Genomic DNA, 57,365 nt, shown 5'->3' on the forward strand with positions numbered 1-57,365 from the left:
CGCGCTCGGCGTCTGGGTCTTCCGGTCCCTGGAGCGTCCCGTCCTGAAGGAGCTGTGATGTCTGCTGCCATCGAAGTGCAGGGTCTCGGAGTGCGTTTCCGGCGCAACCGCCGCGGTTCCCGCACGTTCAAGGATCTCTTCGCCGGCGTGAGTCGCAGGTCCCGGCCGGGGGAGTTCTGGGCGTTGCGCGATGTCTCGTTCACTGTCGCGCCCGGTGAGTCGATCGGCGTGGTCGGCCGCAACGGGCAGGGAAAGTCGACGTTGCTTCGGCTCGTCGCCCAGGTGCTGTTGCCCGATGAAGGAGGCGTGCGCGTCAACGGCGGCGTCGCGCCACTGATCGAGCTGACGGGCGGTTTCGTTGGCGACCTCACCGTGCGTGAGAACGTGCGCCTCACCGCGGGCCTGCACGGCATGTCGAAGGCTGAAGTCGCTCAGCGCTACGACGAGATGATCGCTTTCGCCGAGCTGGAAGACTTCCAGGACACGCCCTACAAGCACCTGTCGAACGGAATGAAGGTGCGCCTGGCGTTCTCGGTGGTATCGCAGCTCGATGAGCCGATCATGCTCGTCGACGAAGTGCTGGCCGTCGGCGACAAGGCATTTCGCGACAAGTGCTATACGCGTATCGACGAGCTACTCGCCTCAGGACGCACGCTGTTCTTCGTCAGCCACAACGAACGCGACCTGCGCAGGTTCTGCGAGCGTGGACTCTACCTCGACAAGGGAGAGCTCGTGCTCGACGGTCCGATCGGTGATGTGCTCGAGCGCTACAACACTGACCACAACAGAGGGTGATTCGCAGCTCGAGCCGCGCTATCGCGCGGCTCAGCGGTCGAGGAGTTGCTGCAGCCGCTTCTGAGCCGACTCCGCTGCCGCAAGGGGGGATCCGGTCGAGGTCCCGGTCTCGAAAGCCGCGCGCAGTTTGTCCAGCGCCGCACCATAGGCGCTGACACGGTCTGCCCACTCGTTCGCGATGGAACGCGGTGCGACAGCATCCGACATGCGCCCGGCGTCACCCTGCAGCTGATCGACCAGCTGCACACCCTCTGCGCCTGTGGAGTCGCCGGCGAAGGAGAGGCCCCGAGCCGCATCGTCCAGCAGCGGTTGCACTTTGCCGCGGAAGACCCCCAGCTCGGGATCCGCAGGTGTCGGGGGAGCGGCTGTCGTCGGCGGTGGGAGCGGAGCCGTCGGAAGGGGCGTCGGCGTGCTCGTCGGGGTCGGTATCGGGGTCGGCGTGAGAGACTCCGAGGCGGTTGGCGTGGGCATCGGCGTCACGGAGGACATCACAGCCGGTGCGGGGGCATCATTCCACGGGCGAATCAGCATCAGAGCGACGGCCCCGGCGAGCACGACTGCCGCGACGACGAGTACGCCGATCAGCCAGCTTCGGCCTCCGCGACGCTTCTCTGGCGGAAATGCCCAGACGTACTCCGGCTGCTGCTCGCTCATGCGGTCTCCAGCGCAGGCATCGGCCGCCACGTGCGGTCGCGGCCGATGCGGCCGCCGTCGCGCAACCCGCGGAACAGGTTACTGGTGCCACGCACGGTGCGCTCGACGAACACCAACCGGATGAGCTCCTTGAAGAACGTCGCTGCGGTGCCGAGACCGAACAACACCGGGTTGTAGTTGTCGTGTACGCGATAGTACTGCTTGATGAAGGCGCGGTTGCGCATGATGTAGTACCGGTAGGCGTTGCTCGACGCATTGAGGTGGCGTATTCCCATGTCCCACTGCCGGATCTCGCGCGTGCGGCGCAGCACGAACTCGTCGACGATGACGGCGGTGGTCAATCGAGAGGCCAGCCATCCGTACATCTGGTCATCCCAGTAGATGAAGAAGCGCGGGTCGGGTAGTCCTACCTGCTGCACAATGGAGCGGTGGATGAACATGCCCTCGAAGCAGCCGCTGTTCATCTCGCGGTAGCCTGCGGCGTCGAACTTCGACGGCGCGAATGGGATCGGGATTCCCATGCGTTCGGCAATGCGGTACTGCCAGTAGAACTCGCTGCCATCGTAGTCATAGCGGCGGCCCTGGATGCTCTTGAAGCGACGTGACCAGCGGCCCATCTTCGCCAGCCCGTCGGGCAGTACCTCGACGTCGTCGTCCATCAGCCAGATCCACTCCGAGCCGAGGTCGTACGCCGTGCGCATGCCTTCGCTGAATCCGCCGGATCCGCCGGTGTTGGTCTCGAGGCGACGGTAGACGATCTCGGTGCCGATGTCGGCGCGGAAGCCCTCGACGACCGCGGTGGTGTCGTCGGCGGAGTCGTTGTCGATGATCACGACGCGGCCCGGCTTCGGGTCCATCGCGCGGATGCTGGTGAGCAGGCCGCTCAGCAAGTGTGAGCGGTTGTACGTCACGATGACGATCGTTGCGGACCGGGGGTCGAATTGGTCCGCAGTCATGCGTCCTCCTTGAAGATCTGCGTCCACGACGCCTCCGAGACGAGGTCGGGCAGCGCCTTGCGGTACTCGGCCTGCAGGCGGGGCCACTGCCGCTTCAACCTTCGGTGCAACCTGACCGTTTCGATCAGCATCCGACGGTACTTGGCCCGGTCACGCGTGTACACGTTCTTGCCCGAACCATCGGCAGAACTGACGAGCGCACTGTCGAAGGCCGGTACACGCCACCAGTGCGCGTCGTTCTTGCCGAACTCGACCTCGGGCTGCGCGACGTTCGCGGGGTCGGGGCGGCGCATCCAGTGCGTGACCAGAGTGCGCAGGGTGAACCAGCGCAGGCGCATGCCGGTGGGGCTGTCGTACTCGTGTTGCTTGGTGTGCTTGTACACCTGGCGCCCCCGACGAGAATGCAGCACGCGGCTCGGATCGCGGTGGACCACCGTCTCGGGGTAACCGGCGGCAAGTGCACGCGCCGCGGGCATGGCGGTGGCCAGATTGGCACGCATATGGGCCGGCCCCGCCAGCACGTCACGCAGGGCTTGCGCGCGCAGCGCCACTGGGTAGTACTGCATCATCATGAGGTGCTTCAGATCTACCCTGCGGCTGTGCGTCAACAGCCGACCGCCGTGCGGGGCGTTCGAGTGCAGCAGAGCGGCGACGATGCGGTTGCGGGCGTGGAAGTACGCCTGCCAGTCGATGGTGTCGTCCTTGTTCACCCACGAGACATGCCACAGCGCTACTCCGGGCAGCGACACCGTGGCAAACCCCGCTTCGCCTGCACGCAGACAGAACTCGGCATCGTCCCACTTGATGAACGCCGGCAGCGATAGGCCCACTTTGCGGATCGCGTCGAGTGGGATCAGGCACATCCACCAGCCGTTATAGTCGGCGTCCATGCGCATGTGCAGCAGGGGCGACTGACGCAGATTCGCGACACCGAAGTCGTGCGGCATTCGCTCCTGGTACAGGTTGCGCCACATGAACGGGTGCTCGTCGACCACCTCGGCCCAACCGTGCAGCCTTGGGCGATCGAGCAGATCGAACATGTGGCCGCCGACGAGCACGGGCGTCGTCGCGTAACGACCGAAGACCACCGAGCGGCGCAACGACTCCGGCTCGATCAGCACATCGTCGTCGAGCAGCTGCACGAAGTCGCTGTCCGGACGCTGCAGGGTCTCGTGCATGGCGCGCGCGAAGCCGCCGGAGCCGCCGAGGTTCGGCTGACGGATGACCTGCAACGTCGCCCCGAGGCTCGCGGCTACCTCGTCGAAGCCGTCCTGCTCTGCGACGAGCTGCGTGCCCTGATCGATCAGGAAGACACGGTCGACGACTTCGAGCAGATCCGTGGCATCCGACAACGCGCGCAGCGTGTCGACGCAGTAGTCGGGTTTGTTGTACGTGGTGATTCCGAGCGAGGCCTTGCCGTGGCGCGCCGGATCCTGCTCGGTGGTCCACTCCGCGCCCTCGAGCGTTGCGTTCTTCTCATCGGCGACGATGTCGAACCAGACCCATCCGCCGTCGCTGTACTCGGTGAGCGCGAGGGGGATCGAGGTCGTCGCGTCTCCGGTTACCTCGCGTGTGTCGATGCGCTGTCGGATGCCCGATCCGTTCGACCGGTACACGAGGATGGTCGCCGGTCCCGAGGTGCGCACCGTGAGGGTGACCTCGCGCACGCTGGTCCAGTGCTGCCAGTACGACGCGGGGAAGGCGTTGAAGTAGGTGCCGAACGATACGCGTCGCCCCGACACAATGCGCACGCGGCGACGATCGAGAATGTTGCCCAGCTGCGCCCGGCTCGATACACGCACCGGCTCCTCATCGATCACGGACCAGGTCTCGGGATCGGCGTAAAGGGGGAGCAGATCGGGGTCCCTGTCAAGGGGGAAGACGACGTTCTGCAGTACGTGAGTCACATACGAAATCCTACCCGCCGAAGTCCTACCGACCATTCTCGGGGCGCAACGTGGGGATGGCTCCGGTCTGTGCCGCATCGATGTTCTCGCGCCATGACCGGCTCTGGCCGGCACGTAGCACGCACAGCACCAGCAGCAGCCAGCCCGCTCCGGTGACGGCGAAGCTCTCGAACATCGACTCCACTGCCAGGGTGATCAACACGAGCGGTGTCCACGCGTACACCACCGAGTGCCGAACGCTCGCCATCAGCCAGGAACGCACGATGGCGACCCCGCCCATCACCAGGAACAGCACCAGCCCGATCCAACCGAGCTGCAGCAGGATGTCGAAGTAGGCGTTCAACGCCGAGCGGTGGTGGTCCGAGAGCAGAAAGTTGATGTATGTGAACGGATACTCGCCACGCTCCCATGAGCCGAACCACCCGTATCCCGTGACCGGTTGTTGTGCGACGAAGTCGAGGATGACGTTCCACAGGTCGGCGCGGGTCGAGAAGTCGCTACCGGCGTCCAGGAGACGAATGATCTGATGCCGCAACGCCAACGCCACCGCCAATGCAATGGCCACCATCGCACCGAGAACCCATTGCACCGTGAGCCGACGAGCCGGACGCGCGTGGCGCACGATTGTCAGCGCACTCGTGGCGACGCCGACGGCCGCGGCCAGCACAAGCACGGTGGGCGATGCCGAGAAGAGTGCGAGAAAGACTCCCAGCGACACCGAAAGCACCCCCACGACATGGGTGATCGACTGGGTTCGCCACTCGATCACAAAGGTGATGAGGGCGAGGACGGCTATGAAGCCGAGCATGTTGCGGGTGCCGAAGAGCCCCTGGATCGGCCCGCCCACGGCGAGGTTGCCCTCGATACCGAGGATCGCGAAGGGGGTGTCGAGCAGCACCCCCGACAGGATCTCGATCCCGAGCGATATCGTCAGCAGCCAGCGCAAGGTATCACCGATCGCGCGCACCGTCTGCAGGGTGTCGCGCACGTGCCCGATCGTGATGGCGATGATCGCGTACCCGAACAGCGTGAACCAACCAGTCAGTGTGTCCCAACGGTTCTCGCTCCAGACCACGCTCACCAACCCGAGCGCGATGAACCCCAGCAGCGAGGTCGGTGCAAGGCGCAGCAGCGAGAGCTCATCGCGGCGGGCGAGCAGCATCGCCAGTCCGATGATCGACAGTGCACTGATGATCGTCGCCAACGTCACCGGCGACATCAACCGCGCGATCACGAACGACAGAAATGCGGCCGTCAGGGCCGTGAGGGTGTAGGCGCGGGCGAACTCGGCCGAGGCGAGTAGCGAGAGCAGCTGGCGCCGCGGCGTCATGGAGTCCGCCGGGTGGGCGTCGTCGTCATTTCGGGGGCGTGCTCACCAACGCCGATCAGCGGTGCCGACTTCATCTTGAACGACAGCAGCACCAGCAGCAGCCAACCCCAGAGCATGATCGGAGCGGACTCGACCAACCCTTCGAAGAGCAGCACGGTGACGAACAGCAATGGCAGCAGAGAGACGGGGGAATACGGGCGCTTCGCATCGAGATCCCAACGGGGGCGGTCGACCGCGAAGAACCACGCGCGCCAGGTGAGTGCGAGCCAGGCGAGCGCCATCAACACCACGCCGACGACGCCGAGCTGAAGGAACACGTCGAGCCACATATCGTGCGCGTGGAAGACGGTCAGCCCATGATCCACGATCCACCCGTCGAAGCCGGGCGCCCAGGGGACCCAGGGAGAGGAGAACCCATTGCCGAAGATCGGGCGTGTCACCGCGCGCTCCCAGACCGCCTGCCAGATGTCCAGACGTCCGGTCAGGTCGCCGCTCTTGCCGAACATCGACAGCAGCTGGTCGCGTAGCAGGAGCGCGGCGGTGACGCCGATGACGGCGACGGCCGTGAACGCGGCGTACATCAGCCGTCGTTGTCCTGGGCCGGAGGCCGCGCGAGCGATGAGCGCCGCGGCGAGCACGACGAGGACGACGATGATGCTCAGGTACACCGTCGTTGAGGCCGCTTTGATGAGCAGAACCGCAGCGAGTGCGCTCCAGAGCACGAGCATCGTTCGACGTCGTGCGTGCGCGGCGAACAACACGGCGAAGACGATCAGCGCGAACAGGCACATCACGGCGAGGGAATGGGCATTGCCGACGATGCCTTGGATGCGCCCGTCGTTGAAGAGGTTGCCGCGCACCCAGTACAGGTGGGGGTCGATTCCGCTCTCGGGGATCTCGACGAAGTTTGGCAACAGGGGTTCGTGTCGCACCAGTGCCACCCACAGCTCGATCAGCAGCGACAGCCCGAGGATGAGCTTCATCGTCGTGCTCAGTGCGCGCGCGATCTCGTTCCAGGTGAGCACTGTCGCCACGAACAGCGCCGTCACCGTCACCGCGGCGAGCAACAACCACGTCAAGAGGGTCGCACCCGGCCACCGCGACCAGAAGGTCGACACCAGCGCGAGCGCGCCGTACGCCAGCGCCACCCAGGGCAGGCGTCGCCACCGGAAGACGCTCGGCTGCCCCCGGACGATCGCGGGGATCCAGATCGCCAGCGCCGCGAGCGTCAGAACGATGATGACGATCACTGCACCGACGGGGCCCACGAGGTTGTAGACGGCGGTGTGTGCGAAGACCGAGAACAGCAGAAGTACGCTGAACGCGCGCACCATCAGGTGCCGCGTCGTCTCGCGGGCGGGTGCGGCGGGAGGCATCGCGGCAGGATGCTTGGTGTACACGGCCATCGGGATCAGGCTACCGCGCGGCACGTCCTACGCTGGGAGCATGCTGCTGACCATCACCAACGCACCGCGTGACTACGCCTGGGGATCGACCTCGCTGATCGCGAGTCTGGAAGGGCGCGCACCCTCCGGGACGCCCGAGGCGGAGGTGTGGTTCGGCGATCACCCCGGTGACCCCTCCGACGTCGCGGGGGGTGGCACGCTCGACGAGGTGACCGGCGGGACTCTCCCGTACCTGCTCAAGCTGCTCGCCGCGGCTGCGCCGCTGTCGATCCAGGTGCATCCAACACGTGCGCAGGCGCGCGAGGGCTTCGCGCGCGAAGCCGGGATGGATGCCGGTGACCCGACCCGTAACTACCGCGACGATAACCACAAGCCCGAGCTGATCGTGGCGCTCAGCGATCGCTTCGAGGCGCTCGCCGGGTTGCGCCCGCTAGCGGATACCCGTCGTCTGCTCGCGGTGCTGCCGGATGCGCCCGGTGTCATCGCGCTGCGCGCGCGGCTGGCATCCGATGACGACGCGGTCGCGTTGCGCGACGCGATCGCGTGGCTTCTGTCGGGAGACGCCCAGGCAGAGGTGGACGACATCATCGCGGCGGTCTCACAGGCGCGCTCGGAGGAGTTCTCAGAGCCTCTGGCCGCCGTGCGCTCCATCGCCGGGCGCAACCCGGGCGACGCCGGCGTGGTGGTGGCACTGCTGATGAACTTCGTGGTGCTGCGTCCCGGTGAGGCGATCTTCCTGCGTGCCGGTCTGCTGCACGCGTACGTCTCCGGCCTGGGGGTCGAGATCATGGCGGCGAGTGACAACGTGTTGCGTGGTGGCCTGACGCCCAAACACATCGACGTCGATGAGCTGCTTGCAATCGTCGACACCACGCCCGGCCCGGTCCCCGTGCAGGCCGGGACTGGTTCCGTGACCGACTACAGTGTGCCGGTCGAGGACTTCGCGCTGCGCCGCGTGCAGGTTGACGGCGCCGCGGCGTTCGACGTGACGGGACCGACCATGGTGCTGGCCACGTCTGGCCTGGTGTCCGTCGAGTCGGCGCTTGGCAGCACCGCGCCGATCGCCGTCGGTTCCGCCGCGTTTATCACGGCGGATGAAGGGAAGATCACCCTGCGCGGTCACGGCGAGGCGTTCATCGCGCGGCCCGGTCGCGTCTGATCCTCAAGGCCCCACGCGGCTCCGCGACACGCCGACAGCGCGCAATGAACCTTAAACGCCCTCTTGAGGGTTTACGATCTGCGACTTGACCATGGCGAATGACACGGGTGTAATTAGGTGAAGAACGGCCCGAGGGGGGCTTAAGCAGGGTTGGGAGATCGAGATGACGGGTTACCGCTCAGACGTTCCCGAGAATTGGTTCGTCGATCCGGTTGATCTGGGAGTACCAGGAGTACGCCGGGTCGAGCAGGAGGACGATGGCGCACTCGCCTGGCAGGCGGATGCGCTGTGCGCACAGACGGATCCGGAGGCGTTCTTCCCCGAGAAGGGCGGCTCGACTCGGGATGCCAAGCGCATCTGCACGTCGTGCGACGTGCGCGGGGAGTGCCTGGAATACGCATTGAACAATGACGAGCGCTTCGGGATCTGGGGTGGCCTCAGTGAACGCGAGCGCCGCAAGCTCAAGCGTCGCGCAAGTTGATCGCGGGCGCGCCGGACGCCCTGTCCGGCGCGTCGCCCGCACCTGCCTAGGCTGACAAGTGCCATGCCAGCACGAGTCCATGCCATCGCCGTCGTGCGCACCGGAGAATCCGCCAGCGCACAGCTACTGCACACCCTGGATGCGATCCGCGACCAGACCACCCGCCCGACCGCTGTGACCGTTGTGGTCCTGGGGGACGGCTCCGCCGTGCGCGCAGCATCCGGACTCGGCGACATCGTCGAGAGCGTGATCGAGGCGCGCCCCACGACCACGTACGCCGAGGCTGTCGCGCTCGCCGGGCCTCGCATCGCCGAGGGGGCCGCTGTGTGGCTGCTCGCGCAGGACACCGCTCCCCGCCGCAACGCACTCCAGCTTCTGATCGGCGCCCTGGAGCGCTCGCCGTCCGCTGCGATCGCCGCGCCCAAGCTCGTCCGCCAGGATGACGACCGCGAGATTCAGTCCCTCGGGGTCAGCATGACCCGTTTCGGGCGCTCGGTCGAGCTGACCGCGGGCGAGCTCGACCAAGGCCAGCACGACGCCACTGAAGACGCCCTTGGCGCGGACGTCCGCGGCATGCTCATTCGGGCCGAGGCCCCGGCCGTGCTGCGACCGGATGTCGCGCTCCGAGGCGCTGATGAGGGGCTTGACCTGGGCGTGCGCGCCCGACTCGGCGGCGCACGTGTCGTGCTCGTTCCGAAAGCCAGGGTTGGCGTCCGCCCGCACGGCCCCGCTGCCCTGCCGCGCAGTGCCGTCAGCCGCGCGTGGGCCACCCGGCGTGCGCAGCTACACCGGCGTCTTGCGTACGCGCCGGCACTCGCGGTGCCGCTGCACTGGATGAGTCTGCTGCCGCTCGCGCTGTGGCGCTCGATCCTGCACCTGATCGGCAAGCGTCCCGGCGACGTGGCCCCGGAGTGGGGTGCCGCTCTGGCCGCCATGGTGGCGTTCGGAGGCGTCTTCCGTTCGCGCTCCGCCATCCGCTCGTTCCGTCGCGGGTCATGGGCATCTATCGCGCCGTTGCGCGTCACTCACGATCAGCTGCGTCAACGTCTCGACGACGGACATGGCAGCGAACGCGGCGCGGTCAGTGAGCTTCGGTTCTTCGGCGGTGGTGCCTGGGTTGTGCTCGGGGCCCTGCTGGTGAGCCTCGTCGTGTTCGTTCCGATGCTCGCCTGGCCCGCGATCGGCGGCGGCGGGTTGCTGCCGATGCGCGATACCGTGGCAGCGCTGTGGTCGGACACCGCGTGGGGGCTCCGCGACCTCGGCCTCGGCGTGGTCGGCCCCGCCGACCCGTTCACCGCCGTGCTCGCACTGCTCGGCTCGCTGTGGCCGGGATCGCCGTCCTACGCGCTCGTGCTGCTCTGGTTGCTGGCCCTGCCGCTGGCTGTGCTCGGCGGCTGGTTCGCCGCCACCCGTGTCACCGATCGTTCAGGTCTGCGGATTCTCGGGGGAGTCCTGTGGGCGCTGGCGCCGACCTTCCTCGACGCGCTGGTGCAGGGGCGGCCGGCCGCCGTCCTGCTGCACCTGCTGCTGCCCTGGGTCTTCCACACCGCCTCAGTCGCACACCGTTCCTGGGGGGCATCCGGCGCAGCATCCCTGCTCATCGCCGCGGCGCTCGCGTGCGCACCATCGCTCGCCCCCGCGTTGGTGCTGCTGTGGGCCGTGGCGCTCATCTTCGCATTCTCGCTCCGGCGCCTGCGTGCAGCGGCTCGCTTGGCGTGGTTGCTCGTGCCCACCGTCATCATGTTCGCGCCGCTGATCATCTGGCAGATCCGTCAGGGCGACCCGTGGGCGCTGCTCGCCGATCCCGCCGTGGTGCGCGTGCTCGATCAGGTCGGTGCGGATTCCGCCGGACGCGCAGCGATCGCCGGTGGCTTCCCGACTGCCGACCTGGCCGGCTGGGAGTGGTTCATCGGTGCCGAGATGGCGGTCTGGGCGCCGTTGCTCTTGGCCCCGGTCGCGGTCCTCGCCCTGGCCTCCGCGCTGTCGCCGCGCTGGCGCGCGGGATACGCGTTGCTGCTCGTCGCCGTACTGGGAACCGCGACCGCCATGATTTCGGTCGGCGTGGTCGTGTCGTTCGTACACGGAAGTGGGGTTGCGCTGTGGCCCGGAAGCGGCCTGAGCCTCGCCTGGCTCGGAGTGGTGGGCGCGGCACTGATCACCCTCGACACGGTCGTCGCGCTCGCACCGTTGCGCATCGGCGCGGCTCTCGTCGCGGGTCTCGGCGTCGCGGCGTGCGCACTTCCCGCACTGCTCGCGGTCAACACCGGGCACAGCGAGGTACGCAACGCTTCGCCCAGCACCCTGCCGGCTCTCGTCGCGGCTCAAGCCACCAGCGAACCAGACCGTGCCACCCTGGTGATCACTCCGCAGAACGACGGATCGCTTGCCGCGCAGGTCATCTGGGGAGCCAGCGCCACGCTTGGCGCGCAGACCACCATGCTGAGCACCGCTACGCAGCCACCTGCAGGCAGCGTCGCTCAGGACGCCGTCGACCTGGTCTCGGCGCGTGACTTCGACGCCGCGGCGGCGCTCGCCGAAGAGGCGATCAGCTTCGTGCTGCTCGAGCAGGAACCCGGCGCGAATGATATCGCGCACGGCATGCACGACGACGCCGTCGAGGCCATCGACGAACGTACGGGGTTTGTGAAGGCCGGTGAGACGGCACACGGCGTGCTCTGGAGCATCGACGTCCCGATTGCGGAGCGCACCCGCGCAGACGCAACACAACAGAGTATCGCCCGGGTCGTCGGCATCGCGCAGATCATCGTCGTGTTCGCAGCTCTACTGCTGGCGATTCCGACGCGTGCGTCTCGGCGCGCGGCGAGAGCCCGATCCCGCGTCGTCGGACGCGCTCCAGACGAGCCGCCGCTACCGCCCCGGCGGCGATGGCGGGAAGAAGAGCCGTACACAGGGCAGGTCACCGTCGCACCGCAGTCATCGGCACCGCAGCCGTCGGCACCGGACGGTGCGGCCGCGTTGGCAGAACCCGACATCGACGCGGAGGAACGACGATGAAGCAGCGCACGCTGAGACTCGCGGCGACGGGCGCACGCGTTGCGACGGGGGCGGCTGTGGCCGTCGCCTGTGTGATCGGTGTCATCGCAGCCGTTGCGGCACCCTGGCCGAGCCTGCACAATGAACCCGCCACGACGATCGTGACGCCCGTGCCCGGCGACACCACGCTGGTGTGCAATGGGTCGTTCCGCGCGCTCGGGAGGGAATCCGGGCAGGCAGACCTGATGGTGTCGGCCGGCCTGCCCGACCTGGTTGTCGATGCGCAGCAGGATGCGGTCGATACTGATCCGCTGCGCATGCCAGAAATCGTCGGTGGCGAAGGAGCGCAGGCGGTGACCGCTCGCGTTCAGGACCGCGATGTTCCGCTGGTGGCGGCGGGCGAGTCGATCCGCCTACAAGAGGACGACCTGCGCGGCTTCGCGGCCGCACCGTGCCGTCCGGCCGGAATGCGCCACTGGCTTGTCGGCGGAGACATCTCCACCGGCGCCTCCGACATCATTCTGCTGAGCAATCCGGGCAGCGTTCCCGCGACCGTCGACTTCACCGTCTACGGCGTGCAGCGCGCGACCTCGACCACGATCGTGCCGCCGCTCACTCAGATCGGTCTGCCACTGGCATCCGTCGCGTCGGGACAGCAGCGCCCCGTCGTCGAAGTCGTGTCCACCGGTGCCCCGGTGCGTGCGACGCTGCAGTCGGCGCTCACCCGCACGCTGGAGCCCGCCGGAATCGACCTGCAGGACGGCCTCGGCGCTCCGCAGTCGCAATTGACGATCGTCGGAGTGCGCGCCGTGCCCGACGCCACCGGCGACGACGCCACCGGCGTCGTGCTGCGGATACTCGCTCCCGACGACGAAGCGCAGGCGACTGTACGCGTGTACGCCGAAGGAGCCGTCGCGGCGAGTGATGAGTACACTGTCGACCTCTCCGCGGGCATTCCCAACGAGATCGCCCTGACGAACCTGCCTGGCGGTGCCTACGACATCCACATCGAGGCCACGGAGCCCGTCGTAGCGGCTGCGCGGCAGACCCAGCGGTCGGGCCGACACCAGGACTTCTCGTGGATGCTGCCCGCGCCGCGTCTACAGGGCGACGTGATGTTCGAGGTGCCGCGCGGGGCGCCCGGGGTCCTGTTCCTGCGGAACGCGGAGGCCGAATCGGTGACGGTCACAGTGGAGGGGGCTGACGATCCCACGATCGAGCTCGCTGCCAACGGCACCGCAACGGTTCCGTTGAACGCCGGGTCCTACACGCTGAAAGCACCCTCGGCGGTGCACGTCGCTGTGAGCCTGCTCAGCGAGTCCGATGAACCGGCGATCGCGGGATGGCCCCTGTGGTCACCGCCGGCGACGCAGCAGCCGATCATCGTGCACCACTGACATCGTGCACCACTGACCTCGTGCACCACTGAGTTCGGAGGGCTGATCAGTGATCGCGACTGTCGGGGCCGAGCTCCCAGGGCTCGCGACCGATGTACTCCGCGGCGGCGTGAAACACGGCGCTTTCGATCGCCATCCGGCGGTGCAGCGCGTCGTCGTGCCCCTTGGGCAGCAACCGTTCGATGGGTACACGGTAGAGCGTCACCCGGCGGCCCAGATGATCCACACGCCACAGTGGGATGCCGTCTCCGCGGTCGTGAGTGGGCATCGCGGCCATTTCGAAGCGCACGTCGCGCAGCTCCTCCCAGGAGCCGCGCAGGAACTCCACGGCACTGCCGACCGTGATCTCGAAGCGATCGAGACGGCCGTCGAGCGGAGGCAGGGGCGGACGCACCACCTCACTGCGCCCGAGGCGCCCGTGGCGGCCGTGGCGCGCACCGCGTCGGACGGGCGTCTGGCGAGAGCGGGGCATCCCGAAAGTCTAGGCCGTGCCGCGCGCCCGCGGGTGAACGTCTGCGCTCAGCCCTACGCTGAGGGGGATGAACGACAGCTTCGATGTGCACGAGCGGCTCTGCTCGAAGGTGGCGTGCGCGCGTGAAGCCGCAGCGACGCTGACCTATGACTACGGCGATCAGATGGCCGCGCTCGGTCCACTCGGCCCGGCTGGCGATCCGCACGCCCACGATCTCTGCGCACAGCACGCCGATCGACTTTCGGTTCCGGCCGGGTGGCTGGTCGTGCGGCACGCGACGCTGCGCGGCTGAACGTCCGATCGGTCAGACGCGGATCCGCGTCCGGCTCAGGTGCTCGGCACGGTCATCGGAGAGCGTCAGCGCCCGGCGCTCACGCTCGCGCCGCAGCACCGTGACCGCACGCAGCATCTCTTCGGGCCCCGCATCCGGGACGGGGGAGATGAACGGCGCGGCCTCGGCCGCCAGCTCCCGGCCCACGCTGAGCCGCGCAGCCGGCGAGAGCCGGTCGGCGTTGACGAGGAACTGCGAGATCCGCCGGGCCAGACGGTCCGGCATCCGCGCGACGTCCGCGACCGTCGCCCACCCGGTGAGCGACGGCGGCAAGACGGGCTCTTGCTGCACCAGGTGTGGTGTGCGCACGCGTTGCGAGTACGTGCCGGCAACGAGATCACCAAGGCGTTGCGAACGTGCCGTGAGTGCGCCCGTGATGACGGCGATGCCGCCGACCGTGATGTAGATCTCCAGCACGCCGAGCAGAGCCCGGATGAACGTGTGCCGGAACGTGATCGCGCCGCCGTCGATGCGCACGATGCGGCCCCCGACAGCGAGCTTGCCCAGGCTGCGGCCACGGGTCGCCATCTCGACGGTGATCGGCAGCACGAGAAAACTGACGACAGCGGCCCAGATGGACAGGATCCGAGCGGTGTGCTCGTCCAGGACCCCCAGCGTCAGCAGCCACACCTGCACCAGGATGAACCCGGTGAACACGGCGAAGCCGAACAGCATGTCGATCAGCGCGCCCGCCGCACGCAACACGAACCCCACCGGCTGCACATCGATGGCGACGGCCTCTCCAGACAGGATCTCCTGTTCATCGGCGATCTCGGCAGACATGAGTACAGTAAATCAGGTGGATGCTGATGCTCTTGCCGACGCACGCCGCCCCGAGTGGGAACGGCTTGATGAACTCAGCCGACGGCGCCGGTTGTCCGGCGCTGAAGTCGATGAGTTGATCGTGCGCTATCGGGCGGCATCCGCCGACCTCGCCGAACTCAAGACCTCGGTGGGCACCTCCCCACAGGGCGACTACCTCTCGACCATCCTCGCGACCGCCCGGCTACGCTTCACCGGCGCCGGCGACAACGTGATCGCCCAGGCGACACGGTTCTTCACTCGGCAGCTGCCCGCGGCCCTGTACCGGATCCGTTGGACCACCGGTGTCATTGCGGTGCTTTTCGTCCTGATCGGAGCCCTGACCGCGGCATGGATCGCGTCCGACCCGTCGCGCATCGCCGCACTCGGGGCGCCCGAGGTGCTGCAGCAGTACGCCGAGGAGGACTTCGTCGAGTACTACGAGCCCATGGCATCCTTCGCAGGCATGGTGTGGTTCAACAATGCGTGGATCGCCATGCAGTGCGTACTCTTCGGCGTCACCGGCCTGTGGCCCATCTGGATGCTGGTGCAGAACGCTGTCGGGCTGGGTGTCGCCGCGGCAGTGATGGCGGCCTACGGCCACCTCGACACCATGATCTTGCACATCCTGCCGCACGGCCTGTTGGAGCTGACGGCGATCTTCGTGGCCGCTGCTGCGGGACTGCACGTGTTCTGGGCGTGGGCCGTCCCCGGCCCTCGCTCGCGTGGACGCGCGCTCGCGTCCGAGGGACGCGCACTGGCGACGGTCGCCATGGGCCTGATCTTCGTGCTGCTGCTGTCGGGGCTCGTCGAGGGATTCATCACCGGCTCGGCGCTGCCGTGGCCGGTGAAGATCGGGATCGGAGCACTAGCGCTGGCTGTCTTCCTGGTCTACATGCTCGTCATCGGGCGGCGTGCCGCCCGCCAGGGTGAGAGCGGCGACCTCGTCGAGTACGAAGCCGGCACTCCCACTCTGACAGCCGGGTAGCGCTTCCGATCAGCGTCGGGCAGCGGCGTCCGTGCCATCGAACAGCGCACGGTAAGCGAAGCCGGCGAGCAGGGCACCGATGACGGGGAAGACCAGGAACACCCACAGTTGAACCAGCGCCTCGGGGCCACCGTAGATGGCTGCGGCGATCGAGCGAGCGGGGTTCACCGAGGTGTTGTCCACCGGGATCGAGATGAGGTGGATCAGGGTCAGTGCGAGACCGATCGCGACTCCGGCGAAGGCCGTGCCGCGCTTCGGGTGCGTCGCACCGAGGATCACCAGCAGGAAGAACCCGGTCAGGATGACCTCGATGATCATGGCCGCGGGCATGCCGAAGCCGCTCGGTGAGAGGGCATCCCAGCCGTTGCTGGCAAATCCCGCGTCCTGCGCGGCCGGGAGCCAGCCCTGCGGTCCGAATAGCCCGATCAGCGTCAGTGCTGTCGAGGCGATCACCCCGCCGACGATCTGCGCCACGATGTACGGGCCGACATCGCGCCACGGCGTGCGTCCCGCGGCGGCGGCTCCCAGCGTCACAGCCGGGTTGAAGTGCCCACCAGAGATCGGCCCGAAGGCGTACACGCCCACGAGCACGGTGAGCCCGAAGGCGAGGGCGATGGCGACGTAGACGGCCGACTCGGTGCCCGGCTCGGTGAAATGGTTCGACGCGAATACGGCGGTGCCGACGCCGCCGAACACGAGCAGGAAGGTGCCGAAGCCCTCGGCGGCGAGGCGTGTTCCCAGCGGTGCGGTCAGTGGGCCACCCGGTTCGGGGGTGGCTTCAATCGAGGAATCGGTCATTGCCCTGGCCTTTCGTCGTCGAGCGGCGCGGCGCCGTCCGTGTTCCGATGATCCAGCATCCCGCGCGCGGGAACCGGGTACACACGCCGAAACCCCTCCATCGCGCGGCGACGGAGGGGTTTCGGAGGCGGATGCTACGCGCTGACCTGCGCAGCGGTGCGGGCGCGCAGTTGCTCGCCCAGTGCCTGGTCGACCTGGCCCCAGTACCAGAAGAAGCGCTCCTGGATTGCGGGCACGGTCAGGCCGCTGTACTGCCCGACGAGGGTTTCGACGAAGCGCTCGCGCTCCTCGTCCGAGAAGACCTCGCGGTACAGGATGCCGGCCTGGACGAAGTCACCGTCGTCCTGGCGCAGCGTCGCGGCCGAGCGCACCAGCTCGCCGTCGGACTCCCAGCTGGCTTCGACACCGAGCAGCGGGTCGGCCTCGGGGCCGCCGACGGCACCGTACGAGTTGGGGGTGTAGACGCGGTGCTCAGCGGGGTTGAAGTGGTACTGCATCTGACCCTCGTGCATGTAGTTGCGCACTTCAGCCGCGTGCGGCTGGTTCACCGGCAGCTGGTTGTAGTTCGCGCCGATGCGGTAGCGCTGTGCGTCGGGGTACGAGAACACGCGGGCCATGAGCATCTTGTCGGGCGAGATGCCGGTGCCGGGAACCTGGTTGCCGGGCGAGAAAGCGGCCTGCTCGATCTCGGCGAAGAAGTTCTGCGGGTTGCGGTTCAGCGTGAACGTGCCCACCTTGATGCGCGGGTAGTCGGCCTTGGGCCACGTCTTGGTGAGGTCGAACGGGTTGAAGCGGTAGGTCTTGGCGTCCTCGTAGGGCATGACCTGCACGTAGACGTCCCACTTCGGGAAGTCGCCGTTCTCGATGGCCTGGTACAGGTCACGGCGGTAGTAGTCGGCGTCTGCGCCGGCGATGCGCTCGGCCTCGTCGGCGAACATCGGCTCGACACCCTGCTGGGACAGGAAGTGGTACTTGACCCAGAAGCGCTCGCCGGCGGCGTTGACCCACTGGTAGGTGTGCGAGCCGTAGCCGTTGACGTGACGCCACGAGCGCGACAGGCCGCGGTCGCCCATGAGGTAGGTCACCTGGTGGGCCGACTCGGGCGAGAGGGTCCAGAAGTCCCACTGCATGTCGGCGTTGCGCAGGCCCGAACCGCCCAGGCGCTTCTGCGAGTGGATGAAGTCGGGGAACTTGATGCCGTCGCGGATGAAGAACGTCGGGGTGTTGTTGCCGACGATGTCGAGGTTGCCCTCGGTGGTGTAGAAGCGCAGCGAGAAGCCGCGCACGTCGCGCCAGGTGTCGGGCGAACCCTGCTCGCCGGCGACCGACGAGAAGCGCAGCAGCGTCTCGCTCTTGGCGCCGGGCTGGAAGACCGCGGCGCGGGTGTACGCAGAGACGTCCTCGGTGACCTCGAACTCGCCGAAGGCGCCGCCGCCCTTGGCGTGCGGGTTGCGCTCCGGAACGCGCTCGCGGTTGAATGACGCGAGCTTCTCGACCAGGTAGCGGTCGTGCAGCGCCGTGACGCCGTCGGCGCCCACGGTGAGCGAGTGCGCGTCGCTGGCGACCGGGGTTCCTGTCTGAGTGGTGGTTGCGGGCTTGTCAGCCATTGCCGTTCCTTTCGCATTCGGGACAGAGGGCTCGGTAGGTGACCGCGGCTTCGAGGATTCGCATGCCGTGGTCGTGAGAGGGGTGAAGGCAGGGGGCCGCGCCGATCGCGCACGGGACGTCTTCGACACGACCACACTGCACGCATTGCAGGTGGTGGTGGTTGTCGTCGCCCTGCAGCTCGTAGAGTGCGCTGCCGACGTCGGGCAGGCTGACGCGGCGGACGACGCCGGCGTCAGTCAGGTCGTTCAGGATGCCGTGGACGGTCCCTGCGGCGATGCCGGGAAGGCTGTCGCGGATGCCGGCGAAAACCGTGTCGGCGGAAGAGTGCGGGAGTCGGCGAAGAGCGTCGAGCACGTGCACGCGTTGCGTTGTCACGCGCAGGCCGGCGCCGCGCAGCAACGCGGGGAAGTCGGCGAGCGCGGGGGAGGACATGCCTCCAGTGTACCTTATTCTGAATCATTCAGATAAAGGAACCATTCGGTTAAATGCCGGTTACAGGCGTCCGGCGGCCTTCAGCTCCAGATAGCGGTCGGCGATTCGGGGTGGTAGCGCTTCGGGGTCGGCGGCGATCGCCTCGCCGCCGGCACGGCGGATGGCATCCGACACGGTCCGCGCGTCGCGCAGCGTCTGCTCGGCGGCGGCAGCCAGGTAGACATCGGCGCGCGACGCTCGCTGCCGAGCGAGCTGTTCGACCTCTTCATCGGTAACCGAACCGACCAACACCGTCGTCGCACGCGAGGGGGTCGGGAAGGCGCCGAGGAAACCACGGGCCGACTCGGCTGCATCCTGCGCGGTGAGCACGACGATCAGCGACGGGCGCGTCGTCAGCGAACGCACCGCGGCGAACGCGCTCGCCCAGTCGGTGTCGACCAGACGGGGGTGCACCGGCGCCATGGCGTCCGTGAGCGCGGGGAGCAGGCTCGCACCATCGACACCGCTCACGCGCGCCCGGGCGACGCGGTCGTACATGAGCAGATGCACGTGGTCACCGGCACGGCTCGCGAGAGCGGCCAGCAGCAGAGCGGCCTCGATGGAGGCATCCAGGCGCGTCCCATCGCCGACGCGAGCCGCTGCCGTGCGGCCGGTGTCGATCACGATGACCACCTGGCGGTCGCGCTCGGGACGCCACGTGCGCAGCATTGTGGTGCCGGCGCGCGCCGTCGCCCGCCAATCGATCGAGCGGATGTCATCACCGCGCACATACTCGCGCAGCGAGTCGAACTCGGTGCCCTGCCCGCGTACCTGGATCGACGTGTTCCCATCCAGTTCGCGCAGACGAGCGAGGCGTGACGGCAGGTGCTTGCGCGAGGTGAAGGCGGGGAGCACCCGCAGCGCGCCGGGCACGTCGTGCCGGGACTGGCGACCGCCCAGCCCCAGCGGGCCTCGCGAACGCACCACGACGAACTCGCTGCGCAGTTCGCCACGTCGCCGGGGGCGCAACTCGATATGCACGCGGCGACGCTCACCCGGCGGGATGCTCAGGGGGGAACGGCTGTCCGGGGCGCCCGCGGTGGGCTGCCACGCATCCCGCAACCAGCCGTGCACCGTGCGAGTGCCGAGGTTCTGCACCGCGACGCTCGCGGTGACCGGCTCGCCGAGGCGCGCCCGCTCCGGCACCCGCCGGGTGATCGCGACAGCGCGCGGGGCGGCGGACAGCACAACGTCCGTCGCGACCAGCGCGGCGCACAGCAACAACCACCCCAGTGTCGACAGCCAGGGGGAGACGCCGATGCTGCTCAGCAGCACGACCGGGACGACGCCCAGCGCGATCAGCGGAGCGAGCAGTGCAGAGACGAACATGTCAGATCGGTACCCGAGTCTGCTGCACGACCGACTGCAGCACGGCATCCGCGGTGACGCCCTCCATCTGCGCGTCCGGACGCAACTGCAGGCGGTGGCGCCACGTCGGCATGAGCATGGTCTGCACGTGATCGGGGGTAACGGCGCTGGATGCGTTCAGCCAGGCCCACGCCTTGGCCGCGGCCAGCAGTGCGGTCGCGGCGCGCGGGCTCGCGCCCAGCTCGACCGACGGCGCACTGCGGGTGGCGCGCGCGAGATCGACGACATAGCCCAGCACATCGTCGGTGACCTGCACTCGGGCCGCGGCATCCTGTGCGGCGCGGATCTCGTCGGCGGTGACGACCGCCGAGACACCCGTGAGCAGGCGGGGCGAGAACCCGTCGGCGTGCAGACGCAGTACCGACACCTCGGCGTCACGCTCGGGCATCCCGACGACCAGCTTCATCAGAAAGCGGTCCAACTGCGCCTCGGGCAGCGTGTAGGTGCCCTCGTGTTCGATCGGGTTCTGTGTCGCGGCGACGAGGAACGGGTCGGGCAACGTGCGGCTCGCGCCATCTGCCGACACCTGGCGCTCTTCCATGGCCTCCAGCAGCGCCGCCTGGGTCTTCGGCGGCGTGCGGTTGATCTCGTCCGCGAGCAGAATGTGCGTGAAGACGGGGCCGGGACGGAACTCGAACTCTCCGGTGCGCGCGTCGTACACCAGCGAACCCGTGACATCACCGGGCATCAGATCGGGGGTGAACTGCACGCGCTTCGTGTCCAGGCCGACAGCCCGCGCGAAGCTGCGCACGACCAGTGTCTTCGCCACGCCGGGGACACCCTCCAGCAGTACGTGCCCGCGGGCGAGCAGAGCGACGAGCAGACCGGTGACCGTGCCGGCCTGGCCTACTACGGCCTTGTCGACTTCGGTGCGCACCCGGTGCATCGCCTGACGCAGCGAGTCGTCATCGGTGGGTGTCGTGGCGTTCATGGTCTCGTCGCTCACGGGAGGTTCCTTTCGGTGTGGACGGCTGCGTCGACGGCCGTCTCGAGGTCGGCGAGTCTGCGGGCGATATCGACGAGGTCGTGATCGCTGTGCGGTGGGGAGCCGGCGAGCAGCTCGTGCAGCGAGCCGCGGGGCACCCGCAACCGGTCGGCGGCGGCATCCGCGACCTCGTGTGCTCCTGCTGTCGGGCTCAGTGAGAGTCGGGCGGCGAGGCGACGCCGGCTTCCGTCACGGATCGCGAATGCCGCGTGCGCGGCGTCTGCGGACTTCGCGGTCAGGCGCGCTCGCCCGTGCATGGTCTCCGACACCCGCACCGTCACCGGCAGGGATTCGGTGACCAGCGGCCCGAACCGGCGCCCGCGCCACACCACCACGGCGACGCCCGCGAGCAGCAACAGCAGGATCACGGGGGTCAGCCAGTCCGGGGTCAGGTCACCGAGGTCTGCGGGGCCACCGTCGGTACGGTCGCCGTCCTCGAATGTGGGGACGTACCAGACGATCTCATCGGTCTGAGCGAGCAGTGCCAGCCCGAGGGCGGCGTTGCCGTTCTCTGCCAGATGCTGATTGGTGAGCAGGCCACTGGCATCGACCATGGTGACAGACCGGCCCGTCTGGGTATCTGTGCTGCGCAGCACAGCCGCGTCTCCGCTGGTGTCGGCGAAGCAGCCGATCACGCCGGACGCGGGCGTGAACGCACGGTCGGCGTCGATCGATCCGACGCGTGCGAACTCGGCGAGGTCGCAACCGGCTGACACGAGCCCCGTCGGGAGGCCCCGCTCGCCGAGGTCGAGCAGGCGCAGCATCCGCGCGCTGCTGGTGAGAAGGACGACGCGATCCGCGCTCTCGATCAGCTCCAGCGCCGCGGCATCGCTGAGCGCGGCCGGATCGGTGAGCACGAGCGTGCTGTCCGGCCCGACCTCGGCCGCGGCGACGGCGCGGCTGCGCGTGATCTCGATCTGCACGCCCTCCTGCCGGGTCAACTCGGCGATCGCCTTGGCGCCGTTCGGGCCGGGGCTCTCGGGGTTGAGCGGGCCACTCAGGTCGGGGGCAATGGTCAGCAGCCGCAGGGTCATGAGGGTGAGGACGACCACCATGACGACGATCGACAACCAGCCCAGGGCGCGCCCCACACGACCTCGTGGTGGTGCCGCAGCTGTGGAACGCCCGACGGTGGCATCCGACGTGGTCGTGTCGTCGGTCATCGCGCTCATGCCGGAACCGCCGGGGTAGCGGCATCCGTCGGTGTGGTCGCACGCACGTCGTCGTCGGTCTCAGCGAGCACTCGGTACGCTGTGGCATCGCTGGGGCGGTCGAGGTAGCGCACCGCGTCGAACGCCGTTGCGGCGGAGTGCAGCCGATCGCCGAAGCCGGGGAAGGCGACACTGGCCTCGCGCGCGATGGCCTGCGCCGTGGCGCCGGGTGCGGGCTCGATCACGTCGCGTTCGATCAGGCTGCGGGCCAGAGCACGGAACCGCAGCACGACGGCGCCGTCCCAGTCGTGTGCCTTCGCGCGGCGTTCGGCCTCGGCACGCAACTGAGCGGCCGTCCGGTCATCCTGCTCGCCGAGCAGCTCGGCGCGGCGACGCACCGAGCGAGAGGCCCTCGGGCGACCCCAGATCGCGAGTGCGACGAGGAGGGCTGCAACGATGATGATGACGATGATCGTCACCGCGACCGGAGCGACCGCACCCGCGCCGTCGCCGCGGAACAGGCCGAAGAACCACTCGGCCACGTCTGCGGCCAGCCGATCGAACCAGGTCGGCGTGGCGGCCTGGTACTCCGCGCGAGACAGCTCATCTTGTGCTCGCTCGCGGGCTTCGTCGCCGTCGGGGACGAGGACGTCAGTCGCGAACAGCAGGTTCATCACTCCGGGCCGCCGGGCGCCGCCCAGCTCTGCGGCGGTGCCGAGGGCGGCTGCGGGGCGGGTGCCGGGGGTGCCGGGGGAGCGGGCGGCGGTGGCGGCGTAGCGGGAGCGTACCCGGGCTGAGGAGCGTACCCGGGCTGAGGCGCGTATCCGGGCTGAGGCGTGTTTCCGGGCTGAGGTGCGTATCCGGGCTGAGGTGTCGGATACGCCACGTACCCCGGTGCCGGGGTCGGCTGAGCAGGCGGCGGGTTCTTCGAGACCGCACGAGCCGGATCCACCGCGTAGGGGTCGCCCTGGTCCTCATCGGCCACTCCGACAGACGAACGCTCGACATGGCGGATCAGGGTCTGGTCCAGCCCCTCGTAGCGCATGCGGCTGTCGAGGTAGATAAGCGTCGCCCCGGTGCCCTGCACGACCAGGGTGATGGCCTGCAATGCCAAGACGAGTGCCTGCGGCAGGATCGTCGCCGCCACGAGCACGATGACCGCAGTCGCGTCTTGGGCTCCGGTCGGTGCCAGCACGCCGCCGAGAAGAGTGCTGAGCACGCTACCGGGAATGCTGACGATCTGAGCGGCGAGACCCATGATCGCGCCGATCAGGCACATGACACCGAGCGCTGGCCAGAACCGACCGCGGATGAGCCGCCACGAGCGCACCATCGCCTGCGGGATGCTTGCGCGCTCGAGGACGAGCGCGGCGGGAACGACCAGCAGCTTCGTGCCCAACCAGACCAGGAGGGGGATGCTGCCGAGCACGAGCAGCACAGCTACCAGGACGCCGATCGCAATGCCGGCACCCTCGAATCCGGTGCTCGCCATCACTCCGATCACGACCCCGGTCAGCGCGAGCAACCAGATGAACACCGCGAAGCCCTGCAGCAGGGCGAAGGCGAACAGTCGCCAGAACGACGGGCGCATCCGCTGCCACAGCGGACGCAAGGGAGCTTTGCGGCCGAGCGCGGCGAAAGACACGTCGGCGGCCACCAGGCCCTGCACGATGACGGTGAAGGCGACGCTGGCCAGGGTGACCACGATCGCCACCACGATGCCCAGCGCGATCGAACCGGCGATGATCGGGCCCCGATCCGGCGAGCCGGCCGGCACGCTCTCGATGCGAGCGGCGGTGAAGAACGTCACCAGCAGGGTCACGGCGATCGCCACGAGAGTGATGCCGAACTGAACGCCCACCGCGAAGCCGAACAACACCTTGGGGTTGTGACGAAGCGCGGCGAACGAGCGACCCAGGATCGTCCCGAACGTCATCGGATGCAGCGGTATGGCGCCCTTCTTCGGTGCCGGGGTCCAGGTCTGACCACTCATGTGCACTCCCTCCCTGTGCCTGTCCCATCGTGGCACACGTCCGATCGCGCCGTGCGCGGGCTCCTGGGAGCGGGAACGAATCTCAAGTAGGCTGAACGGCGTTGCGGCAGCATGGGGATCCCGCCGTCCGCACGAACAGAGAAAGCGGAGGCTGGGTAGAAATATGACCTCGCGAATCCTGGTCGTCGATGACGACACGGCGCTGGCCGAGATGATCGGCATCGTCCTGCGCACTGAAGGGTTCGACGTGCTCTTCTGTGCCGATGGTGCGCAAGCCGTCGAAGAATGGCGCACCGCGCGTCCCGACCTGGTCCTTCTCGATCTGATGCTGCCGGGCATGGATGGCATCGAGATCTGCACCCGGATCCGAGGCGAGTCGGGCGTGCCGATCATCATGCTCACCGCTCGCAGCGACACGGCCGACGTCGTGCGCGGCCTCGAGGTGGGCGCTGATGACTACATCGTCAAGCCGTTCAATCCCAAAGAGCTCGTCGCCCGCATCCGCACGCGGCTTCGCCCCACGCCCGACAGCGTTTCCGAGGTGCTGCGCATCGGCGATCTCACGATCGACGTCGACGCGCACGAGGTGCGGCGCGGCACCGCGCCGATCGCGCTGACGCCGCTGGAGTTCCAGCTGCTGGTGGCATTGGCGTCCAAGCCGCAGCAGGTCTTCTCGCGCGAGATGCTGCTCGAACAGGTGTGGGGCTATCACTACAAGGCTGACACCCGGCTGGTCAACGTGCACGTGCAGCGCCTGCGCGCCAAGGTAGAACTGGATCCGGACAACCCGCGGATCGTCATGACGGTGCGGGGCGTGGGCTACCGGGCCGGGAGCGTCGGATAGGGGACCGCGGGTGACCGCGACGAATCCGACGCCGGTGCCGCCATCGTTGTGGCGGGCTCCGCGCCGGTGGCAGATCGCACTCGGACTGGAGTGGCGGCGTTCGGTGCGGTTCCGTGCGACGGCGATCACCATGCTGCTCACGGCACTGGCGATCTTCATCACCTGTGTGGCCATGGCGCTGGTCATCCGCAATGACCTGTTCGAATCGCGCAAAGACGAAGCGCTGCACAATGCGCAGGTGTCGGTGCTGCAGGCGCAGAAGCTCCTCGACTCCGCTCAGGTCGGCGATGATCGTGCGGCGACCGCCGCGCTGTGGGGCGAGGCGCAGCGCGTGCTCGGACGCGCCGCCTCCACCGACCGGATCGTCGGGTTCTTCGCCGAGAGTGCAGGCGACGGGTTCGCTCCGTCGGGGTTCCGCAGCCTGCGGCCGTTCCCGACACTGAGCAACGAACTGCGCACGCGCGTCGTGACGGTGCCTGGCCGCCAGGCGTGGCAGTCGGTGGCGTTGCCTCAGGACGATGGGACCACGACCGCGGGCATCGTCGTCGGGCAGATGCTGACCATCCGCGATGTCGGGTCGTACGACATCTATCTCGCGTACGATCTCGCTGACGCCGATGAGACGCTGCTGTTCGTTCAACGCACGCTGTGGCTGGCGGGGATCACACTCGTGGCGATCATCGCGGGCATTTCGTGGCTCGTGCTGCGGTCGGTGTCTCGGCCGATCATCGAAGCGGCCGAGACCAGTGCGCGCCTGGCGTCCGGCGATCTCGAAGTACGGCTGCCTGTCCGTGGTGAGGACGAACTGGCGACGCTTGGACGTTCGTTCAACGCGATGGCCGACAGCATCGAGAGTCAGATCCGTGAGCTGGCGGAGCTCTCGCTCGTGCAGCAGCGGTTCGTCTCGGACGTCTCGCACGAGCTGCGCACCCCGTTGACGACGATCCGGTTGGCGGCCGAGATGATCAACGACCAGAAGGACGAGTTCGATCCCACGACGGCGCGCACCGCAGAGCTCCTGCACACCCAGGTGCAGCGCTTCGAGCTGCTGCTCTCCGATTTGCTCGAGATCAGCCGGTACGACGCCGGTTCGGTGCAACTGGAGGTCGAGGCGACGAGCCTCGCACAGCTGGCCGAGGAGATCGTCGATGAGCTGCGTCCGCTCGCGACGGCGCACGACACCGAACTGCGCATGGTGGCCCCCGGTGGGTACTCACCGATCGATCTCGACCCGCGACGGGTTCGCCGTGTGCTGCGAAACCTCATCGGCAACGCGATCGAGCACGGCGAAGGGCGGCCCGTGGTGATCACGGTGGACAGCAATCAGTACGCCGTCGCCGTCGGCGTGCGTGACTTCGGACTCGGGATGCGCTCCGAAGACGCCGAACGCGTCTTCGACCGCTTCTGGCGCGCGGATCCGTCGCGCAGGCGCACCATCGGCGGCACCGGGCTCGGCCTGTCGATCGCCCTGGGCGACGCCAAACTGCACGGCGGCAACCTGGAGGTCTGGTCGGAGCTCGGCGTGGGAACAAACTTCGTCCTCACCATTCCGCGCTCCGGTGATTCGACGCCCACCGGACAGGGGCCCGTGCCGCTGGAGCCGCAGGAGACGCTGGCGGGACTGGGAGACGCCACCCAGCCGATCGTCATACCGCCGACACCGGACATCGAGGGGGGACGACTATGAGATTGCGCATCGGCATCCGCCTGATCGCGGTGCTCGCGGCGGGTCTGCTTCTGGCGGGATGCGCCGGGTTGCCCACATCCGGTCCTCCCAACGCAGGTCTTCCCGTCGGTGAGGATGGTGACGCCACCAGTTTCACGCCGATCGCGCGCGGTCCCGAACCGGGGGCTGGGCCCGAGGAGATCGTCTCGCGCTTCCTGGAGGCGTCGATGACGCCGCGGAACAATTGGGAGATCGCGCATCAGTTCCTGACCGAGGAGTTCTCTCCCGAGTGGGATCCTGACAGCGGAGTCGCGATCGATTCGTCCATCCTCACGAGAGAGTTCACCTCGACGGTCGACGCTGACGACGAGTCGGCGACGACGGCGGAGGTCACGGTTCAGCTCGAGCAGATCGCCGGCGTGGACGGCGATGGCGCGTACACGGCCGCAGACGGGACGGCCAAGGCGACCTACCGGCTCGTCCGGCCCGAAGGCGGTGAGTGGCGCATCTCTGAGGCACAGGACGGCATCACGCTGGACATCGGGACGTTCGGTCAGGTCTATGAGAAGTTCTCACTGAAGTACTTCGACCCTAACTGGACTCACCTCGTCCCCGACGTGCGCTGGTTCCCACGGCTGGAGGCGATGGCCAGCACCGTCACCCGCTCACTGATCTCGGGAACGCCGAGTGACTGGCTCGACCCCGCAGTGCGCACGGCGTTCCCGGCCGATGTGTCGCTCGTCGGTGACGCCGTACCGATCGACTCTTCGAGGGTTGCTTCGGTGTCGCTGTCCCGGTCGGCGCTGTCGGCATCCGGCACCGTGCTCGCGCGGATGCGGACGCAACTGGAAGAGAGCCTCTCCGGAACCGGTGTCGCCGAGGTCAGGTTCTTCGTCGAAGGCGCGCCGTTGGATGCCGGCACCGTGTCGCTCGACCCATCGATCACCGACCCGGGCGTGATGGTGCAGACCTCTGATGCGTTCGGCACGGCCTCTGCTGGCGAGGTCGCGCCCGTCACGGGCCTCACCGCGCAGATCGACGCGATCGCCTCACCCTTGCGCTCGATCGACGTGTCGCTCGATGCGCTGCTCGCGGCGACGCAGTTGCAGGACGGGCACGTGTACGCCGTGCGCGATGGGCGCACGGTCGAGCTTGACAGCCGATCAGGGCTGATCGTGCCGTCGCTCGACCCGTACGGTTACGTGTGGTCGGTACCGCGCGGTGCTCCCGCCGACCTGCAGGCCTGGAGCGCCGATGTCGTCCCGCACTCCGTCGCGGGTGCGTGGCCGGGGGCGGAGCAGATCAGCCACGTGCGCGTGGCCGCAGACGGTGCGAGGGTCGCCGCGATCGTCACGAACGGTGGGCAACACCGTCTGCTGGTCGCGTCGATCATCCGCGATGAAGTCGGGGTGCCGCTCGCGCTCTCGTCGGAGATACCCGAGATCGCGGTCCTCAACGGTCCGGGCCGTGGGCTGGCATGGGTCGGCTCGGACTCGGTCGCCGTGCTCACCACTGCGCCGGATTCCACGCTGACCACGTATGTGATCGGTGGTCCGGCCTCGTCCTCACCGGCTCCGGTGGATGCCATCTCGCTGGCGGGGGCACGGACGACGACCGGCCTGCGTGTGCTGTCCGACGACGGATCCGTGTACGCGTTGCGCGGTTCGTCCTGGCAGAAGGCCGTAGAGGACGTGCTCGTGCTGGGAACCCGCGCCGGGTACTGACAACTCGCCGACCGTCCGTGCACAGCGCGCGAGATCGGGCAGGTTGTGCACCGAATGCGTGTTGGTGGCCTCTGCGGTGTGTGCCTGTGCGCCAGTGTCGACGCATGGACGCCGACGGTTGGGCCCGGCTCGGGCGGGAAGCACTCGCCTTCCTGCTGGCGGCGACGTGCCCCGGATGCGACCTGCCCGGCACGCTCCTGTGCGAGCCGTGCCGGGCGCTGTTGGCACCCCACCCGATCCGCACATCAACCCCACAGGGTCTTCCGGTGCAGGCCGCGTTGACATACGAAGGTGTCGCGGCGCGGAGCATCCGACGGCTCAAGGAGGACGGCGCGACGATGCTCGCGCATCCGCTCGGAGCCGCCGTCGCCGGCATCCTCGCCGAAGCGGATGCCGCCGTCGTGCCCGTCCCCACCAGCCGCGCCGCGTACCGGCGGCGCGGATACCGCGTGCCGGAGCTGCTCGTGCGCAGAGCGGGACTCCGTGCGCATCGGATGCTGGCATCCGCACGTCGCACCCGGGATCAGCGCGCGCTCGACCGCGAGGCACGCGCGCGCAACGTCGCCGGCAGCCTGCGTGTGCGCGGCGGTGCTGCGCCGGGCACCCGGGTGGTGATCTTCGACGACGTCGTGACCACCGGGGCCACGCTGGATGAGGCCGCGCGGGCGTTGCGTGCGGCCGGGCTGAACCCGATCGGAGCGGTTGCGCTCGCCGCGACACCACGTCGAATCGAGCTCACCGGAAACTTCTGAAAAGACACGGCTCGCGGGTAGTGACATGAGCCGGAACGGGGACTAGCGTAGGGGGTCACAAGGCGACCGCGGTCCGCCCTTGGCCGGGTGGACCGGGACAAGGAGGCAGTGATGGAAACGAGCATCGTCGGCGTCGGAGTGAGCATCTCCGATCGGTTCCGGACGGTTGTCGAGGAGAAGACAGCGCGTATCCAGACGCTCGCACCGCGAGCGATGCGACTCGAGATCAAGGTCACGCACCGCGCCTACCGCAACGGTCGTCGTCCCGATGAGACGGTCGAGCTCACCCTGCTCGGCAAGGGACCGGTCGTTCGTGCCGAGGCGATCGACCCCGACAAGTTCACGGCGCTGGACATGGCACTCGACAAGCTGGCCGAGCAGCTGCGACGCGCCAAGGAGAAGCGCATCGACAGCCGCAACCAGAGCCGCGGGCCGCACTTCGAGAAGGGCATCGGCGCACTCGCGGGAATCGACGTGCAGCCGGCATCCGTCGACGTGCTGCAGGCCGTCGCGACCGGCGCAGTGCCCGTGGCTGAGGAAGAGGAGGAGTACTCGCCCGTGGTCATCCGCACGAAGAACTTCGATGCGGAGTGGATGACGGTCGAAGAAGCCGTCGACCGCATGGAGCTCGTGGGCCACGACTTCTTCCTGTTCGTGGACGCCCGCACCGACCACCCCAGCGTCGTCTACCGGCGCAAGGGCTGGGACTACGGCGTGATCTCGCTCACGACCGCGGCACCACCCGCCGAGGCGCTCGCGTCCTGACAGCGGGATCCCGACCGGCGGGCGGCGCCCCGCACTCCGAGATGTCGTCCGGACGGGAAGGCCCCGCACAGCACGTCTGAAAGGCCCCGGTGAGCACTCGCTCACCGGGGCCTTTCGTGTGCGCGAACGCCCGGTCATCTGTGGTTCATCCCGGCGTCACCGGGCATGAGTAGCTTCGCCGTGGCGCCCCGGCGTGGCCGTTCAGGCCGTCACCGGACTTCCCCGTACGGCGCTTGACAACTCGAAAGGTGAACTGTTCTCGTGGCTTCGTCGTCGTTATCCCGTCTTAAATCCACGGTGGTTGTTGGGCTCGCATTGGGGCTCACCGTCGGTGTGGTGGCCGTACCCCCGCAGCCCGCAGCCTATGCGGCCCCGGACACCGGAGGGCTCGATCTCGACAACGGCGAGTCCAGCCTGCTGCGGGCTGATACACGCCGTATCGCCCCCGGTCTGGAGGCGACCAGCTTCGATCGTCTGCAGCCGGAGGGCTGGGTCACCGGCGACGTGTTGGTCGCCGACCTGTCCACCTCGACGCTGCAGATGGACATCAGTGACTCGGGCGCGTTGAGTCGGCCCGCACCCCTGACGGAGCATGCGCTGGGAGAGAGCGCTGTCGCAGCGGTCAACGGCTCGTTCTTCGACATCAACAACTCCGGTGTCGCTCAGGGCACCAATATCTCGGTGGCGGATGGTCTGAAGACCACGAGCCCGGCACCGACCGAGAGTCTCACGCTCTCTGCCGGCATCGCGGCTGTGCAGCGGTTGAGCTCGGCGGCCACAGTCGAGATCGATGAGGTGACGCACGCCGTCGCGGGGGTGAACAGCATCTCGATCCCGGCCGGCGGGCTGGGGTACTTCACGTCCATCTGGGGGGAGTATCCGCTGGCGCGGGCGATCGGCGGACCGGCCAACATCGACCCTTCCTTCCTGCGCGTCGAGATCCGAGACGGGCAGGTTGCCCGTCTCAGCTCCGATCTGACTGAGATCACCGAACCGGCCGCCATCCCCACCGGCACCGGGATCCTGCTCGCGCGGGGAGCGGCCGTCGATCTGCTCGCCGGTGTCGCCGTCGGCGACCCGCTACCTGTGACGGTGCGCGCGGATGCTGACGTGGACATGGCGATCAGCGGCAACCAGCGACTCGTCGTCGACGGCACGGTCGTGGGTCAGAACGGCTCGAGCGAGCCGCGCACGGCCGCGGGGGTGAGCGCCGACGGAACGACGGTCTACATCGTCTCGATCGATGGCCGGCAGAGCCACTCTCGCGGAATGCGGTTGGATGAGCTCGGTGAGTTCCTCGTCGAGCTCGGTGCGCACAACGCCGTCAATCTCGACGGCGGCGGCTCCAGCTCGCTGCTGCTGCGTGAACCGGGAACGACCGCGCTGAGTGTCGCCAACGCTCCCTCCGATGGAGTGCTGCGCAGCGTACCCAACAGCCTGGTGTTCTCGTCGACGGCGCCGGAGGGCGGCGTCGAGGGCGTGGCGGTCACGCCCGTGATCGACGCGGATACCGCGACGAACGTCTTCCCCGGCCTGTCGCGCACGCTCTCGGCCACGGGGTTGGACGCCAACCTGACGGCTGTTCCCGCGACGGGAGAGTTCGACGTGACCGGTGATCATGCTGAGCTGACCGTGCTCGATGGCGCGACCGCGGTCGTGACGGGGGCCACCGCCGGACGAGCGCCCGTCACGTTCGCCGCCGAGGGGCACTCGTCCACGGTCTCGCTGCGCGTGCTCGGCGCCCTGCACCAGTTGCGGGCGAGCAGCAGCGTGATCGCGTTGGAGGATGCCGCGTCCACGGCGACGGTGCGGATCACGGGTGTGGATGCCGATGGGTTCACCGCGCCCATGGAAGCGCGCGACATCACCGTCACCTCGGGTGCAGATGTGCGGGTGGAATCCGATGGTCGGGACGCCTTCACGATTGTGCCGGAGACGGCCTCCGGAGCCGCCACCGTGAGCTTCTCGGTCGGTGAGCATCGCGTTGATGTCGCCGTGACCGTCGGCCTGGAAGAGCGGGGGATCACCGATCTGGCCGACGCGACCGAGTGGATCTTCCGCTCGGACCGCGCCACGGGCACGCTGAGCACGGCCGAGGGGCCGGACGGACTGACGGCGCTGAAGCTCACCTACGACTTCGCCAGTTCGACGGGCACGCGCGGTGCCTATGCCGTAGCACCGGAGGGCATCGAGGTGCCGGGGCAGCCGCAGGCGATCACGATGTGGCTTCACGGTGACGGCAACGCGACGTGGCCGCGGCTGCAGGTCAAGACGGGCAACGGCACCACCATGAACCTCGACGGCCCCCACACCGGCTGGACGGGGTGGCAGCAGGTCAGGTTCCCGGTGCCGACCGGAACCGCGTTCCCGCTCTCGATCCAGCGGGTGCGGATGATGGAGACCTCCGGGGCGCGCCAGTATCAGGGTGAGACGATGTTCGCCGGGCTGACCGCTGTCGTGGCACCTGATGTCGAACAGCCCGTCACACAGGCGGTTCACGACGCGGTGATCGTCACCAACGGCACGGTCGATGACCGCACGCAGCGGATCGCGGTGATGAGCGACGCCCAGTTCGTCGCGCGCAACCCGGATGGGCCGAATGTGCAGGGCGCTCGGCAGACGCTCCGCGAGATCCTCGCCGCGGAACCGGAGATGTTCATCATCACCGGAGACTTCGTCGATGAGGCCGCGCCGGAGGACTTCGACCTCGCGCGCCGGATCCTCGACGAGGAGATCGGCGACAGGCTGCCGTGGATCTATGTGCCGGGAAACCACGAGGTGATGGGCGGTCCGATTCAGAACTTCATCGACGAGTTCGGTCCGACGCGACACAGCACACGCGTGGGCAGCACACTCATCGTGACGCTGGACACATCACACGGGTCATTCAACCGGTCCGATCCGACGCAGCTGCGATTCCTGGAGCAGGCTCTGGCCACAGCCGGCAATGACGATGACATCACCGGCGTGCTGGTCTTCGCGCACCATCCTGTCGATGACCCGAAGCCCAGCAAAGACAGCCAGATCTCGGATCGCCTGGAGGCGCGCCGGTTCGCGGAGCGTCTCGCCGAGTTCCGCGCGGACACGGGCAAGTCGATCGCTGCCGTGAGCGCGCACGCTGGGGTGTTCCACGCGTCGAGTTTCGACGGCGTGTCGAACCTGCTCACCGGAAACAGCGGCAAGTCGCCCTCCGGTCTGCCGGAGAACGGTGGTTTCACCGGCTGGGCGATGCTCGGCATCGAGCCCGGGGCGGGTGTCGTCGGCGACGCGCCTGATCCCGTGGTCAGCCGCACCGACTGGATGCGGGCAGAGGTCACGCCGCGCGTCGATGCGGTCACCCTCGGGGCGAGTGTGCCGATCCCTGCGGCGATGACGGTCGGCGAGAGCGTGTCGATCGATGCGACGATCTCGCAGGACGGCGGCCGCATCGTGCCGGTGGGGTGGCCGATGAGCGCCCAGTGGGGCGGCGATGCGGTGGTCGTCGATGACGGCTCGGTCGTGCCCAGCGGGGCACGGGCGTTCAGTGCCGCTGAGGCTGTGCCGGCGGCTGTGCTGCGAGTGAACCCGGTCACGGGAATGCTCACGGCGACCGGCGAGGGAACCGCGACGATCCGGTTGACCGTGGGCGGCGAGCAGGTCGAGCACATCATCACTGTCGGTGCTGATCCGGAGGTGCCGACCGATCCGGAGGTTCCGACGGACCCCGAGGTGCCGACCGATCCGGAGAAGCCCGTTGATCCGGAGCAGCCGACCGATCCGGAGGGGCCGGTCGATTCCGGTGATGGCGCGGCGGATGCCGGCTCGGACGGCGAACTGGCCACGACGGGTGCTGACACCCTGCGCGTGCTTGGTGTGCTGCTCGTCGCGTTCGTCTTGACGGCCGCAGGCGCGCTGATGGTGGTGCGCCGCCGCACGGCCTGAGTAGTCGCACACAGCAAGGCGCCGCCGGGCTCAGCCCGGCGGCGCCTTCGTCTGAATGCGAGTTGCGGCGTCAGTCGAAGATGCCGTCGAGGATGCTGCCGATGACGAGTCCGCCGAGTACGCCGCTGACGATGTCGCCGCCTCCGCCGCCGCGTCGGCCGCCCGGGCCCCATCCCTGGTTGCCGCCCCAGCCCTGATCCTGCGGGCGGGCCGAGTCGATGTCGCGCTGCGCGAGCTGCAGGGCTTCGGATGCCAGCTGCGCGACGCGGCGGGCGGCTGAGAGCGCCTGCTCGCGGGTCTCCTCGGCGGGGAGCAGCGCGGGCACATCGGTGCGCAGTCGCTCAGCCTCGGCCAGGCGGGTGCGGGCATCGGCGCCGATCCACCCGCGGTGGCCGGCGATCAGGCCGCGAGCAACCCCCAGCTGGCGGTCGGCATCGTCGAGCGAGTGCTGCACATGCTCGAGCGAGGGGAGCGGATGCTGGGCGCGGTAGTTCGCCTTGTCGATGGCCGCATCCAGCGCGGCGTTGGCCGTGCGCAGATCGCTGAGCTCGGCGAACGGGTCGTTGGGCTGGCCGGTCGGCGTGAGCGCCCGCAGTGCAGCATCCAGCGCGGTGGTGGCCGCGACCACCTCGGGCGTTTGCGGAGCGTTGCGGGCCGCGGCGATGTCCTCGCGCGAATCGGCGACGACATCGGCGAGCGTCGACTCGGCACGCAGCGCCTCGATTTCGAAGTCCTCGACCGCGTCGAGGATGGCGCCGGCGCGGCGCACGGCCTCGGTCGCCGTCTCGAGCGCGAGGTTCGCCTCTTGATTCTGCTGTGCAGCACGGCGACGCTCAGAGACATCGGCGCCGTGTGTGGCGAACGCGATCAGCTGCTCGGACTCCTCGGCGGCGGACGAGATGCGGTGCATCGCGGACTCGGCGTATCGGGACGACAGACGCTCGATCGTGGTGCGCGCCTGCGGCACCCGGCTGCTCAGTGCGTCAGCATCCGCACGCACACGCGCGACCACTTGCGGAGCGTTGCGCACCTTCGCGATCGTGTCGGCGAGCGCCGAGGTCTTCTCGTCGAGCAGGCCGTCCGCCCACTCGCACAGCTGCACGATGCGCGCATTGCGGGTGCGCAGTTCTTCTTCAGTGTCCGGGATCTCGTCGTGGTTGAGCTGGTGCAGCTGGAACGCCTCGCGCAGATGCGTGCGCACCGCGTGCAGCGCCGCACCCAGGTCGGCCGTCAGCGAGTCGCCGAGTTCGGCCTGGGCGAATGCCAGCTCATCGCCGGCCGTGCGGATTCGCTCATCCGCCGCGACCAGCGCCTGCTGCGCCTGGCGCGCCAGATCTGCGTCCTGCGCCTGCTGCGCTTCCTGCTCACGTTTACGTCTGCCCCAGAAACCGGCCATGCCCACGATCCTACGGGGAGCAGACGATGCCGACGCTGTGGGCGGGTGCGCCTTCGGCGAACGCCCGCGCCCGACACCCCGTGCTACCGCCGACACCCCTGGGTAGGGGCGTCCATAACCAGGGGTGTCGACAGCAGGTGGGGGTCTCGGCGGAGTGGGTGGGGGATGCCGGGGCTCAGGCGACCTCGCGGACCGGTCGTCCTCGTCGGGGGCGCTCGGCGGAGAGGTCCAGCTCTCGAAGGTGCGATGGATGCCCGTGCAGTCTCTGCTCGACGTGGTCGAGCCACCGCAGCTCCGCCTCCGCAGCGAACAGCTGTGCGTCGAGGACCAGGGCGTGCGCCAGTTCTTCGGGCACCGTCGGTTCGGCACCGCTGTGAACGCTGTCGTGAAGGCGCTGCCATCGAGCCTGCGCCGCATCGCGCTCGCCGCGGATCACGACGAAGGGATCCACCCCGGGCAGAGTCGCTGCGACCGCCAGCTTGATCGCCAGTTCGTCACGGGTGCCGGTGCCGCGCTGCACTGGTGAGTCCAGCCACGCCTGCACCTCGAGCCGGCCGGCCCCGGTGATCTCGTAGTAGACATGGCCGTGCTCATCGGTATCGCCCTTCTCGACCAGGCCATCGCGTTCGAGTCTCTCCAGCGTGTTGTAGATCTGGCCGACGTTCAGTGGCCAGGTCGACCCGGTCCGTCGGTCGAACTCCGCGCGTAGCTGATAGCCGTAGCACGGTCCCTGGTCGAGGATGGCGAGCAGGCTCTGGCGGACGGACATGATGCGCTCCGATCGGTTGCCGGTATTGCATTTCTGCGTATATGTATATGGGGAAACGTGCACGGGTGCAACAGTGTGGTGCGGGGCATCCGTTCGCCCTCAGCGTTCCCGAACGTGCCCATCCACAGCATCCGCCGCGCGTCGGCCGGTAGCATGGCACGGTATGTCCGGCGTGGAACGGTCGCCGGGCCGAACATCCAAGGGAGACATCCGTGGCGAATCCTCTCGAGAAGCTGCTGCGCGCCGGTGAAGGCCGCGTCCTCCGGCGCCTGAAGCAGGTCGTCAAGGCCGTGAACGCGCTGGAAGACGACTTCGAGAAGCTCACCGATGACGAGCTGCGCGGCGAGACCGCAGAGCTGCGCGCGCGCTATGAGAACGGCGCGACGCTCGACGAGCTGATGCCCGAGGCTTTTGCCGCCGTACGAGAGGCCGGTAAGCGCACGCTGGGTATGCGCGCTTATGACGTCCAGCTCATGGGTGGTGCAGCCCTCCACCTCGGCAATATCGCCGAGATGAAGACCGGTGAGGGTAAGACCTTCACCGCTGTGCTGGCGATGTACCTCAATGCGATCCCCGGCAAGGGTGCGCACCTGGTCACGGTCAATGACTTCCTCGCGAGCTACCAGGCCGAGATCATGGGCCGTGTCTACCGCGCGCTTGGCATGACCACCGGCACGATCGTGTCGGGTCAGACGCCCGCCGTTCGGCGCGAACAGTACCTGTGCGACATCACGTACGGCACCAACAACGAGTTCGGCTTCGATTACCTGCGCGACAACATGGCGTGGCGACAGGAAGACCTCGTCCAGCGCGACCACCACTTCGTCATCGTCGACGAGGTCGACTCGATCCTCATCGATGAGGCACGCACCCCGCTGATCATCTCGGGGCCGTCCTCGGGAGAGGCCAACCGCTGGTTCACCGAGTTCGCCAAGATCGCCCGCACGCTTGAGGCCGGCGTCGACTACGAGGTCGACGAGAAGAAGCGCACGGTCGGCGTGCTCGAACCCGGCATCGAGAAGGTCGAGGACTACCTCGGAATCGACAACCTGTACGAGTCGGCGAACACACCGCTCATCTCGTTCCTGAACAACTCGATCAAGGCACTCGCGCTGTTCAAGAAGGACTCCGACTACGTCGTGATGAACGACGAGGTCATGATCGTCGACGAGCACACCGGCCGCATCCTGGTCGGGCGACGCTACAACGAGGGCATCCACCAGGCCATCGAGGCGAAGGAGAACGTGCCCGTCAAGGCCGAGAACCAGACTCTCGCGACCGTCACGCTCCAGAACTACTTCCGCCTGTACGACAAGCTCGCCGGCATGACCGGTACGGCCGAGACCGAGGCTGCCGAGTTCATGTCGACCTACAAGCTGGGTGTCGTGCCGATCCCCACGAACCGGCCGATGATCCGCAAGGACCAGCCGGACCTCGTCTACAAGAACGAGCAGGTCAAGTTCGCCCAGGTCGTCGAGGACATCGCCGAACGTCACGAGAACGGCCAGCCGGTGCTGGTCGGAACCGTCAGCGTCGAGAAGAGCGAGTACCTCTCGCGCCTGCTGGCGAAGAAGGGCATCAAGCACGAGGTGCTCAACGCCAAGAACCACGCGCGTGAGGCCGAGATCGTCGCCCTTGCCGGAAAGCTCGGCGCCGTGACCGTCGCCACCAACATGGCCGGTCGAGGCACCGACATCATGCTCGGTGGAAACGCCGAGTTCCTCGCCGTTCAAGAGCTGCGCGGCAAGGGGCTGGACCCCGAGGAGACGCCGGAGGAGTACGAGGCCGCGTGGGAGGAGACCTACGAGGCGATGAAGAAGAAGGTCTCGGAGGACGGCGAACGCGTCGCCGAGGCCGGCGGCCTCTACGTGCTCGGCACCGAGCGCCACGAGTCCCGCCGCATCGACAACCAGTTGCGCGGACGCTCGGGCCGTCAGGGCGACCCCGGCGAGAGCCGCTTCTACCTCAGCCTCACCGATGACCTGATGCGCCTGTTCCAGTCGGGCGCGGCCGAGGCGATCCTGGCCCGCACGAACTTCCCGGATGATGTGCCGATCGAGTCGGGTATGGTCAGCCGCGCCATCCGCAGCGCCCAGTCCCAGGTCGAGGCGCGCAACGCCGAGATGCGCAAGAACGTCCTCAAGTACGACGACGTGCTCAACCGTCAGCGCGAGGCGATCTACGCCGACCGCCGGCAGATCCTGCACGGCGACGACATCGCTGACCGGGTGCGGCACTTCATCGAGGACGCCATCGCCGGCGTCGTCGACGACCACACGGCCGAGGGGCACGCGGAGAGCTGGGACTTCGACGCGCTCTGGACCGAGCTGAAGACGCTCTACCCGATGGACGTCACGATCGACGAGGTCGTCTCTGAGGCAGGTGACCGCAAGGGGGGGATCAGCGCGGAGGCTCTCAAGCGCGAGCTGCTCTCGGATGCTCTCGTCGCATACGAGAAGCGCGAGGAGACCCTCGGCGAGGCTGCCACGCGCGAGCTTGAGCGTCGTGTCGTTCTGCAGGTGCTCGACCGCCGCTGGCGCGACCACCTCTACGAGATGGACTACCTCAAGGACGGCATCGGCCTGCGGGCGATGGCCCAGCGCGACCCGCTGATCGAGTATCAGCGCGAGGGCTACGCGATGTTCCAGTCGATGATGGGGCAGATCAAGGAGGAGTCGGTCGGCTACCTCTACAACCTCGAGGTGCAGGTGCGCCGGGCCGGCGACGACCACACCGAGGTCGAGGCCAAGGGGCTCGTCGACTCGCAGCCCGAGCAGAAGCTGGAGTACTCGGCTCCCAACGATTCCGGAGACGTCGAGGTGCGCAACGAGCGCGGCCAGGTGCAGCGCGCCTCGACCGCGCGCGGCCGCGCGGCGGCCGATGGTGGCGACGCGCGTGGTGCCTTCGGCCAGGCAGCGGATGCCGGCGCCGAGACCGCCGGGCAGAACCGTCAGCAGCGCCGGGCCCAGCAGCGCAAGAAGGGCTGAACCCCGAGGTAGCAGTGGACCGGGGCGCCCGCGCGCCCCGGTATCCTTGGCGGATGACCCGCCGCACACTGGACCAGTCCTCCAAGCTGAAAAACGTTCTCTACGAGATCCGCGGCAAGGCACTGGTCGAGGCGGCGCGACTGGAGTCCGAGGGGCACCAGATCCTCAAACTGAACACCGGGAACCCGGCGATCTTCGGATTCGAGGCTCCGCACCAGATCGTGCGCGATATGCTCGCCGCGTTGCCCAGCGCACATGGCTACAGCGACAGCAAGGGTGTGATCTCGGCACGACGGGCCGTCGTCAGCCGCTACGAGCAGATCGAGGGCTTCCCGCGTTTCGACCCCGATGATGTGTACCTCGGTAACGGGGTGTCCGAGCTGATCACGATGGTGATGCAGGCACTGCTCGACGAGGACGATGAGGTGCTCATCCCCGCGCCGGACTACCCGCTGTGGACGGCGATGACCTCGCTCGCCGGCGGCACCCCGGTGCACTACCTGTGCGACGAGGAGAACGGCTGGCAGCCGGACCTCGAAGACATCCGCGCCAAGGTGACGCCGAAGACCAAGGCGATCGTCATCATCAACCCGAACAACCCCACCGGCGCGGTGTACTCGCGCGAGGTGCTCGAAGGGATCGTGCAGATCGCTCGCGAGAACCAGCTGCTGCTGCTCTCCGACGAGATCTACGATCGCATCCTGTTCGACGACGCCGAGCACATTCCGACCGCGACGCTGGCGCCGGACCTGCTCTGCCTCACCTTCAACGGGTTGTCGAAGACCTATCGCGTGGCAGGGTACCGATCGGGCTGGATGGTCATCACGGGTCCGCGCTCGCATGCCAGGGGATTCCTGGAGGGCATCACGTTGCTCGCCTCGACGCGACTGTGTCCCAACGTGCCGGCCCAGCACGCCGTGCAGGCCGCACTCGGCGGGGTGCAGTCCATCGACGCGCTCATCGCGTCGTCGGGGCGCCTGCACGAGCAGCGCGACATCGCGTGGCAGGGGCTGGATTCGATCCCCGGGGTCAGCTGCGTCAAACCCGAAGGCGCACTGTACGCATTCCCGCGGCTCGATCCGAACGTGCATGAGATCCGCGACGACGAGAAGCTCGTGTACGACCTGCTGGTGTCCGAGAAGATCCTGCTCGTGCAGGGCACGGGGTTCAACTGGCCGACACCCGACCACCTGCGGTTCGTGACGCTGCCCGAAGCGCGCGTGCTCAGTGAGGCTGTCGAGCGGCTCGGGAACTTCTTGGCGAGCTACCGGCAGTAACGGGCGCCCGGGCGTCGAGAGCGTTGGCCACGCGACGGACGGCGGCGACCAGCTGAGAGCGGGGAGCGACATCCGCGATCGCGCGTGCGTGCAGTGCAGCGGCGTCCGCAGCCCTGGCATCGTGCGGAACGAAGGCGACCTCATCGATGCCGGCGAAGCGTTCGAGAGTGCGGCGCACCTGGCCGCGCGCATCGATGCCGAGCGGACCGGGACGGACCCGGTTCGCCACGACGGTGACGGGCGTACCACCGATCAGATGTCGCAGCTCGGCGTGACCGCGAATGAACCGGCTCACTCCCAGTGGGTCGGCCGAGAGTACGGCCACCACTTCATCGGCGTCGAGCAGCGCCGCCGCTGTCGCCGCGTGGCGTGCCGGGGCACCGGGGTCGAGGGGATCATCATCCTCGTCGAACTCGGCGGAGACATCGACCACGGTGTCGTCCGCCCACGTGCGACACACACTCAGGGTCGTTCGCAGACGGCCTGCGGCAAGCTCAGGCCATCGGCTTGGCCGGTTCAACCCGCTGAGCACGTCGATCGTGCCGGCCGAGGTCTCGACCATCGACGCCAGACGCGTCAGCTCGGCGACGTCGAGGCTGCCCAGCTCGGCTCGTCGGCACGCCGCGGCGAGTCCCGGCGACTCGTCACCCAGCCCGAGCTGCAGCGCGACCGAGGGTGCAACGCTGTCGGCATCCACGAGTGCGGTGCGCCGGCCCGCGCGAGCCAGCTCGACCGCGAGCTGGATCGCAACCGTCGTACGACCCGGCGCACCGTGCGGACCCCACACCGCGATCACGCGGGGCGGGCGATGCGGCGTGCTGTCGGCGGAGGCGGTGTCCGGCGGAGCCGACAGCGTCGCGACGATGTGCGCAGCGGGCGTGTCGTACGGCAGCGGAGCGGGGAGCCCGAACCGCGCAGCCAGACGCGAGTCGGCAGGTCCGATCGGCACAAGTCGCACGCCCGCGCGGTCGCAGGCGCCGACCAGATCTGCGGTGAGCAAGGTGCGACTCGGCGTCAGCAGAAGGGCATCGAAGGATGCGAGTGAGACGGCGGAAAGCTCATCGGGGGAGACGGCACGGACGTCGCACCCCTCCAGTTCGAGATCGGATGCCAGCATCCGGGCGTCGTCGTGCGCGATGGCGATGAGCACTGAGGTCATGAGCCCGCTCCGGCTGGCACGAGTGAGATGGCGTCGCCGCCGGTGAGAGCGGCGAGTACATCGGAGACCGCGCTGCGTTCGATGGCAAGCTCAACGTCGGTGCGGCTGTTCGACAGCATCCCGTCCTGCTCGGCGACGGTGACGACGACGGCATCGCCGACGAGGATCCTCGGCTCGTCGTATGTGCGTCCGTCGTCCTGCGCGGGGGCATGCCATACCTCGACCTTCGTCCCCGCGGTCATCCCCTCCGACACCGCTGTGCTGCCGACGACGATGGTGGTGAAGCGGGCATCCGCCGCATCTCCGACCGCAGAGCGGGGCAGCAACTCACCCTTGGGGATGGTACGCATCGCGGTCGACCCGGGCTCCAGGTCGTGTGGTGCCAGGTACTTGTCGCCGAGCGCGCCGAGGCTCACCTCGACGACCTGCAGATCCGCCGAGCCGATCGTGTCGCCGGGAACGACCGTGCGGGTGGTCTGCAGCATGGGTGCGGTCTGGCGAGAAGAAGAGACGAGCAGCCAGACGCCCGCGACGGAGACGATGACCAGGACGACGCCGATCACGAATCGGATATCGCCGAACACGGGCCTGCGGGCGCGGGAGTGCATCATGCAGACATCGTCACAGATTCCGCGGACGTGGCAGAAAAGTTATCCACATGCCCGCGTTCCCGCTGTGCCGCCACCCGCTGGTGGGGGGAGAATGAGAGCATGCCCGAAGCATCCGATCCCGCACCTCGCTTCCTCGCGCCCGCGCAGGTCGCTGAGTTGCTGAGCATCGAGGTCGATGACGTGGTCGCGCTTGTGCACGAGGGGCAGTTGCGCGGGGCGCAGCTCGGCTCGCCTCCGCGCTGGCGCATCGAAGAATCCAGCATCGCCGAATACCTGGCCGCGCAGTCCGAGGAGGCACGGCGCATGGCGCTGTGGCGACAGGCGGACGAAGCCAGCTTTCCCGAGGTGTGGGGCACCACGCCGTTCCGTCGCAACTGACGATCGTCCGTGGCGGCGTCGCTCACACGACGCCGCTCGCGCTCTCCAAACGCACCCAGGCGAGGGCCGCGAACGGAATGCTGCGGAACCCGCGCACGGCGCGTGTTCGGCGGGGCTCACCCACGTCGTGCACCGCGAGGTCGAGGTGATCGGCGCCGGCTCGATCAATCGTGCCCTGCACCGGGTCCGCATCCGCGCGTCCGATCGTCACCGGGGTGCGACGGCGCGCGACATCGCGCAACACGAACCCGAACGTCATGCGCTCTCGCAGACCCGCCTCGCCGTGCGCGGGTGACAGGCTCGACAGCAGTACGCCGTGGTCGCTGCCGATGGTGGTGACGGCGCTCAACGGCACCAGGCGCAGACGAGGGTCGCCGCTCGCACTCACCCCGACCCAGTCAGCACCCATCACGCGAAGCACAGCATCCCAGTGCTCGCCGCCGGTCAGTTCCAGCAGGACGCGGTTCTCGCCCGCGGTCATCGATCGCAGCCGGTCGTGCAGGGTGAGCTTGGAGATCCGCAGCCGCTCGGACTCGGCATCCAAGGCGGCGCGCTCGGACTCCCACTCCGCAGCGAGCTGTCCTTCGAGGTCATCGAAGAGGTGATCCCATTCCACGGGAACGACAGTAGGCCACCGGCGCCGCGCGCGGTTGAGTTATCCACAGATCTGCGGATGCGGGTTCCGTGATCGAGGGGGACGTGTTCTACTTTCTGGGACGTTCGCTACGCACGATTGCATCGATGACCAGCTGTATCTGGGGGGACCACGAGATGACGACGACGTTGAGTGAGTACTTCGCTCCACAACCCACCTCGGTCAGCGAACTCCCCGATCCCACCACGCTGCTGCACAGCCTCACCTACGGAGTGCTCGAGGTTCTCGCGGGAGTGCGCGAGGTCGATCAGCTGGCCCGGTGGTTCGGCGAAGAAGCATTCCGTAACCTGGTGAAGCGCGCCAATCTCGCGGCGCGGGCGCGCAGCGCGCGCGGACTCAGCCCGACGCGACCGAGCTACCAGATCCTGTCCGTGCACCAGAGCTCGCCCACTGACAATGCCGTCGAGGCCGCGGTGGTCGTGGCCGGGCCCGGGCGCACCCGTGCCGTCGCGATCCGCCTCGAGGGGCTCGACGGGCGCTGGCGGGCTGCGTCGCTCGCGGTCCTGTGAGCTGTCGCCGAACGCGGGCGGTGGGGCGCCGACCAGTAGGCTGAACGGGTGTCAACACTCAGCGATCTCGTTCACGCTCAGGGGCGTCTGACCGACGCCGACGTCGAATGGCTGCACCGGCTGGCCGGTGACGGTCAGCTGCTGGCCGACCTCGCGTCGGCCGACATGGTGATCTGGGTCGAGACCCCCGATGGCTCGTTCATCGCCGTCACCCACTCGAGGCCCAGCGGCGCCGCAACCCTCTTCTACCGGGATCTGGTCGGTGAGAAGGTGAGGCCGCAGTGGCGCACCCAGGTGCAGGCGGCCTTCGAATCCGGTGCGATCGTGGACTCCTCCTCGCCGGACTGGTTCGAGGAGACACCGACGCGTGTGCGTGCCGTCCCGATCATGCGTTCGCAGGGGTCGAGTGAGGGGACGATCATCGGCGTGCTGACCAGACACACGAACCTCGGTGAGGTGCGTACGCCGTCCCGGCAGCAGATCAGCTTTGACGAGTGCGCCAACGATCTCTTCCACATGATCTCGACGGGGGAGTTCCCCGATCTTGCGGCGCCGACGGCGCCCCGACGCGGCGCGCCGCGGGCATCCGACGGCCTCATCCGTCTCGATGTCGACGGCATCACCACGTTCGCGAGTCCCAACGCGCTGTCGGCATTCAACCGGATGGGGTTCGACGACGAGTTGGAGGGGGAATCGCTCGCCGAGGTGACCACTCGGATCGTGCCGCCGTCGCGCCAGGTCGACGAGTCGCTGCCCGTGGTCGTGACCGGCCGTGCGCCGTGGCGCACCGACATGGAGGCCCGCGGCGTCACCGTGTCGTTGCGGGCAATCCCGCTCAAGGACCACGGCACACGCATCGGTGCGATCGTGCTGTGCCGCGACGTGTCTGAGCTGCGTCACCAGGAGCAGGAGTTGATCACCAAGGACGCGACGATCCGCGAAATCCACCATCGAGTGAAGAACAACCTACAGACGGTGGCGTCGCTGTTGCGCATCCAGGCGCGCCGCACACACTCCGAAGAGGCGCGTGAGGCGCTGACGCAGGCGATGCGTCGCGTGGAGTCGATCGCCGTTGTGCACGACACGTTGGCCAGTGGTCTGGCGCAGACGGTCGACTTCGACGAGGTGTTCGATCGCGTGCTGAAACTGGTGGCCGAGGTGGCATCGGCGCCGAACACCCGCGCCCGCACCCAGCGTACCGGCCGCTTCGGTGTCTTGCCGAGTGAGTACGCGACACCGCTCGCACTTGCGCTGACCGAGGTCGTCACCAACGCTGTTGAGCACGGCCTGTCGGGGCAGGAGGGGGTCGTGAGCATTGAGGCGACCCGCACCGCCGAGCATCTGCGCGTGACTGTCACCGACTCGGGGCACGGTCTGCCGGAAGGACGCGTGGGCCAGGGGCTGGGGACGCAGATCGTGCGCACTCTTATTCAGGGTGAGCTCAGCGGCACCATCGAATGGAAGGGCGCCGAGGGCGAGGGCACCCAGGTGATCATCGACATCCCGATGCGGTGGATCGTCGCCTGAGCACCGTCCGCTCGACGTGAACGACGAAGCGCCGGACCCCGAGGGGCGTCCGGCGCTTCGTATGAGCTCGGTGTCAGCCGGCGCGGCGGGCGCGGGCAGCGCGGCGCTTGAGCGCGCGACGCTCGTCTTCGGAGAGACCGCCCCACACGCCCGAGTCCTGACCGGACTCCAGGGCGTACTGCAGGCAGATCTCGGTGACGGTGCACGTGGCGCAGACCGCCTTCGCCTTCTCGATCTGGTCGACGGCGGGCCCGGTGTTCCCGACGGGGAAGAACAGTTCGGGGTCGACGGTCAGGCAGGCGGCTTTGTCGCGCCAATCCATAGGTTGCTCCTCTGAGGGGTTCGGTGTGGTCACCGCGTCCGCGGTGGGTGAGTTAGGGAGCAGATCGGGTGGTCGGCTACCCTGGTCATGCAGGCAACAGCCCGCCCCACTCCGATGTGGGAGCACATGGCTTTGTCTATTCTGTTACAGAAGTAAGCTGAGATCAAGGGTTTTCAGACAACTCTTGGAAGGAGTTCGTGTGCGCCCTTCCGGCCCCGCCATCCTCGCCGCGATCGTCCTGGCCGTGGAAGGCCTCGCGCTGACCGCCGTCGCGCTGTTCGAGCTGTTCGCCCTCGGGTCGAGAGGTGCGGCATCCACCACGAGCGCGATCGCGCTGATCGTGCTGACGATGATCACCGCTCTCGCACTGTGGGCCTTCGCTGTCGGCACCCTGCGTCGCGCCTCCTGGGCGCGTTCGGGTGGCATCGTCATACAGGTGCTGGGGCTGGCTCTCGCCCTGGCGTCGCTGACCGTCGAACCGCGGATCTGGCTCTTCACACTCGGTGTCGGCGGAACCGCACTGGTGGGGCTGATCGTGTTGATCTCGGCGACACGACGCGACGGTGAGTCCGATCCCCGGCTGCCGTCGGTCGATCCGGGGCGGCGCGCCGACGACGAGAAATGATCTGTGTCAGGCGCCGCAGCGCCTGACACAGGAATCGGTGCAGACGATCAGGCGTCGATGCCGAGCGTCTTACGCAGCCGGGCGACGTGTCCGGTCGCCTTCACGTTGTACTGCGCGTGGGTGATCACACCCTGTTCGTCGATGACGAACGTCGAACGGATCACGCCCTCGACGACCTTGCCGTAGTTCATCTTCTCGCCCCAGGCGGCATATGCACTGTGGACGGAGTGGTCGGGGTCACTGAGCAGCTCGAACGTCAGCTGATCCCGCTCGCGGAACGCCTGCAGCTTCTCCGGGGTGTCGCGTGAGACGCCCAGCACCGCGTATCCGGCGCTCTGCAGCGACGAGATGCTGTCGCGGAAGTCGCACGCCTGCGTCGTGCATCCGGGCGTCATCGCGGCCGGGTAGAAGTACAGGATCACCTTCGTGCCGCGCAGCGACGACAGGCTGACGGTCGTGCTGTCTTGGTCGAGCAGGGCGAAATCGGGGGCGGGGGTACCGGGTTCCAGGCGCGCGTTCGTCACACACTCAGCCTATCCGCCCCGCCGTTCAGCCGCCGAACGTGGTCAACAGGCGCTGCAGTGAATCCAGGCGTGCCCGGCCGGTCTCGCTGAGCGATCCGTCGGCAACCGCCTCATTGAGCGCACAGTCGACGGCATCGGCCAGGTGTGTGCATCCGCGGGGGCAGTGCTCGGCGATCTGCGCGAGATCGGTGTACGCCGCGAAGATGTTCGCCGGGTCGACATGTCCGAGCCCGAAGGAGCGCACGCCCGGGGTATCGATCACCCACCCGCTGCCCTCGGGGGCGCGGTAGCGCAACGAGACTGTCGACGAAGAGGTGTGTCGACCGCGTCCGGTGACTTCGTTGACGTGGCCCGTCGCGCGGCGCGCCTCGGGCACGAGAGCGTTCACGAGCGTCGACTTACCCACTCCGGAATGACCGACGAAGACGGTGGAATGCCCGACCAGCTCGGCACCGATCTCGTCGACGGGCATCTGACCGCGCGCGCTGGTGAACACCGTGAGATCGAGTCCCTCGAAGTGGGTGAGGAACTCCGCAGGATCGGCCAGGTCGGTCTTGGTCACCGCGAGAAGAGGGCGGATGCCGGCATCCAACGCTGCGACGAGGTAGCGGTCGACGAGTCGGGCACGGGGCTCGGGGTCGGCTGCGGCGACCACGACCAGCATCTGGTCGGCATTCGCGACGATCACCCGCTCGACCTGGTCGGTGTCGTCGGCGCTGCGCCGCAGTAGCGACGTGCGATCGCGGAGCCCGACGATGCGCGCGAGGGTGCCGTCCGCGCCGGACGTGTCACCAACGACACGGGCCCTGTCGCCGGTGACGATCGGGGTACGGCGCAGCTCACGGGCGCGCGCCGCCGTCACCGTGCGCTCATCCGGGCCGTCCTCGTCGATCAGGACGCTGTAGCGTCCCCGGTCTACTCCGAGGACACGTCCGATCCGGGCATCCTCATGTGCCGGACGTCGCTTGGTGCGGGGGCGATTGGCCTTCGGGTTCGGGCGCATGCGGATGCTGCTCTCGTCGAAGTCCTCGACATCGTCGAGTTCATCGTCGCCCAGCCAGCTCACGCGATGGCGCCCTTCAGCATGCGCTCCCACAGCAGGGTGAACTCCGGCAGCGTCTTCGCGGTCGTGCCGATGTCGTCGATCTCGACGCCGGGAACCCGCAGTCCGATCAGCGCGCCCGTCGTGGCGATGCGGTGGTCGTGGTGCGCGCGCCACGTGCCGCCGTGCAGCGGCCGGGGAATGATGCGCAGACCATCCGGCAGCTCCTCGGCCTCGCCGCCCAGTTCGCGCAGGTTGCCGATCAGTGCGGCGATCCGGTCGGTCTCATGGGTGCGGATGTGCCCGACGCCGCGGATGGTCGTCGGGGCATCGGCGAACGCCGCCAGGCCGACGATGGTCGGTGTCAGCTCGCTTGCGGCCGACAGATCGAGCTCGAGGCCGCGGATGCGGTCGCCGGCGCGGACGGTCAGCGCACCAGAGTGCCGGCTGCTGTGCGCTCCCAGCGCATGCAGGATGTCGGGCAGCAACGCGCCGGGCTGCGTGGAGTGCAACGGCCAGTCGCTGACCGTGACATCGCCGCCCGTGATCATCGCCGCGGCCAGGAACGGGGCTGCGTTCGACAGGTCGGGTTCAATCGCCACGTCCTTGCCGCGCGGGGTGCCGGCCTCGACGAGCCACTCGCCGACGGCGGGGCGCTCGATGCGGATGCCGCGGCGGCTGAGGCACTCGATCGTCATGTCGATGTGCGGCACGCTCGGCAGTGTGCTGCCGGTGTGCACCAGGTGCAGTCCGACGTCGAACTTGGGCGCGGCCAGCAGGAGGCCTGAGATGAACTGGCTCGACCCGGAGGCATCGATCTCGACCCGGCCGCCTCGGATGCGGCCGTGACCGCGTACCGTGAACGGCAACGACCACGTGCCGCTGTCGTCGACGTCGATGCCAAGGTCGCGCAGTGCCGAGATCATGGCGCCCATCGGACGGTGCAGGGCGTTCTCGTCCGCGGTGAGATGCACGTCTTTGTCGGCGATGCCCGCGAGCGGCGCGATGAAGCGCATCACGGTACCGGCCTGTCCGCAATCGATGGTGATCCCGCCGGTCAGTGGCGCGGGCGTGACCAGCAGGTCAGGGCCGAACTCGCCGTCCGAGGGCACCTCTTCGATCCCCACGCCCAGCGAGCGCAATGCGTCGACCATGCGGCGCGAGTCGTCGGAGTGCAACGGCCGCAGCAGACGGCCGGGACCATCCGCGATCGCAGCGATCATCAGCTCGCGGTTGGTGAGGGACTTCGAGCCCGGGATGGTGACGGACGCGTGCACGGGCAGGGCGACGTCCGGCGCGAGGTACGCGCCGCGCGCCGGTGCGGGGGAATACCGTTGAGTGCTCATCGGTTCTTAGCCTAGTGAAGCCTGTGACATCGGGAGCGGAGGGTGACGTATGACGGCGATTCTCGCGCGTGAGCACGTCGGCACAGATCTGAGCGCCGATGGTCCGGACAACGCGTACTCCGCGCGCCTAGACTTGCCCGTGATGGACGACACAGCATCCGATGACGCTCGGCGCGACTTCCAGGAGCAGGCGATCCCCTACATGGATCAGCTCTATGCGGCCGCGATGCGCATGACGCGCAATCCGGCCGACGCCGCCGACCTGGTGCAGGAGACGTTCGTGAAGGCGTACGGCGCATGGTCGTCGTTCTCGCAGGGCACGAACCTCAAAGCCTGGCTGTACCGTATCCTCACCAACACCTACATCAACATCTATCGCAAGAAGCAGCGCGAGCCGTTCCAGGGAACGATCGACGACCTCGAGGACTGGCAACTCGGCGGCGCGGAATCGACCACCGCCACTCGCAGCCGCTCGGCCGAGGCCGAGGCGATCGATCGGATGCCGGCATCCGCGGTCAAGGAGGCGCTGCAGGAGGTTCCTGAGGACTTCCGCCTGGCCGTGTACCTGGCCGATGTCGAGGGCTTCGCCTACCAGGAGATCGCCGACATCATGAAGACCCCCATCGGCACCGTGATGAGCCGTCTGCATCGTGGCAGGCGGATGCTGCGGGAGCTGCTGGCCGACTACGCCGCCGAGCGAGGTATCGCGGCGGCTCAACCGAGGAGCACGAAATGAGCGATTGCGGCTGCGAGAAGGCGCGCAAGGATCTGGAGGAGTTCCTCCGCAACGAGATCTGTGCGACCCAGCACTCCGACATTCGAGAGCACCTGGACAACTGCCAGTCCTGCCAGGACGAAGCCCTGGTCGCCAAGACCCTGACAGAGGTCGTGGCGCGCGCGTGCAAAGAGACCGCACCCGAGGAGCTGCGTGAGCAGGTCTTCGCCCGCCTGCGGATCGTGCAGAGCACGTCGCACTGAGTTCGCGGGCCTGTCGCCACCGCCCTCTAGGCTGGTCGGATGAGCGCACCGCAAGAGAACCTCATCCCCGTCGACCCCGAATCGTACCGCCGTCTCAGCGCAGGCGGCCTCGACTACCGCATCGCCGATATGTCGGTGGATGCGGATGCTGAAGGATTTCTTCGTGCCGACGCGCGCGGATTTCTCGATGAGGAGCCGACCGACGCCGTCATCGCGCAGATGCGCGAGACGATGTGCCTGCGCCGGAACATCGGTGTGTACGACTCCGCAGCCGGTGAGCTCCCGGTCGCGACCGTCAATTCCTGGGTCACACCGCTGACCGTGCCGGGCGGCGAGATCGACATGTGGGCGATCAGCTCGGTCACGGTGTCGGGCACTCACCGTCGCCGCGGTATCGCCCGGGCTCTGCTGGAGGGCGAGCTGCGTGCTGCGGCCGCCGCGGGTACCGCCATCGCAGGCCTGACGGTCTCGGAGGCGACGATCTACGGCCGGTACGGCTTCGCGTCGGCGATCCCGGTCGCGCGCCTGACCGTCGACACTCGGCGCGCTGGTTGGGTGGGCACCGCAGCACCCGGCCGCATCGTGTACGCCGATAAGCAGACGCTGGCCGAAGACCTCGAGTCCCTCCACGAACAGGACCGACTGACACGCGCCGGCCAGGTCGCCGGGTGGCGCGGGCGTTGGCAGCGTATGGCCGGACTTGCGGAAGGGGATAAGGACGCGGCGGCAGTCCGGGGCATCCGCTATCTCGACGCCGACGGCGTCGTACGCGGCGCGGTGGCCTACACCCTTGCGGAGCTGGCCGGCACGTTCCGCTTCGAGCTGCGCATCCGCCATATGCAGGCGACCACCGATGAGGCGCTGCGTGCTCTCTGGCAGTTCGTCGTGACGCACGATCTTGTCGACCGGGTGAGTGCCGGTCTGCGACCCACGGACGACCCACTGCCGTGGCTCGTCGCCGACCAGCGCGCCGTCACCACCGAAGTGCACGACCATGGCTGGCTGCGAGTGCTCGACGTCTCCGCCGCGCTGCAGGCGCGCACGTACCGTGCTGCGCTCGATGTGGTGATGCAGGTGGAGGACGTTCTGGGCTTCGCCGAAGGCACATGGCGGCTGCGGATCGACGAGGACGGCCGTGCCGACGTGCAGCCCACCGACGCGCCCGCCGACGTACGTCTGGGCGTCGCCGAACTCTCGGCTCTGTACGCCGGGGGAGTCCACGCCACTCGTCTGGCCGCTGCCGGGCGCATCCAGGGGGACCCCACGCTGATCGCCGCGCTCGATGACGCTTTCCGCACTGTCCACGCGCCGCTGCTCGGCATCTGGTACTGACCAGCGCGGGCAAAGCCGAAAGACGGATGCCGCCCATCCCCTGAAGGGGACGGGCGGCATCCGTCTTTTACGACATTCGACGTCAGCCGAGCGTCAGCGCCTCCTTGAGCAGGGCCACCTGCTCGACGGCGTGCACCTTCGACGAACCGGTCGCGGGCGATGCCGCAGCGGGACGCGTCACCGCGCGGAACTGCCGCGGGCCGGGCACCTCGGCGAACTCCAGCGCCAGGAAAGGCCAGGCGCCCTGGTTCTCGGGCTCGTCCTGCACCCACACCAGCTCGGCGTTCGGGTACGAGTCGGTGATGGCCTTGAGCTCGTCGATCGGCGTCGGGTACAGCTGCTCGAGGCGGACCAGGGCGATCTCGGGGTTGGGGTTCTTGTCGAGCTCGCTGCGCAGATCCCAGTGGATCTTGCCCGAGTGCACCAGCACGCGCTTGACGGCGTTGCGGTCCAGCTCGCGGACATCGTCGATGACCGGCTCGAAGCGTCCCTGCGTGAAGTCCTCGACCGGGCTGGTAGCGCCGCGCAGACGAAGCATCGCCTTCGGCGTGAACACGATCAGCGGCCGGCGCGGGCGGGCGTAGGCCTGGCGACGCAGCAGGTGGAAGTACGATGCGGGCGTCGACGGACGCGCGACGGTCATGTTGTCCTGCGCGCACAGCTGCAGGAACCGCTCCATGCGGGCCGAGGAGTGGTCCGGGCCCTGGCCCTCGTAGCCGTGCGGCAGCAGCATGACGACGCCGGAGTGCTGGCTCCACTTCTGCTCGGCCGATGAGATGTACTCGTCGATGACCGACTGCGCGCCGTTGGCGAAGTCACCGAACTGCGCTTCCCACAGCACCAGCGCCTCGGCGTTCTCGACCGAGTAGCCGTACTCGAATCCGAGCGCGGCGTACTCGCTGAGCAGCGAGTCGTACACGAAGAAGCGGCCCTGGTTGTCGGAGAGGTTCGACAGCGGCAGCCATTCCTGACCGTTCGCGCGGTCGTGTAGCACCGCGTGCCGTTGCACGAAGGTTCCGCGGCGCGAGTCCTGGCCGGCCAGCCGTACTGGCGTGCCCTCGACCAGCAACGACCCGAAGGCCAGCAGCTCGCCGAAGCCCCAGTCGATGTTGCCCTCACGGCTCATCGTGACGCGCTTGTCGAGCTGCTGCTGCAGTTTGGAGTGCACGGTGAAGCCGTCGGGCTTGTTCGCGTGCGCGTCACCGATCAGGTGCACGACCTCGACCGGAACGCCGGTGACATCGGGTGCACCGACCTGATCCTCGACCTGGCTGAGCTCGGGAGCGATGGGCGTCGCGCCCGTCTCGGCGGCATGCGTCTCGGCGAACGCGACCTCCAGACGGCTCTGGAAGTCGGCGTTGGCCTGCTCGTACTCTTCCGCGGTGATGTCGCCACGACCGACCAGGCCGTCGGTGTAGAGCTTGCGCACCGAGCGCTTCGCCTGGATCAGGTCGGTCATCAGCGGCTGCGTCATCGAGGGGTCGTCGCCCTCGTTGTGCCCACGGCGGCGGTAGCAGACCAGGTCGATCACGACGTCGCGGTGGAAACGCTCGCGGTACTCGAACGCGAGGCGGGCCACATGGATGACGGCCTCGGGATCATCACCGTTGACGTGGAAGATCGGCGCCTGGATCGTCTTGGCGACGTCGGTGGCATAGACCGACGTGCGAGAGTCGGTCGGCAGGGTCGTGAAACCGACCTGGTTGTTGACCACCACGTGCACCGTGCCGCCGGTGCGGTACCCCCGCAGCTGCGACATCTGCAGCGTCTCGACGACCACGCCCTGGCCTGCGAACGCTGCGTCGCCGTGCACCAGGATCGGCACCCAGGCGAACGTGCCGATGGGCTTGCGGTCCTGCTTGGCGCGAACGATGCCCTCGAGCACGCCGTCGACGGTCTCGAGGTGCGAGGGGTTCGCTGCCAGGTAGACGGGCAGTTCGCTGCCGTCCTCGGCGACGAAGGTGCCCTCGGTGCCGAGGTGGTACTTCACGTCTCCCGAACCGCGCTGGTTGCCGGGCGTGAGCGAGCCCTCGAACTCGCGGAAGACCTGGCCGTAGGTCTTGCCGGCGATGTTGGTGAGCACGTTGAGTCGACCGCGGTGGGCCATACCGATCGCGGCACCGTCGAGGCCGGCGGTGGCCGCGCCCTGGAGGATCTCGTCGAGCAGCGGGATCAGCGACTCGCCGCCTTCGAGTGAGAAACGCTTCTGGCCGACGAACTTGGTCTGCAGGAAGGTCTCGAACGCCTCGGCCTCGTTGAGCTTGCGCAGGACGCGCAGCTGCTCGTCGTGGCCGGGCTTGACGTACTTGACCTCGACCTTGTCCTGGAACCACTGGCGCTGCTCGGGGTCCTGGATGTGCATGTACTCGATACCGAGTGTGCGGCAGTACGAGTCGCGCAGCACGCCGAGCACATCACGCAGCTTCATGACGCGCTTGCCGCCGAAGCCGCCGGTGACGAACTCGCGGTCCAGGTCCCAGAAGGTCAGGCCGTGGCTCTCGATCTCCAGGTCAGGGTGCGACCGCTGCACGTACTCCAGCGGGTCGATGTCGGCCATCAGGTGACCGCGGACGCGGTAGGAGTTGATCAGCTCCTGCACGCGGGACTGCTTGTCGACGCGTTCGGCGAGGTCGACGGCGATGTCGGAGTGCCAGCGGATCGGCTGGTAGGGGATGCGCAGGGCGGCGAACACATCGTCGTAGAAGCCGCGCTCACCGATCAGCAGCTCGTGCACCTTCTTCAGGAACTCGCCCGAGCCGGCACCCTGGATGACGCGGTGGTCGTAGGTGCTGGTGAGCGTGATCGTCTTGCCGATGCCGAGCTCGGCGAGCGTGCGCTCGCTGGAGCCCTGGAACTCGGCCGGGTAGTTCAGCGCACCGGCGCCGATGATGCACCCCTGGCCCTGCATAAGACGCGGCACCGAGTGCACGGTGCCGATGCCGCCGGGGTTGGTCAGCGAGACCGTGGTGCCGGCGAAGTCGGCGGCCGTGAGCTTGTTGGTGCGAGCCCGGGCGATGAGGTCCTCGTACGCGGCGAGGTACTCGCTGAACGTCATCGTGTCGGCGCGCTTGATGCTCGGGACCAGTAGCGCGCGGGTGCCATCGGGCTTGGGGACGTCGACGGCGATGCCGAGGTTCACGTGCGCCGGCGCCACGACCGACGGCTTGCCGTCGATCTCGGCGTAGAACACGTTCTGGCTCGGGAACTCTTTGAGCGTCTGGACCAGGGCCCAACCGATGAGGTGCGTGAAGCTCACCTTGCCGCCGCGGGTGCGCGACATGTGGTTGTTGATGACGATGCGGTTGTCGATCATCAGCTTGGCCGGGATCGTGCGGACGCTGGTCGCGGTGGGAACACGCAGCGACTGGTCCATGTTCGCCGCGAGGGTCTTCGGCATCCCGCGCAGCGGAGTCACCTTCTCCTCATCGGCGGGAGTCTCATCCTTCGCCTGCGGCTTGGGGGCCTGTGCGGGAATGGGCGCCTGCTTGGCGGGCTTGGCCGTCGTGCGCGCGACCGGCTGGGCGCCGATCACGGGAATGGGCGCGGTGACGGGGTGCGCGTTCTGCGCCGACGCGGGCGGTGCAGCTGCATCGGGGGAGTAGTTCTCGAGGATCGGCCACCACTCCTTGTCGACGGAGTTGCGGTCCCGTTTGAACTGCTCGTACAACTCGTCCACGAGCCACGAGTTGGCTCCGAACCCCCCGTCGCCACCGACGCCGGTCACCTGGTTCGACACGCTTTATCGCCCTCTTTCGTCGCTGAAGCCCTGCGTGCGGCACGACGACGACTGAGCATCGACCGCACATGTGTAGTAACAGTCCTCAAGCCTAATGCCAATCGGGGTCGCCCGACGTGTGCGACCGGCACCGCGTCGAACAGGAAGAACCAGCATCCGCGCGTCGCGTCACATGTGCATTCGGTAAGATCGAGCGCACTATGGACGACCCTCCTTCTTGTAGTACCACGCCCCATTCCCCGCTCCTCGTCGAAATCGAGGACTTCAGCTGATGGAACTGCTGATGCTGGGTGTGGGGCTCCTGCTCATCGTCGGGACGGGACTCTTCGTCGCCAGCGAGTTCGCGCTTGTCAATCTGGACCGTGCCGAACTCGAAGCCCGTCAGGCCCGCGGCGAATCCCGTCTGGGGATGACGATCCGGGCGTTGAAGATCACGTCGACGCATTTGTCCTCGGCGCAGCTGGGCATCACTCTCACTACGCTGCTGACCGGCTACACCATGGAACCGGCGATCTCGACGCTCCTTGAGCCCGTCATGGAGGCGTGGGGTGTGCCGGATGCCGTCGCCGTGCCGCTGTCGGTGACGGTGGCCATGTTCATCGCCACGGTGCTGTCGATGATCATCGGCGAACTAGTGCCGAAGAACTTCGCACTCGCGCTGCCGTTGGCAACAGCCAAGGCCGTCGTGCCGTTCCAGACGGCGTTCACCGCCGTGTTCAAACCCGCTGTGCTCCTGCTCAACGGCAGCGCCAACGCCGTACTGCGGTCGATGGGTGTCGAGCCGAAAGAAGAGCTGTCGGGCTCGCGCAGCGCCGAAGAACTCTCATCGCTTGTGCGCCGTTCGGCCAGCCAGGGTGTGCTCGAGAGCGACACTGCGACGTTGCTCGACCGCAGCCTCACCTTCGCGCGGTTGACGGCCGACGACATCATGACGCCGCGCCCGAGCATGCATGCGATCAGCGTCGGCGACTCCGCAGATGATGTCATTCAACTCGCCCGCCGTACCGGTCACAGCCGTTTTCCGGTGTACGACGATGACCTCGACGACATCACCGGTGTGGTGCACGTCAAGGCCGCCGTGTCGGTGCCGCGCGAGAAGCGCGCCGATGTGCCGGTCGGTGCCCTGAGCACCGAACCCCTGCGTGTGCCCGAGACGGTGCACCTGGACGTGCTCGTGGCCGAACTGCGCTCTAAGGGGTACCAGATGGCCGTCGTGGTCGATGAGTACGGCGGTACCGCGGGCATCGTCACGTTGGAGGACCTCGTCGAGGAGATCGTCGGCGAGGTCTCCGATGAGCACGATCGCTCCCGCGCCGGCGTCGTGCGGCGTGTCGACTCGATCACGTTCCCGGGTGAGCTTCGCCCCGACGAACTCCTCGCGCGCACCGGTATCGCCGTGCCGGAGGGGGAGATCTACGACACCGTCGGCGGGTACATGATGAGTGTGCTCGAACGGGTTCCTGTGCTCGGCGATGAGGTTCGGGTCGAGCACGGGACGCTGACGGTGGCACGCATGGACGGACGCCGCGTCGATCGGGTGCGGTACACCGCCGACCCGGTCGAGGACACGACGGAGGTCGAGCGATGAGCGACTGGATGGGCCTGGTCTGGCTGGTCGTGCTGCTGATCGGCAACGCCTTCTTCGTCGGTGGCGAGTTCGCCGTCATCTCGGCGAGAAGATCGCAGATCGAGCCGCTCGCCGACAAGGGCTCGCGAGCAGCGAAGACGGCGCTGTACGCGATGGAGCACGCCACGCTGATGCTGGCGACGTCGCAGCTGGGGATCACGATCTGCTCGCTGCTGATCCTGAACGTCTCGGAGCCGGCGATCCACCACCTGCTCGAGATCCCGCTGCACGCCCTGGGCTGGGACGAGTCGATCGTCTCGGTGACATCATTTGTCATCACCCTCGCCCTGGTGTCGTTCCTGCATGTCGTGTTCGGTGAGATGGTGCCGAAGAACCTCGCGTTCTCGCTGCCGGATCGTGCGGTGCTGCTGCTGGCACCGCCGCTGGTGTGGGTGTCGCGGGTGTTCGGTCCCGTCATCTGGGCACTGAACGGCATCGCGAACGCCGTACTGCGCCTGTTCCGGGTCGAGCCGAAGAACGAGGCGGCATCGACGTTCACGCTCGAGGAGGTCGCGACGATCGTCGACCGCTCGCGACGCGAGGGTGTGCTCTCGGACACCTCGGGGGCCGTCGCAGCGGCGGTGGAGTTCACCGACAAGAAGGCGCGCGACATCGCGGTGCCGTTCGCCGAGCTGATCACCCTGCCCGAGACGGCGACGCCTGCCGACGTCGAGCGGGCCGTGGCCCGCTACGGATTCTCCCGCTACGTGATCGTGGACGGTGCGGGCAAGCCGGTGGGCTATGTGCATCTGAAGGACATCCTGCGGGCATCCGAGGGGCCCGACGCGCACGTCGATGAACCGCTGCCCGCCAAGCGCATCCACCACATGGTGCCGGTGCACGAGGAG

50 protein-coding genes (2 of these 50 cut by a window edge) are annotated in these 57,365 nt (G+C 68.0%); 25 read left to right on the forward strand and 25 right to left on the reverse strand.

Going from position 1 to position 57,365, the window contains the following annotated elements:
- Positions 1–58, forward strand: partial view of an ABC transporter permease gene (locus tag JF543_RS07000; RefSeq protein WP_179411296.1) — the 3' end only. 758 nt of this gene lie to the left of the window's left edge; the window shows 58 of its 816 coding nt (coding positions 759–816); the start codon falls outside the window, past its left edge; the stop codon is at positions 56–58.
- Positions 58–795: an ABC transporter ATP-binding protein gene (locus tag JF543_RS07005; protein WP_179411295.1), complete on the forward strand. Its 738-nt coding sequence runs from the start codon at positions 58–60 to the stop codon at positions 793–795. Before JF543_RS07000 ends, JF543_RS07005 begins: the two co-directional genes overlap by 1 nt.
- 30 nt (positions 796–825) lie before the next feature.
- Here the strand turns inward: JF543_RS07005 and JF543_RS07010 are convergent, their stop codons facing one another.
- The 5 genes from JF543_RS07010 to JF543_RS07030 are packed head-to-tail and all read right to left on the reverse strand — an operon-like array spanning position 826 to position 7,048.
- Complete coding sequence (locus JF543_RS07010) at positions 826–1,449, reverse strand: hypothetical protein (RefSeq protein WP_206823468.1); 624 nt, start codon at positions 1,447–1,449, stop codon at positions 826–828.
- Positions 1,446–2,405 (reverse strand): glycosyltransferase, encoded by a 960-nt coding sequence (locus JF543_RS07015; protein WP_179411293.1) that lies wholly within the window; start codon positions 2,403–2,405, stop codon positions 1,446–1,448. The genes JF543_RS07010 and JF543_RS07015 overlap by 4 nt, the downstream gene beginning before the upstream one ends.
- A complete protein-coding gene (locus JF543_RS07020) occupies positions 2,402–4,312 on the reverse strand; it encodes a glycosyltransferase (protein WP_179411292.1) in 1,911 nt (636 codons plus the stop codon). The genes JF543_RS07015 and JF543_RS07020 overlap by 4 nt, the downstream gene beginning before the upstream one ends.
- A 25-nt stretch (positions 4,313–4,337) precedes the next feature.
- Complete coding sequence (locus JF543_RS07025) at positions 4,338–5,642, reverse strand: O-antigen ligase family protein (RefSeq protein ID WP_206820745.1); 1,305 nt, start codon at positions 5,640–5,642, stop codon at positions 4,338–4,340.
- Positions 5,639–7,048, reverse strand: a complete 1,410-nt coding sequence (locus JF543_RS07030; RefSeq protein ID WP_206823470.1) for an O-antigen ligase family protein — start codon at positions 7,046–7,048, stop codon at positions 5,639–5,641. Before JF543_RS07030 ends, JF543_RS07025 begins: the two co-directional genes overlap by 4 nt.
- Before the next feature lie 40 nt (positions 7,049–7,088).
- Between JF543_RS07030 and manA the strand changes: the two genes are divergently transcribed.
- The 4 genes from manA (at position 7,089) to JF543_RS07050 (ending at position 13,079) form a co-directional block, all read left to right on the forward strand.
- Positions 7,089–8,207 (forward strand): mannose-6-phosphate isomerase, class I, encoded by a 1,119-nt coding sequence (gene manA / locus JF543_RS07035; RefSeq protein ID WP_179411289.1) that lies wholly within the window; start codon positions 7,089–7,091, stop codon positions 8,205–8,207.
- 163 nt (positions 8,208–8,370) lie between these two features.
- Positions 8,371–8,688, forward strand: coding sequence for a WhiB family transcriptional regulator (locus JF543_RS07040; protein ID WP_179411288.1), 318 nt, complete (start codon positions 8,371–8,373; stop codon positions 8,686–8,688).
- Between the two features lie 63 nt (positions 8,689–8,751).
- Entirely contained in the window at positions 8,752–11,703 is a 2,952-nt protein-coding gene (locus JF543_RS07045) for a glycosyltransferase family 2 protein (protein WP_206823472.1), read from the forward strand.
- Positions 11,700–13,079 (forward strand): DUF5719 family protein, encoded by a 1,380-nt coding sequence (locus JF543_RS07050; RefSeq protein ID WP_206823474.1) that lies wholly within the window; start codon positions 11,700–11,702, stop codon positions 13,077–13,079. Before JF543_RS07045 ends, JF543_RS07050 begins: the two co-directional genes overlap by 4 nt.
- Before the next feature lie 46 nt (positions 13,080–13,125).
- Here JF543_RS07050 and JF543_RS07055 read toward each other — a convergent pair whose 3' ends face one another.
- On the reverse strand, positions 13,126–13,551 hold the full coding sequence (locus JF543_RS07055) for a hypothetical protein (protein ID WP_218847974.1): 426 nt from the start codon (positions 13,549–13,551) through the stop codon (positions 13,126–13,128).
- A gap of 85 nt (positions 13,552–13,636) precedes the next feature.
- On the opposite strand from JF543_RS07055, the gene JF543_RS07060 reads away from it, so the two are divergent.
- Positions 13,637–13,843, forward strand: coding sequence for a DUF3499 family protein (locus JF543_RS07060; RefSeq protein WP_179411904.1), 207 nt, complete (start codon positions 13,637–13,639; stop codon positions 13,841–13,843).
- Positions 13,844–13,855: 12 nt separating this feature from the next.
- Here JF543_RS07060 and JF543_RS07065 read toward each other — a convergent pair whose 3' ends face one another.
- Positions 13,856–14,665 (reverse strand): RDD family protein, encoded by an 810-nt coding sequence (locus JF543_RS07065; protein ID WP_179411285.1) that lies wholly within the window; start codon positions 14,663–14,665, stop codon positions 13,856–13,858.
- A gap of 16 nt (positions 14,666–14,681) precedes the next feature.
- On the opposite strand from JF543_RS07065, the gene JF543_RS07070 reads away from it, so the two are divergent.
- Positions 14,682–15,671 (forward strand): stage II sporulation protein M, encoded by a 990-nt coding sequence (locus JF543_RS07070; RefSeq protein ID WP_206820741.1) that lies wholly within the window; start codon positions 14,682–14,684, stop codon positions 15,669–15,671.
- Between the two features lie 9 nt (positions 15,672–15,680).
- Here JF543_RS07070 and aqpZ read toward each other — a convergent pair whose 3' ends face one another.
- The 8 genes from aqpZ to JF543_RS14535 all read right to left on the reverse strand — a co-directional run bounded on the left by aqpZ (position 15,681) and on the right by JF543_RS14535 (position 24,045).
- A complete protein-coding gene (gene aqpZ, locus JF543_RS07075) occupies positions 15,681–16,469 on the reverse strand; it encodes an aquaporin Z (protein WP_206823476.1) in 789 nt (262 codons plus the stop codon).
- 134 nt (positions 16,470–16,603) lie between these two features.
- Positions 16,604–18,076 (reverse strand): catalase, encoded by a 1,473-nt coding sequence (locus tag JF543_RS07080; RefSeq protein WP_206823483.1) that lies wholly within the window; start codon positions 18,074–18,076, stop codon positions 16,604–16,606.
- Complete coding sequence (locus tag JF543_RS07085; RefSeq protein ID WP_179411281.1) at positions 18,069–18,509, reverse strand: Fur family transcriptional regulator; 441 nt, start codon at positions 18,507–18,509, stop codon at positions 18,069–18,071. The genes JF543_RS07080 and JF543_RS07085 overlap by 8 nt, the downstream gene beginning before the upstream one ends.
- A gap of 60 nt (positions 18,510–18,569) precedes the next feature.
- Positions 18,570–19,877 (reverse strand): DUF58 domain-containing protein, encoded by a 1,308-nt coding sequence (locus tag JF543_RS07090; protein ID WP_179411280.1) that lies wholly within the window; start codon positions 19,875–19,877, stop codon positions 18,570–18,572.
- A 1-nt stretch (position 19,878) separates the two neighbouring features.
- Positions 19,879–20,847: an AAA family ATPase gene (locus JF543_RS07095; protein WP_179411903.1), complete on the reverse strand. Its 969-nt coding sequence runs from the start codon at positions 20,845–20,847 to the stop codon at positions 19,879–19,881.
- A gap of 11 nt (positions 20,848–20,858) precedes the next feature.
- Positions 20,859–22,064, reverse strand: coding sequence for a DUF4350 domain-containing protein (locus JF543_RS07100; protein WP_179411279.1), 1,206 nt, complete (start codon positions 22,062–22,064; stop codon positions 20,859–20,861).
- A gap of 5 nt (positions 22,065–22,069) precedes the next feature.
- Positions 22,070–22,726, reverse strand: a complete 657-nt coding sequence (locus JF543_RS07105; protein ID WP_179411278.1) for a DUF4129 domain-containing protein — start codon at positions 22,724–22,726, stop codon at positions 22,070–22,072.
- Positions 22,726–24,045 (reverse strand): hypothetical protein, encoded by a 1,320-nt coding sequence (locus JF543_RS14535; RefSeq protein WP_206823485.1) that lies wholly within the window; start codon positions 24,043–24,045, stop codon positions 22,726–22,728. Before JF543_RS14535 ends, JF543_RS07105 begins: the two co-directional genes overlap by 1 nt.
- Positions 24,046–24,208: 163 nt before the next feature.
- On the opposite strand from JF543_RS14535, the gene mtrA reads away from it, so the two are divergent.
- The 6 genes from mtrA to JF543_RS07140 all read left to right on the forward strand — a co-directional run bounded on the left by mtrA (position 24,209) and on the right by JF543_RS07140 (position 33,717).
- Positions 24,209–24,889 carry an MtrAB system response regulator MtrA gene (gene mtrA / locus JF543_RS07115; RefSeq protein ID WP_179411276.1) on the forward strand — a complete coding sequence of 227 codons (681 nt, stop codon included), beginning with the start codon at positions 24,209–24,211 and terminating at the stop codon, positions 24,887–24,889.
- A 10-nt stretch (positions 24,890–24,899) separates the two neighbouring features.
- Positions 24,900–26,576, forward strand: a complete 1,677-nt coding sequence (gene mtrB / locus JF543_RS07120; RefSeq protein ID WP_431522694.1) for an MtrAB system histidine kinase MtrB — start codon at positions 24,900–24,902, stop codon at positions 26,574–26,576.
- Positions 26,573–28,279, forward strand: a complete 1,707-nt coding sequence (locus tag JF543_RS07125; protein ID WP_179411275.1) for an LpqB family beta-propeller domain-containing protein — start codon at positions 26,573–26,575, stop codon at positions 28,277–28,279. Before mtrB ends, JF543_RS07125 begins: the two co-directional genes overlap by 4 nt.
- A 104-nt stretch (positions 28,280–28,383) precedes the next feature.
- A complete protein-coding gene (locus JF543_RS07130) occupies positions 28,384–29,031 on the forward strand; it encodes a ComF family protein (RefSeq protein ID WP_206823487.1) in 648 nt (215 codons plus the stop codon).
- A 111-nt stretch (positions 29,032–29,142) separates the two neighbouring features.
- Positions 29,143–29,796: a ribosome hibernation-promoting factor, HPF/YfiA family gene (hpf, locus tag JF543_RS07135; RefSeq protein ID WP_179411273.1), complete on the forward strand. Its 654-nt coding sequence runs from the start codon at positions 29,143–29,145 to the stop codon at positions 29,794–29,796.
- Between the two features lie 297 nt (positions 29,797–30,093).
- On the forward strand, positions 30,094–33,717 hold the full coding sequence (locus JF543_RS07140) for a phosphodiester glycosidase family protein (RefSeq protein ID WP_206823497.1): 3,624 nt from the start codon (positions 30,094–30,096) through the stop codon (positions 33,715–33,717).
- Positions 33,718–33,787: 70 nt separating this feature from the next.
- Here JF543_RS07140 and JF543_RS07145 read toward each other — a convergent pair whose 3' ends face one another.
- Together JF543_RS07145 and JF543_RS07150 are read right to left on the reverse strand one after the other, a co-directional pair.
- Positions 33,788–35,113, reverse strand: coding sequence for a hypothetical protein (locus JF543_RS07145; RefSeq protein ID WP_206820733.1), 1,326 nt, complete (start codon positions 35,111–35,113; stop codon positions 33,788–33,790).
- Between the two features lie 175 nt (positions 35,114–35,288).
- Positions 35,289–35,882 (reverse strand): PadR family transcriptional regulator, encoded by a 594-nt coding sequence (locus JF543_RS07150; RefSeq protein WP_206820732.1) that lies wholly within the window; start codon positions 35,880–35,882, stop codon positions 35,289–35,291.
- Positions 35,883–36,094: 212 nt separating this feature from the next.
- Here JF543_RS07150 and secA point away from each other — a divergent pair, with 212 nt between their 5' ends.
- Positions 36,095–38,869 carry a preprotein translocase subunit SecA gene (secA, locus tag JF543_RS07155; RefSeq protein WP_206823501.1) on the forward strand — a complete coding sequence of 925 codons (2,775 nt, stop codon included), beginning with the start codon at positions 36,095–36,097 and terminating at the stop codon, positions 38,867–38,869.
- A 53-nt stretch (positions 38,870–38,922) separates the two neighbouring features.
- Entirely contained in the window at positions 38,923–40,146 is a 1,224-nt protein-coding gene (locus JF543_RS07160) for a pyridoxal phosphate-dependent aminotransferase (protein ID WP_179411268.1), read from the forward strand.
- On the opposite strand, the gene JF543_RS07165 is transcribed toward JF543_RS07160, so the two are convergent.
- Positions 40,094–41,305 (reverse strand): AAA family ATPase, encoded by a 1,212-nt coding sequence (locus JF543_RS07165; protein ID WP_206820730.1) that lies wholly within the window; start codon positions 41,303–41,305, stop codon positions 40,094–40,096. The genes JF543_RS07160 and JF543_RS07165 overlap by 53 nt on opposite strands.
- Positions 41,302–41,916: an SAF domain-containing protein gene (locus tag JF543_RS07170; protein ID WP_179411266.1), complete on the reverse strand. Its 615-nt coding sequence runs from the start codon at positions 41,914–41,916 to the stop codon at positions 41,302–41,304. The genes JF543_RS07165 and JF543_RS07170 overlap by 4 nt, the downstream gene beginning before the upstream one ends.
- A 99-nt stretch (positions 41,917–42,015) precedes the next feature.
- Here JF543_RS07170 and JF543_RS07175 point away from each other — a divergent pair, with 99 nt between their 5' ends.
- Complete coding sequence (locus JF543_RS07175) at positions 42,016–42,294, forward strand: helix-turn-helix domain-containing protein (protein WP_179411265.1); 279 nt, start codon at positions 42,016–42,018, stop codon at positions 42,292–42,294.
- 22 nt (positions 42,295–42,316) lie between these two features.
- On the opposite strand, the gene JF543_RS07180 is transcribed toward JF543_RS07175, so the two are convergent.
- The gene (locus JF543_RS07180) at positions 42,317–42,910 is read right to left on the reverse strand and encodes a hypothetical protein (RefSeq protein ID WP_179411264.1); all 594 of its coding nucleotides are present in this window, start codon (positions 42,908–42,910) and stop codon (positions 42,317–42,319) included.
- A 125-nt stretch (positions 42,911–43,035) separates the two neighbouring features.
- On the opposite strand from JF543_RS07180, the gene JF543_RS07185 reads away from it, so the two are divergent.
- Entirely contained in the window at positions 43,036–43,458 is a 423-nt protein-coding gene (locus JF543_RS07185) for an Rv3235 family protein (RefSeq protein WP_179411263.1), read from the forward strand.
- A 48-nt stretch (positions 43,459–43,506) separates the two neighbouring features.
- Positions 43,507–44,985 carry a histidine kinase N-terminal domain-containing protein gene (locus JF543_RS07190; protein ID WP_206820729.1) on the forward strand — a complete coding sequence of 493 codons (1,479 nt, stop codon included), beginning with the start codon at positions 43,507–43,509 and terminating at the stop codon, positions 44,983–44,985.
- A gap of 73 nt (positions 44,986–45,058) precedes the next feature.
- On the opposite strand, the gene JF543_RS07195 is transcribed toward JF543_RS07190, so the two are convergent.
- Positions 45,059–45,307 carry a WhiB family transcriptional regulator gene (locus JF543_RS07195; protein ID WP_071641453.1) on the reverse strand — a complete coding sequence of 83 codons (249 nt, stop codon included), beginning with the start codon at positions 45,305–45,307 and terminating at the stop codon, positions 45,059–45,061.
- Between the two features lie 199 nt (positions 45,308–45,506).
- Between JF543_RS07195 and JF543_RS07200 the strand changes: the two genes are divergently transcribed.
- The gene (locus tag JF543_RS07200) at positions 45,507–45,932 is read left to right on the forward strand and encodes a hypothetical protein (RefSeq protein WP_179411261.1); all 426 of its coding nucleotides are present in this window, start codon (positions 45,507–45,509) and stop codon (positions 45,930–45,932) included.
- Between the two features lie 47 nt (positions 45,933–45,979).
- Here JF543_RS07200 and bcp read toward each other — a convergent pair whose 3' ends face one another.
- The 3 genes from bcp to aroA are packed head-to-tail and all read right to left on the reverse strand — an operon-like array spanning position 45,980 to position 48,844.
- Entirely contained in the window at positions 45,980–46,456 is a 477-nt protein-coding gene (gene bcp / locus JF543_RS07205) for a thioredoxin-dependent thiol peroxidase (RefSeq protein WP_206820728.1), read from the reverse strand.
- 25 nt (positions 46,457–46,481) lie between these two features.
- Positions 46,482–47,522, reverse strand: a complete 1,041-nt coding sequence (rsgA, locus tag JF543_RS07210; RefSeq protein WP_206820727.1) for a ribosome small subunit-dependent GTPase A — start codon at positions 47,520–47,522, stop codon at positions 46,482–46,484.
- Positions 47,519–48,844: a 3-phosphoshikimate 1-carboxyvinyltransferase gene (gene aroA, locus JF543_RS07215; protein WP_179411258.1), complete on the reverse strand. Its 1,326-nt coding sequence runs from the start codon at positions 48,842–48,844 to the stop codon at positions 47,519–47,521. Before aroA ends, rsgA begins: the two co-directional genes overlap by 4 nt.
- A 49-nt stretch (positions 48,845–48,893) precedes the next feature.
- On the opposite strand from aroA, the gene JF543_RS07220 reads away from it, so the two are divergent.
- The 3 genes from JF543_RS07220 to JF543_RS07230 are packed head-to-tail and all read left to right on the forward strand — an operon-like array spanning position 48,894 to position 51,154.
- Entirely contained in the window at positions 48,894–49,580 is a 687-nt protein-coding gene (locus JF543_RS07220; RefSeq protein WP_206823503.1) for a sigma-70 family RNA polymerase sigma factor, read from the forward strand.
- On the forward strand, positions 49,577–49,822 hold the full coding sequence (locus JF543_RS07225; protein ID WP_206820725.1) for a zf-HC2 domain-containing protein: 246 nt from the start codon (positions 49,577–49,579) through the stop codon (positions 49,820–49,822). Before JF543_RS07220 ends, JF543_RS07225 begins: the two co-directional genes overlap by 4 nt.
- Positions 49,823–49,861: 39 nt before the next feature.
- The gene (locus JF543_RS07230) at positions 49,862–51,154 is read left to right on the forward strand and encodes a GNAT family N-acetyltransferase (protein WP_206820724.1); all 1,293 of its coding nucleotides are present in this window, start codon (positions 49,862–49,864) and stop codon (positions 51,152–51,154) included.
- Positions 51,155–51,236: 82 nt separating this feature from the next.
- Here JF543_RS07230 and JF543_RS07235 read toward each other — a convergent pair whose 3' ends face one another.
- A complete protein-coding gene (locus JF543_RS07235; RefSeq protein WP_206823505.1) occupies positions 51,237–54,890 on the reverse strand; it encodes a multifunctional oxoglutarate decarboxylase/oxoglutarate dehydrogenase thiamine pyrophosphate-binding subunit/dihydrolipoyllysine-residue succinyltransferase subunit in 3,654 nt (1,217 codons plus the stop codon).
- 271 nt (positions 54,891–55,161) lie between these two features.
- Between JF543_RS07235 and JF543_RS07240 the strand changes: the two genes are divergently transcribed.
- Together JF543_RS07240 and JF543_RS07245 are read left to right on the forward strand one after the other, a co-directional pair.
- Positions 55,162–56,478 carry a hemolysin family protein gene (locus JF543_RS07240; RefSeq protein ID WP_206823507.1) on the forward strand — a complete coding sequence of 439 codons (1,317 nt, stop codon included), beginning with the start codon at positions 55,162–55,164 and terminating at the stop codon, positions 56,476–56,478.
- Positions 56,475–57,365, forward strand: partial view of a hemolysin family protein gene (locus JF543_RS07245; RefSeq protein ID WP_179411247.1) — the 5' portion only. It continues 168 nt past the right edge of the window; 891 of the gene's 1,059 nt are visible here — the first part of the coding sequence; the start codon lies at positions 56,475–56,477; its stop codon lies off the right edge, out of view. The genes JF543_RS07240 and JF543_RS07245 overlap by 4 nt, the downstream gene beginning before the upstream one ends.

The sequence above is a fragment of the Microbacterium esteraromaticum genome (assembly GCF_017303215.1).
Lineage (GTDB): Bacteria > Actinomycetota > Actinomycetes > Actinomycetales > Microbacteriaceae > Microbacterium > Microbacterium esteraromaticum_C.

Excerpts from the sequence above, each read along its gene's own strand:
- JF543_RS07005 (WP_179411295.1), top strand. The coding sequence starts at position 58 with ATGTCTGCTGCCATCGAAGTGCAGGGTCTCGGAGTGCGTTTCCGGCGC.
- JF543_RS07010 (WP_206823468.1), bottom strand. The coding sequence starts at position 1,449 with ATGAGCGAGCAGCAGCCGGAGTACGTCTGGGCATTTCCGCCAGAGAAG.
- JF543_RS07015 (WP_179411293.1), bottom strand. The coding sequence starts at position 2,405 with ATGACTGCGGACCAATTCGACCCCCGGTCCGCAACGATCGTCATCGTG.
- JF543_RS07025 (WP_206820745.1), bottom strand. The coding sequence starts at position 5,642 with ATGACGCCGCGGCGCCAGCTGCTCTCGCTACTCGCCTCGGCCGAGTTC.
- JF543_RS07030 (WP_206823470.1), bottom strand. The coding sequence starts at position 7,048 with ATGGCCGTGTACACCAAGCATCCTGCCGCGATGCCTCCCGCCGCACCC.
- manA (WP_179411289.1), top strand. The coding sequence starts at position 7,089 with ATGCTGCTGACCATCACCAACGCACCGCGTGACTACGCCTGGGGATCG.
- JF543_RS07040 (WP_179411288.1), top strand. The coding sequence starts at position 8,371 with ATGACGGGTTACCGCTCAGACGTTCCCGAGAATTGGTTCGTCGATCCG.
- JF543_RS07045 (WP_206823472.1), top strand. The coding sequence starts at position 8,752 with ATGCCAGCACGAGTCCATGCCATCGCCGTCGTGCGCACCGGAGAATCC.
- JF543_RS07050 (WP_206823474.1), top strand. The coding sequence starts at position 11,700 with ATGAAGCAGCGCACGCTGAGACTCGCGGCGACGGGCGCACGCGTTGCG.
- JF543_RS07055 (WP_218847974.1), bottom strand. The coding sequence starts at position 13,551 with ATGCCCCGCTCTCGCCAGACGCCCGTCCGACGCGGTGCGCGCCACGGC.
- JF543_RS07065 (WP_179411285.1), bottom strand. The coding sequence starts at position 14,665 with ATGTCTGCCGAGATCGCCGATGAACAGGAGATCCTGTCTGGAGAGGCC.
- aqpZ (WP_206823476.1), bottom strand. The coding sequence starts at position 16,469 with ATGACCGATTCCTCGATTGAAGCCACCCCCGAACCGGGTGGCCCACTG.
- JF543_RS07080 (WP_206823483.1), bottom strand. The coding sequence starts at position 18,076 with ATGGCTGACAAGCCCGCAACCACCACTCAGACAGGAACCCCGGTCGCC.
- JF543_RS07085 (WP_179411281.1), bottom strand. The coding sequence starts at position 18,509 with ATGTCCTCCCCCGCGCTCGCCGACTTCCCCGCGTTGCTGCGCGGCGCC.
- JF543_RS07090 (WP_179411280.1), bottom strand. The coding sequence starts at position 19,877 with ATGTTCGTCTCTGCACTGCTCGCTCCGCTGATCGCGCTGGGCGTCGTC.
- JF543_RS07095 (WP_179411903.1), bottom strand. The coding sequence starts at position 20,847 with ATGAACGCCACGACACCCACCGATGACGACTCGCTGCGTCAGGCGATG.
- JF543_RS07100 (WP_179411279.1), bottom strand. The coding sequence starts at position 22,064 with ATGACCGACGACACGACCACGTCGGATGCCACCGTCGGGCGTTCCACA.
- JF543_RS07105 (WP_179411278.1), bottom strand. The coding sequence starts at position 22,726 with ATGAACCTGCTGTTCGCGACTGACGTCCTCGTCCCCGACGGCGACGAA.
- JF543_RS14535 (WP_206823485.1), bottom strand. The coding sequence starts at position 24,045 with ATGAGTGGTCAGACCTGGACCCCGGCACCGAAGAAGGGCGCCATACCG.
- mtrA (WP_179411276.1), top strand. The coding sequence starts at position 24,209 with ATGACCTCGCGAATCCTGGTCGTCGATGACGACACGGCGCTGGCCGAG.
- JF543_RS07125 (WP_179411275.1), top strand. The coding sequence starts at position 26,573 with ATGAGATTGCGCATCGGCATCCGCCTGATCGCGGTGCTCGCGGCGGGT.
- JF543_RS07130 (WP_206823487.1), top strand. The coding sequence starts at position 28,384 with ATGGACGCCGACGGTTGGGCCCGGCTCGGGCGGGAAGCACTCGCCTTC.
- hpf (WP_179411273.1), top strand. The coding sequence starts at position 29,143 with ATGGAAACGAGCATCGTCGGCGTCGGAGTGAGCATCTCCGATCGGTTC.
- JF543_RS07145 (WP_206820733.1), bottom strand. The coding sequence starts at position 35,113 with ATGGCCGGTTTCTGGGGCAGACGTAAACGTGAGCAGGAAGCGCAGCAG.
- JF543_RS07150 (WP_206820732.1), bottom strand. The coding sequence starts at position 35,882 with ATGTCCGTCCGCCAGAGCCTGCTCGCCATCCTCGACCAGGGACCGTGC.
- JF543_RS07160 (WP_179411268.1), top strand. The coding sequence starts at position 38,923 with ATGACCCGCCGCACACTGGACCAGTCCTCCAAGCTGAAAAACGTTCTC.
- JF543_RS07165 (WP_206820730.1), bottom strand. The coding sequence starts at position 41,305 with ATGACCTCAGTGCTCATCGCCATCGCGCACGACGACGCCCGGATGCTG.
- JF543_RS07170 (WP_179411266.1), bottom strand. The coding sequence starts at position 41,916 with ATGATGCACTCCCGCGCCCGCAGGCCCGTGTTCGGCGATATCCGATTC.
- JF543_RS07175 (WP_179411265.1), top strand. The coding sequence starts at position 42,016 with ATGCCCGAAGCATCCGATCCCGCACCTCGCTTCCTCGCGCCCGCGCAG.
- JF543_RS07185 (WP_179411263.1), top strand. The coding sequence starts at position 43,036 with ATGACCAGCTGTATCTGGGGGGACCACGAGATGACGACGACGTTGAGT.
- JF543_RS07195 (WP_071641453.1), bottom strand. The coding sequence starts at position 45,307 with ATGGATTGGCGCGACAAAGCCGCCTGCCTGACCGTCGACCCCGAACTG.
- aroA (WP_179411258.1), bottom strand. The coding sequence starts at position 48,844 with ATGAGCACTCAACGGTATTCCCCCGCACCGGCGCGCGGCGCGTACCTC.
- JF543_RS07220 (WP_206823503.1), top strand. The coding sequence starts at position 48,894 with ATGACGGCGATTCTCGCGCGTGAGCACGTCGGCACAGATCTGAGCGCC.
- JF543_RS07225 (WP_206820725.1), top strand. The coding sequence starts at position 49,577 with ATGAGCGATTGCGGCTGCGAGAAGGCGCGCAAGGATCTGGAGGAGTTC.
- JF543_RS07230 (WP_206820724.1), top strand. The coding sequence starts at position 49,862 with ATGAGCGCACCGCAAGAGAACCTCATCCCCGTCGACCCCGAATCGTAC.
- JF543_RS07240 (WP_206823507.1), top strand. The coding sequence starts at position 55,162 with ATGGAACTGCTGATGCTGGGTGTGGGGCTCCTGCTCATCGTCGGGACG.